This window comes from Azospirillum sp. NS33 (genome assembly GCF_059703765.1).
Window position 1 is genome coordinate 1 of the sequence record NZ_BAAKJB010000026.1, and the last position, 54,965, is coordinate 54,965.

Genomic DNA, 54,965 nt, shown 5'->3' on the forward strand with positions numbered 1-54,965 from the left:
CGTCCGTGACCGCGGCGCTGATGCCCGCCCCGGCCTCGACGGTGACCTCCAGGCCGAGGCCCTTGAGCTTCTTCACCGTCTCCGGCGAAGCGGCGACGCGCGTCTCGGTGGGCCGCCGCTCCTTGGGTATGGCGATCTTCACTTCAATACCCCCCTACCAAAAAATGGCTAATCCATAAGCGGATCGGCGCAATGGGTGTGCATGTTTGCCGCAATCGGCGTTCTTTGTGAAGCCGGGCGACGGCCGGTGTTGCCCGGCGTCGGTGCGAAACCTAATCCCAAAGTACAAGGTTGTGACCTACCCCAATGGGCAGGAACGTGCGGTCTGCCGGCCACCCCGCCGGCCGGGCCGGGCCGGGCCCGCCGGGGCGTGCCCGGCGCCGCACACCCGGCGCCCGATGCACCGGTGCGGCGCGGCGCGCTTGCGGTCGGGCGGCCCGACCGATATCGTCGCCCGCTGCCATACACCTTCGGCGTAATCTCCAGTCCAAGTGCAGGGAAGTCCAACCATGACCGATGTCGGCGGCATCGCAGCGGAACGTCTGAAGTCCTTCATCGAGCGCATCGAGCGCCTCGAGGAAGAAAGAAAGGGCATCGCCGACGACATAAAGGAAATCTTCGCCGAGGCCAAGGGCACCGGCTTCGACACCAAGATCATGCGGCAGATCCTGCGTCTGCGCAAAATGGACACGGCCGACCGCCAGGAGCAGGAGACGATGCTGGAACTGTACAAGCAGGCGCTGGGAATGGTCGACTAAGAGGCGACCATGGGCACCACGCTGCCGGGAATGGACGGTGGGGGGCGGCGCGGCTTCGACCTGCGCCCCGTGCTTTTCATCATCGGGGCGCTGGTCACGGTCACCGCCTGCGCCATGCTGGTGCCGATGGTCGCCGACCTGGCGTCGCGCAGCCCGGACTGGATGGTGTTCGCGGCGGCGGCGGCGCTGACGCTGTTCTTCGGCGTCCTGCTGATGCTGACCAACCGCACGTCCGACATCGTGCTGACGCTGCGCCAGGCCTTCCTGCTGACGGCGTTGAGCTGGCTGGTCATCCCGGCCTTCGCCGCCGCCCCGTTCATGGTGTCGCAGATCGGCCTCAGCCCCGCCGACGCCTATTTCGAGGCGATGTCGGGCCTCACCACCACCGGCGCCACCGTCATCACCGGGCTCGACAGCCTGCCCCCGGGGCTGCTGCTGTGGCGCTCGCTGCTGCAATGGCTGGGCGGCATCGGCATCATCGCCATGGGGATCGCCATCCTGCCCTTCCTCCGGGTCGGCGGGATGCAGCTGTTCCGCTCCGAGTCGTCCGACCGCTCCGACAAGGTGGTGCCGCGGGCCAGCGACCTCGCCGTCGCTGTCTGCTGGATCTACGTCACCCTCACCGTGGTCTGCGTCGCGCTGCTCGCGGTCGCCGGCATGTCGGTGTTCGATGCCCTGAACCACGCCATGACCTCGGTGGCGACCGGCGGATTCTCGACCCGCGACGCCTCCATCGGGGCGTGGCAGAACGCCGCGGTGGAGTGGATCGTCGTCGTCTTCATGCTGCTGGGCGGCATGCCCTTCGTGCGCTTCATCAGCGTCGCCCGCGGCGACCCCGTGCCGCTGCTGCGCGACACCCAGGTCCGCTGGTACATCGGCTTCACCGCCGCGGTGTCGCTGGCCCTGTCGCTGTGGCTGCACGGGATCGGCGACATCGCGCTTCACGACGCGGTGCGCCTGGCCACCTTCAACGTCGTGTCGGTGATCACCACCACCGGCTACGCCTCGGCCGACTACAGCCTGTGGGGGCCGCTGCCGGTGGTGCTGTTCCTGATCCTGATGACGGTCGGCGGCTGCACCGGCTCAACCTCCGGCGGGCTCAAGATTTTCCGCTTCGAGATCCTCTTCATGGTGCTGCGGGTGCAGCTTCTGCGCCTCTACAGCCCGCACCGGGTGATCCCGCTGCGCTACAACAACAAGCCGGTCGACGCCGACGCGATGGTGTCGGTGATGAGCTTCGGCTTCGTCTACATCGCCTTGATGTTCGTCGTCGCGCTGATCCTCGGCGCCATGGGGCTGGAGCTGGAGACCGCGATCTCCGGGGCGATCTCCGCGGTCGGCAACATCGGCCCGGCGCTTGGCCCCGTGATCGGCCCCGGCGGCACCTTCGCCCCCCTGCCGGAGGAGGCGAAATGGGTGCTCGCCCTGACCATGCTGCTGGGCCGGCTGGAGTTCTTCACCGTGCTGGTGCTGTTCTCCACCGCCTTCTGGAAGCAGTGACCGGCGGCCGGCCCGCCGCCGTCAGTCCCGCCACCGCCGCCGCCACCAGCCGCAACCCGATTCCGTCCTCCTGGGTGAGGATGGATTCGGGGTGGAACTGCACCCCCGCCACGGGCAGGCTGCGGTGCTCCAGCGCCATCACCACCCCGTCCGCCGTCTCGGCCGTGACCTCCAGCGCCGGCGGCAGGGTCTCGCGCCGGGCGTGCAGGGAATGGTAGCGGCCGACCGGAAAGCGTCGCGGCAGGCCGGCCAGCAGCCGGCCGCCCAGCACCCGCACCTCCGACGCCGTGCCGTGCGCCGGCACCGGCAGCACGCCGAGCGCCCCGCCGAAGCGCTCGGCGATGCCCTGCAGGCCGAGGCACACCCCGAACACCGGCACGCCCAGCGCCATCGCCGCGTCCAGCGTGCCGGCCACGTCGAAGTCGGCGGGCCGGCCGGGACCGGGTGACAGCACCACCAGATCCGGCGGCGCCGCGGCCAGGGCCGCCCGGGCGTGGCCGCGGCGCAGGGTGGTCACCGCCGCCCCGGTCTGGCGCAACAGGTCGCCCAGGGTGTGGACGAAGCTGTCCTCGTGATCGACCAGCAGCACCCGCCGTCCCCGCCCCGCCCCCGCCACCGGTCCCGCCTCCGGTCCTGCCATGGCCGGAGCGGCGGCCGCCGCCGGCGGCGGCGCCACGGCACGGATGGCGTCGAACAGGGCGGCGGCCTTGAGGCGGCACTCCGCGTCCTCGGCCTGCGGGTCGCTGGCGGCCAGCAGGGTGGCGCCGACCCGGATCTCCGCCATCCCGTCCTGCAGCCGGACGGTGCGCAGGGTCAGCCCGGTGTCGAGACCGCCGTCGAAGCCGATCCGCCCGAAGGCGCCCCCGTACCAGCGCCGGGCCGACACCTCGGTGTCCTCCAGGAACTGCATGGCGGCGCGCTTGGGCGCGCCCGTCACCGTCACCGCCCAGGCGTGGGTGAGGAAGGCGTCCAGGGCGTCGCACCCCGGCCGCAACCGCCCCTCCACGTGGTCGACCGTGTGGATGAGGCGGGAGTACAGCTCGACCAGCCGGCGGCCGATCACCCGCACCGAGCCCGGTTCGCACACCCGCGCCTTGTCGTTGCGGTCGACGTCGGTGCACATCGTCAGCTCCGCCGCGTCCTTGGCCGAGTTGAGCAGGGCCAGCACCTGGCGGGCGTCGCCCAGCGCATCGGCGCCGCGGGCGATGGTGCCGGAGATCGGGCAGGTCTCGACCCGCCGGCCGGCGACGCGCACGTACATCTCCGGGCTGGCCGCCACCAGGAACTCGCCCCGGCCGAGGTTGGCCAGGGCCTCGTAGGGCGCGGGGTTGGCGCGGGTCAGGCGGCGGAACACCGCCGACGGCGGGTCGCCGCAGGGCTCGGCGAAGGTCTGGCCGGGCACCGCCTCGAACAGGTCGCCGCGGTGGAACGCGGCGCGCGCCCGCTCCACCACCGCGGCGTAGGCGCCGGCCGGGTGGTCGCCCCCGCCGGCACGGTTGGTCGTGGTGCGATAGGGGTGGGACGCCCCGTCGCGCGGCAGACCGGCCGTCGACGCCGCGCCCGCCGTGAACTCGTAGTCGAAGCGCCGGGCCACGCCCGCGCCGGGGTCGACCACCACCAGCCGGTCGGGCAGATAGAGCACCAGGTCGCGCTGCCCGGCGGGACGGCCGAGGCGGCGGCGCACCGGCTCGAACTGGTGGGCGAGGTCGTAGCCGAAGGCGCCGTAGAGGCCGAGCAGCGGATCGCCGGCCCCGGCGAACAGGTCGCGCAGCCCCCGCAGCACCGCGAAGACGGTGGGCCGGCGGCTGCGCTCCTCCTCGGCGACCGGGCCGTCGCCGCGGCGCACCAGCACCCCGAGACGCCCCGGTGCCTCCTCCACCGCCGCCACCTCGGGCAACGCCGCGAGCGCCCCCGCCAGCGCCGGCAGCAGCGTCCGGCCGCGGCCGTTGAGGGCCTCGATCCGGACGGCGCGGCCGTGGGCGGTGATCGCCAGGGGCGGATCGACGAAGCCGAGCGCGGCACGGCGGTACCGCCCGGGCGCGTCGACGCCGCAGGCCAGCAGCAGGCCGCGCCGGCGGTCGAGCGCCTCGACCACCGGTGCCAGGGCGTCGGCGGCGGGCAGCGTCTGCGCGGTGCGGGTGATGCCGATGCCCCCGCCGGTGCGGACGGTGCGCGGTTGCAGATGGGCGGGGTCGGCGAGGACCAGGTCGGTGGGGATCACGGGCGGGGTCTCCGGGCGGGTGGGACGGGGTGGCGGCCGTGGCCGTCCCGGAGATCCCCCGTCGCTGCGGAGCCCTCGCCTGGAAAAGCAAAAGGCCGCCCGGGGCAATCCCCGGGCGGCCTCGATCCGATCTACGCGCTCACGCGCATCGCTGGCAGCCCGGTCGATCGGGCCACCACCAACGACGGCAAAGGGTGCGCGGACGCGTGTTCATGGCGGCGAGCATGGGCCGGCCCCGGCGGGGGTGTCAAGCGCCCTGGCGGGGCGCCGGTTCCCGCCGCGGCCCTCGCCCAGCGCGGCCCCCGCGCCACCCAGGGCGAGCAGGGCCAGGCCCGTTGCGACCGCCACGTCGGGCCAGGGCGTCCCCGTCGACCACACCCCCAGGGCGGCGACGACCACCGCCGCGGCGGCCATGACGGCCTCGCGCGTGCACAGCCAGACCGCACGGGCCGTGACCGCACGGCGGCGCCCGGCGACGAGGGTCGCCGCGAGCGCCACATCGACGGCCACCGCCAGCAGGGCCGCCGCAGCCATCGCCGCCGCGTCCGGCACCGGCCGGCCGGCACCGGCGCCGGCCACGGCGACCAGGACCCCGGCGGCCGCGGCACCAAGGACGACGGCCTTCGCCAGGCCGACGCGCCGGCGTCGGGCAAGAGGCCATGTCAGCGCCCACAGCCCACCGGCGTGGGCCGCCACCGCGGCCAACAGGGGGAGCGCCGCGGCACCGAGGGCCCAAGAGTCCGCCGCGACACCCGCCAGCACCAGCGCCATGCCCAGCGCGGCATCGACGATCAGTCCGGTGCGCAGCACCCGGCGGACCTCGCCACCCCGGTCACCCGCACCACCGCCCGCACCACCGCCGCCGCCACGGCCGCACGCTGCGCCGCCACACCCGTCCATGCCACCTCCCCACCCCGACGAATTCGTCGTACCGCCGGGGTGATAACCGAAAAACCGTTGCCCCGGGCGGTTTCCGCAGAAATGCTTATAGACACGCGCCGCTTGCGTCATTGCGGCACATCAGTGATAGGCTGGATTGTCGGTACGACCGAGGACACAAGCGGCGGCCGCCTGCACGGAGGGAAGAAACATGACGACCATCGCCGAGCTTTTGAACGCCAAGGGGCATTCCGTGGTCTCCATCCTGCCGTCGGAGACCGCCGCCGCCGCCGCCCGCACGCTCACCGACAAGCGCATCGGCGCCATCGTGGTGCGCGACCGGCGCGGCAAGCTGGTGGGCATCCTGTCCGAACGCGACATCGTCCGCGCCGTCGCCGCCCAGGGCGAAGGAGCCCTCGACGCCAAGGTGGACGACCTGATGACCAAGCAGGTCAAAACCTGCCGGCCCACGGATTCCATCAAGGACCTGATGCAGATGATGACGCTGGGCCGCTACCGGCACGTGCCGGTCTGCAACGACCTGGACGAGCTGATCGGCATCATCTCGATCGGCGACGTGGTGAAGGCCCGCCTCGACGAGCAGGCCCACGAGGTGGCGGTGCTGCGCGACCTCACCCTGGTCAAGACCTGACCCCGGCGCGGGGAGGCGGCCCGCGCCGCCTCCCCGCGCCGGCCCACCACACGCGGCGGACCCACCTACCCCCGCCAGCACGGCCCTCCCCGAAATCGCCTGCGCAGGAGTGCCCCGCCCCTCCGACCGGCGGCGCCCCCGGCGCGGGCGGCGCGCCACGCCCCTCCCCCGGCGCCGCCCGGGCGGGTGATCGCCTGGCGAATGGCACTACCCCCTCTTCACGCCCTGCGGTTGCCGCTTCGGCTCCCGACATGTGTCTCATCCGCCCCAACGGCACCGAGGCACGCATCGGGTCCCATGCAGATCCACCCCACCGCCCCCCCGTCCAGCCGCCTGCGCATCCTGGTCGTCGACGACAATCCCCTGCTGTTGCAGGGGCTGCGCGACATGCTGGGACTGTGGGGGCGGGCCAGCATCACCACCGCCAGCGGCGGCGCCGAGGCCAAGGCGGTGTTGCGGCTGGAGCCCGTCGACGTGGTGGTGACGGACTGGGCGATGGAGCCGGTCGGCGGCGACGCCCTGCTGCACTGGATCCGCCAGGGGCGCGATTGCCCGCGCCCGGATATCCCCGTGGTGGTGCTGACCGGGCGCGCCGACCTCACCACCGTGCGCGCCGCCTGGGACGCCGGCGCCGACGCGGTGCTGGTGAAGCCGGCCTCCGCCACCGACATCGCCAAGCGCATCGACACCGTGTTGCAGCGGCCGCGCCGCCCCGGCCGCCCGGTCACGGCGGGGGCCGGGGCGGCAGGGTTCGGCGCGGCCGACGCCGCCCCCCCGGCCGGCGCCCCGCCGTTGTTCGCCGCCCCGCCGGTGCCCCGCCCCGGCCGCCTCGCGCCCCCCGCGGCCAGGGCCGCCCTGCCGCACCCGTCGCGCCCGCGCCCGTCGCGCCCGCCGACCCTGGCGGCCGCCCTGGACCGGCTGGAGGCGCTGGTGATGGGACGGTCGGTCCCCGACCGCGACCGGCTGCGCGACGCCGCCGCCGTGGTGCGCCACGCCGCAGACCATCCCGCCACGGTCGAGCTGGCGTCCTCTCTCGCCGCCCTGATCCTGGAGGTGCCGCCCGAAACCGAGGGCTTCGCCGAGACGGTGGCCGCGCACATCGGCGCCCTGCGGTGGGCCGTGGCCGGCAGCCGGGGCGGCCCGCAGGTGCAGCACAACCTGCTGGACTGCCTGCGCGCCACCGTGCGCGCCCTGAGCCGCCATCCCGGCGCCGGCGCCGCGGTTCCGGCGGGGGGAGCCGCCGCTCCTCCGGCTCCCCCCCGTCTGGTCTGACAGGGCCCTGGCCGCACCGCCGGCGGTTCGGGAATGTCCCGGCAGCGGGGGAAACACCATGTTGTGTTCCAGGGGATCGCCGCCGCCAGACCCTTCCTTGCTTTTTTCAGCGCTCCCCGCGGCGGCCGTTTACGGATACGGCAGTAATGATTACCTTTCTTGTTGCCGAACAATAAGAACGACCGCCCAACGGGGCGTTCCTGCTACGGGGAAGGACCAATGGCTCTCGCGACCGTGACGCTCGAGGACAAATACGCCCTGGATTCGGGGCGGGTGTATCTCACCGGCACCCAGGCGCTGGTGCGCCTGCCGATGATGCAGCGCCAGCGCGACCTGGCGGCGGGGCTGACGACCGGCGGCTTCGTCTCCGGCTACCGCGGATCGCCGCTCGGCGGCCTCGACCAGAACCTGTGGACCGCCCGCCGCTTCCTGGAAAAGAACCACATCGTCTTTCGCCCCGGTGTGAACGAGGAGTTGGGGGCGACCGCGGTGTGGGGCACCCAGCAGGTCGGCATGTTCCCCGGCGCAAAGTACGACGGCGTCTTCGCCATGTGGTACGGCAAGGGGCCCGGCGTCGACCGCTCGGGCGACGTCTTCAAGCACGCCAACGGCGCCGGCACCGCGCGCCACGGCGGCGTGCTGGTGCTGGCCGGCGACGACCACGCCTGCAAGTCCTCCACCTTCCCGCACCAGTCCGAACACGCCTTCATGCACGCCATGATCCCGGTGCTCAACCCGGCCGGCGTCCAGGAGATCCTCGACTACGGCCTGATCGGCTGGGCGATGAGCCGCTATTCCGGCTGCTGGATCGCCATGAAGACGATCGCCGAGACGGTGGACAGCTCGGCCTCCGTCCACGTCGACCCGCAGCGCGTGGCCATCCGCTTCCCCGACGACGTCACGCTGCCGCCGGGCGGACTCAACATCCGCTGGCCCGATCCGCCGCTGGAGCAGGAGCTGCGGCTGATGCGCCACAAGCTCTACGCCGCGCTGGCCTTCGCCCGGGCCAACGCGCTGGACCGGGTGGTGATCGCCAGCCCGCGGCCGCGCCTGGGCATCGTCACCACCGGCAAGTCCTACCTCGACGTGCGCCAGGCGCTGGACGAGCTTCGCATCTCCGACGCCATGGCCGCCGACCTCGGCATCACCGTCTACAAGGTGGCCATGCCCTGGCCGCTGGAGCGCGAGGGCGCGCGCCGCTTCGCCGAGGGCCTCGACGAGATCGTGGTGGTCGAGGAGAAGCGCGCGGTCATCGAGAACCAGCTCAAGGAGCAGCTCTACAACTGGCATCCCGACGTGCGCCCCCGGGTGGTCGGCAAGTTCGACGAGAAGGGCGAGTGGATCCTTCCCTCCGCCGGCGAGCTGTCGCCGGCCCAGATCGGGGTCGTCATCGGCCGCCGCCTGCTGGCCTTCGTCGACAACGACGCGATCCGCCAGCGCGTGGAGTTCCTCGACCGGCAGGAGCAGCAGAAGGCCCACAAGGCGCGGGTCGAGCGCAAGCCGACCTTCTGCTCCGGCTGCCCCCACAACACCTCCACCGTGGTGCCGGAGGGCAGCCGGGCCCTGGGCGGCATCGGCTGCCACTACATGGCGACCTGGCTGGACCGCAAGACCGACACCTTCACCCAGATGGGCGGCGAGGGCGTGCCCTGGGTCGGCCAGGCGCCCTTCACCGAGGAGACGCACATCTTCGCCAACCTCGGCGACGGCACCTACCATCACTCCGGCATCCTGGCGATCCGCCAGGCGATCTCCGCCAGCGTGAACATCACCTACAAGATCCTCTACAACGACGCCGTCGCCATGACCGGCGGGCAGCCGGTTGACAGCTCCCTGACGGTGCCGTCCCTGGCCAGGCAGCTCGCCGCGGAAGGGGTGCGGCGCATCGTCGTGGTCTCCGACGAGCCGGAGAAATACGACCTCTCCAGCGGCCTGCCGCCCTTCACCGGGGTCGAGCACCGCGACGACCTGGACCGCGTCCAGCGCGAGCTGCGCGAGGAGGCCGGCGTCACCATCCTGCTCTACGACCAGACCTGCGCCGCCGAGAAGCGCCGCCGCCGCAAGCGCGGCAGGATGCCCGACCCGGCCAAGCGGGTGGTGGTGAACGAGTTGGTGTGCGAGGCCTGCGGCGACTGCTCGGCCAAATCCAACTGCGTGTCGGTGATCCCGGTGGAGACCGAGTTCGGGCGCAAGCGGCAGATCGACCAGTCCTCCTGCAACAAGGATTTTTCCTGCCTGAAGGGGTTCTGCCCCAGCTTCGTGACCGTGCATGGCGGCACCCTGCGCAAGCCCAAGCCCCTGGCCGCCGGCGGCGTCGACGTGTCCGACCTGCCGGCCCCGACCCTGCCGGACATCGCCGACAAGCCGTGGTCGATCTACATCACCGGGGTCGGCGGCACCGGCGTGGTGACGGTGGGCGCCCTGCTCGGCATGGCCGCCCACCTCGAGGGCAAGGGCGTGGGCGTGCTCGACATGACCGGCCTGGCCCAGAAGGGCGGCGCGGTCACCAGCCACATCCGCATCGGCCGCGCGCCGGAGTCCATCCACTCCGTGCGCATCGCCGCCGGCGGGGCCGATGCGGTGATCGCCTGCGACGTGGTGGTGGCGGCGGCCGGCGACGGCCTGTCGAAGATGGTGGCCGGGCACACCCGCGCCGTGGTCAACGCCCACGAGACGATCACCGCCGACTTCATCAAGCAGCGCGACTTCCAGGTGCCGGTGGACGCCCTGGTCCAGGACATCCGCACCGCCTGCGGCGGCGGCGACCGGGTGGCGGCGGCCGACGCCACCCGCATCGCCACCGCGCTGCTGGGCGACAGCATCGCCGCCAACCCGTTCATGCTGGGCTTCGCCTGGCAGAAAGGGCTGATCCCGCTGTCCGCCGAGGCCCTGCTGACGGCGATCGAGCTGAACGGGGCGGCGGTGGCGATGAACCAGCGGGCCTTCGCCTGGGGCCGCCGCGCCGCCCACGATCCGGCGGCGGTTGAGGACGCCGCCGGCCCGCCGGCCCCGGCCGCGTCCGGCGCGCCCATCCTCGACCAGCGCCGCCTCTCCGGGTCGCTGGAGGAGGTGATCGAGCGGCGCGCCGCCTTCCTCACCGACTACCAGGACCAGGCCTACGCCGGCCGCTACCGGGCACTGGTCGACCACGCCCGGCGCGCCGAGGGGCAGGCGGTGCCCGGCGCCACCGCGCTGACCGACGCGATCGCCCGCGGCCTGTTCAAGCTGATGGCCTACAAGGACGAGTACGAGGTGGCCCGGCTCTACACCGACAGCGGCTTCTTCGACCAGCTCGACCGCCAGTTCGAGGGGGACTGGACCGTCACCTTCCACTTGGCCCCGCCGGCCCTCGGCACCCACGACGCCGACGGCGGCGAACCGAAGAAGCGCGCCTTCGGTCCATGGCTGCGCCACGCCCTGGCCGTGCTGGCCAAGGGCAGGCGCCTGCGCGGCACCGCCCTCGACCCGTTCGGCTGGCTGCCCGAGCGGCGCGCCGAGCGCCGCCTGATCGCCGACTACGAGGCCACCATGGCGGAGGTGCTGGGCCGGCTGACCCGCGCCAACCACGCCGTCGCCGTGGAACTCGCCGGGTTGCCCCTCGACATCCGCGGCTACGGCCCGGTCAAGGAGCGCAACCTGGCCGCGGCCAAGGCGCGCGAGGCGGAGTTGCTCGACGCCTTCCGCCGGCCCGCCCCGCCCCAGCCCATGGCGGCGGAATAGCGGCGGCGGAAAAACGGCGGCGGACCCGCCGCACCCAGGGCCTCTGCCGCGGCCACCGCGGCAGGTCCCCGCGTGCGGCGCCAGGGGGGCGGGCCTACTGCGCCGTCCAGGCGCCGTCCATGGGCAGGGCGGAGCCGGTCATCTGCGCCGCCGCGTCGGAGCACAGGAAGACCGCCAGCGCACCCAGGTCCTCGGGCGTCACGAAGGCGCCGGACGGCTGCTTGGCCGACAGCAGCTCGGTGCGGGCCTGCGGCTCGGGAATCCCTTTCATGGCGGCCAGCGCGTCCACCTGCTTCTGCACCAGCGGCGTCAGCACCCAGCCCGGGCAGATGGCGTTGCAGGTCACGCCGGTGCCCGCGGTTTCCAGGGCCACCGTCTTGGTCAACCCGACCACGCCATGCTTGGCGGCCACATAGGCGGTCTTGTCCACCGAGGCGACCAGGCCGTGCACCGAGGCGATGTTGACGATGCGGCCCCAGCCCCGCTCCTTCATGCCGGCCACCACCAGACGCATGCCGTGGAACACCGCGGACAGGTTGATGGCGATCACCGCGTCCCAGCGCTCGACCGGGAAATCCTCCACCGGGGCGACGTGCTGGATGCCGGCGTTGTTGACCAGCACATCGACCGGGCCCAGCGCCGTCGTGGCATGGTCGATCAGCGCCTCGACGCCCGCCGCGTTCGACAGATCGGCGCCGCTGTGGGTGGCGCGCACCCCGAACTCCGCGATCAGGCCCTGGCGCAGGGTCTCGATCTCCGCCGCGTCGCCGAAGCCGTTCAGCGCCACATCGGCACCGGCCCCGGCCAGGGCGCGCGCGATGCCCAGCCCGATGCCGCTGGTCGAACCGGTGACGACCGCCACCCTGCCCTTCAACATTCCCGTCGCCATAGCCCTCGGTCCTCCTGGTGGTCCTTCTTGTCTGCCCGCCCCGCTGGCCGGGGCCGGCTCAGCGCAGGCGTTCGATCAGGCCGCGGATCGCGTCCTGTGGCCGCGGCACCGCGCCGCCAGTGCCGGAGCCGGCGCCAAGGTCGGGCAGCGCCTTCTCCAGCACCGCACCGGCCGCGCGCCGGGCGATGAAGTCCTGCAGTTCGGCCATCTCGAAGGAGCGGCTCGGCTGCTCCAGCGGGCCGGTCAGGCGGACGGTGACCGGCGGCAGCTCCTGCACCGCGTGGGGGTCGACGCGCACGCGCATGTCGAGGGTGCCGGCGGCCAGGTCGACCTGGCCGACCGCCCCGGCGTCGCCGATCGCCGAAACCAGCCGCACGTCGTCGGTGCGGGCGATGCCGCCGGCGATGGTGACGGTGCCGTCGAGGCTGGCGAAGGGGGTGTCGCCACCCTGCAGGCCGCGCAGCACCGCCTCCAGCACGTCCTGGGGCCGGTCGAGCCGGGCGGTCAGCCGCTCGCGCAGCGCGCCGAGGTCGAAGCCCCGCAGCACGCCGTCGCGGGCGGCCAGCGTGGCGGTGCCGCCCAGCGCGCGCAGCATGGCGTCGCCGTCGGCACCCCGGGTCTCCAGCGACAGGTCGAGGTCGACGGTGCCGGCGCTGAGGCCGATCGCGCCGCCCGTCACCGCCTGGTCCAGCTTCGCCTTCACCACGGTGACGTCGAGCGAGCCGGCGGGGATCGCACCGGCCGGCGCGGCGAAGCGCCCGGTGGCGCCGAGCTGGCCCTGGAACACCCCGCCGTCGAGCTGCTGCAGCGTCAGGACACCGTCCTCCAGGGTCGCCGCCAGCGCCACGTTCTCCAGCCGGACGGCGTCGGCCGTCACCGCCGCCGCGGTCAGGCCGAGGCGCCCGTCGACGGCGCGCAACCAGGCGAACCCGTCCTGCGCCGCCATCGGCGCGGAGCCGCCGGCGGACTGGCCGCCGGTGGCGGGGGTGCGGGTCGCCACCGCCGCGTCCGGTCCGCCGGCGAGCCGCGACAGGTCCAGGGCGCCGGTCTGCACGTCCGCCTCGACGCGCGGCCGCGGGCCGCCGGACTCCACGGTGGCGGTGCCCGTCACCGCGGTCCCCGCGACGATGCCCTGGAGATCCTTGACGGCGAACGCCTGCGGCGTCCCGTTGAGCTCGGCGTAGAGGTCGAGGGCCCCCAGCGCCGCCGGCGCCGCGTCGGACACCAGGCGGACCAGACGCGCCATCTCGGGATGGGTCGCCCGCACCTTCAGGGCGCCGGTCGGCGCCGTGGCCGGCGCGCCGACGGTGCCGCCGACTTCCAGGCGCCCCCCGGCGGCATCCGCCGCCACCTCGACCGTCAGCGTGTCGAGGTCACCGGCGAATCGGCCCTGCACCGCCACGGCGCCGAGCTGTTCGGGCGTCGGCGCACCGGCGGGCCACGCCATGAGGCGGGTCAGACCGGACAGGCTGTCGGCCCGGGCGGACACCGCCAGACGGAGGCCGCGCAGCGGCAGCAGGTTGTCGATCTGCCCGGTGACCTCGGCGGCCACACCGGCGAGGTTGGTGAACCCCGCCTTGCGGACTTCCAGCCTGCCGCCGGTGGAGGAGGCCGCCACGGTCACCCCGTCGACCGCCACACCGGCGGCGGTGAGGTTGCCGACCGACAGCTCCACATTGGCGTCGACATCGTGGAGCAGGCGCTCCAGCGCCGGCTGCGGCAGCCCCCCGGCGCCCCCCGCCGCCGCCCCGCCCGGGGCCGGCGCCGTGCGGTAGGCGTCGAGGTTCAGGCGGTCGACGTCGAGGCGGACGCCGAAGGCCGGGCGTCCGCGGTCGACATAGGCCACGGCGCCGGTGATGCGGCTGGTGTCGAGGCGCAGGTCGAGCCCGCTCACGTCGACCTTGTCGGGCCGCCCCTCCACATGGACCGCCAGCGAGGCCTTGCGCAGGCGATCCTGGGGAACCGCGGCGACGTCGATGCGCAGCCAGTCGAGCAGGCCGCGCAGGTTGTCGGCGTTGGCCTCCAGCCGCAGGTCGACCGCCGGCTGGCCGTTGGCGACGGCCAGCGAGCCGGCCGCCACCACGTCGGAGCCCCCCGGCAACAGCGCGCTGAGGCGGTCGATGGCGAGCAGGCCACCGGCCAGCGAGGCCTCCAGCCGGGCCTGGCGGACCACGCCGCCGTTGTAGGTCACCCCGTCCGCCGCCAGGTCGATCCGCGCGGTCACCCCTTCGGGCAGGGCGAACGACGGGGCGCCGCCGGCCCCGCCCGAGGCCGTCGCACGGTTGCCGGGCGGCGGCGGCGGCGGCGCATCCTCGGCAAGGCGCTGCCACGCGTCGAGGTCGAGGCGGTTGACGGCGAGCGCCAGTTCCAGATGGGCCGGCTGCTGCGGCCGCAGCGTCGCGCTGCCGGTCGCGCGGGTGTCGCCGAGCTGCAGTTCGAGGCTGGCGAAGCTCATCGCGCCGGCCGACGCCTCCACCGCGCTGCGCAGCGCGAAGGGCTGTTTCAGGACCGGCGACGGCGGCTGTTCGGCACCGTCGAGCACCGCCACGACCCGCCCGGCGTCGCTGCCCTCGGCGCGCAGGTCGCCCTGGGCGCGCGCGCCCTCCGCCGTCCCCGGCTTGCCGGTGTCGACGATCCCGGCGAAGCGCACGGTGGCGTCGGTGTCGGGCAGCGCCACGGAGACCCGGAGCGGCACCGCCGCCCCTTCGGCGAACCGCCCTGCCGTCAGTTCGCCGGTCATGGCCACGCCGCGCAGGGTGAACCGTCCCTCGACCTGGAACGGCCCCGCCAGGCTGCCGGCGACGACGCGGGCGTCGACGCTCTCGATGCGCTCGTGGCGGCCGGACTGGGCGTCGCGGTAGAGCACCGTGCCGTTCTCGATGGCGACCCGGTCGAAGCTGACGGCGGTGGTCAGGCCGTCGCCGCCGACCGTCGGGCGCGGGGCGGCGGCGTCGCCGCCGAGATCCCAGTTGAAGCGGCCGTCGGCCAGCACCTCGAAGACGATGGTGGGCTCGACCAGGGTGACGCTCTCGACCTGGATGCGGCCGCCGAGCAGGGGAAGCAGGGCCACCTTCACGTCGAGTCGCTTGAGCCGGACCATTTCCGGCTCGGCCGCGCCGGGCAGGCTGGCGAGGCGGGCGTCGGTGACGGTCAGGGCGGGGTGCGGCAGCAGGCTGAGACGCAGGTCGCCGCCCAGCACCACGGCCCGGCCGGTCATCGCGCCGAGGCGCGCCGCGATCTCGCCCTTGTAGGCGTTCCAGTCGACGAAGCCCGGCGCCACCAGCACCGCGCCAACCAGAAGCGCCAGGACGGCGAGACTGCCAAGGATAATCTTCTTCACCGCTCGCCCACCGCCTCTGCCGGCCCCCTGTCCGGGCCGCTGCACCATGCGCTTGCGACGGCGCCGCGGCAAGCCCCGGCGCCTTCGCCGTCACCCGCCGGGGCGCTTCTCGCCCGTACGCCTATCCGCTAAGCTAACGGACGGGGAAAGAACACGCAAATCGGGCATTCCCGCGGCACGCCGTCCACGTCCCGAATCGGCGGGCCCGGACACTCCGGGAGAATCGCTATGGGCGACATCGTCAACCTGAACCGCTACCGCAAGGCACAGGCACGGGCGCAGCGCGAGACGGAGGCGGCGGAAAACCGCGTGCGGTTCGGCCGCGCCAAGGCGGAGACCACCGCCGAACGCCTCGAACGCGAGCGCGCCGCCCGCGACCTCGACGCCAAGAAACGCGACGATCCGGAATGAGCGGCCATCCCGGCGCCGCCTGAACCGTTCGCGCTGCCGATCATCCCGCGCATCAGCATTCTGGCGTGCGCAGCGGCTTGCTGGTACGCTGATATCAGCAAACGGTGATCGACGACGAGGGAGGGGCGACGCCATGGCCGAAGTCACGACGCACCATCATGCCGCGCTGCACGCAGCGCCGGCCGCACCGCAGACCGCACGCCCCCCCATCGGCACCGACCGGCCCTGGCAGTGGCTGGCCGCGGCGTGGCGGGACATCGGCGCCGCACCGGCCATCAGCCTCGCCTACGGCGCCCTCGCCGTGGCGTCCAGCCTGGCGCTGCTGGTCGGCCTGTCGGCCACCGACCTGCACTACCTGGTGCTGCCCTTGGCGGCCGGCTTCATGCTGGTGGGGCCGCTCCTCGCGGTCGGCCTCTACGAGGCCAGCCGGATCCTGGAGGCGGGCGGGCGCCCGACCATCGGCATGGTGCTGGCCGCCTACCGCCGCACCGGCCCGCAGCTCGCCGCCATGGGGCTGGTGCTCATGCTGGCGCTGCTGGCATGGATCCGCGTCGCCTTCCTCATCTTCGCCGTGTTCTTCGCGTCCGAGCCGCCGCCGCTGGACCTGCTGCTCGAGCGCATCTTCTTCTCGGCGCAGACCCTCCCGTTCCTGGTCACCGGCACGCTGGTGGGCGGGGTGATCGCCGCCGGCGTCTTCGCCATCAGCGTGGTGTCCCTGCCGATGCTGCTGGACCGCGAGACCGACGTCTTCACCGCCATGGTCACCAGCGTGCGGGCGGTGCGCCACCACTGGCGCGGGATGGCGGTGTGGGCGGGCCTGATCGCCCTGTTCACGGCGGCGGGGATCGCCACCGGCTTCATCGGGCTGGCCCTGGCCTTCCCGCTGATCGGCCACGCCTCGTGGCACTGCTACCGCGACGTCGCCGGCCGCGGCTGACGCCGCACCGGCGTCCGGCCGCCCGGCGCGGCGCCCCCCCGGGGGCTCTCAGGGCCGCTTGAACAGCGCCTCGGCCGCGGACTTGTGGGACTGCTTGGCGTCGATGGCGGCGCGGGCGCGGGCGATCTCCGCCTCCAGCCCGGCGATGTAGTCGTGCAACTCCTCCACGGACAGGATGCCGAGATCCTTGGGCGCAGGCTTCGGCGTGCGCGGCTCGAGGTCATCCAGGGTCATGGCGTCGTCCCTCCCTCCCGGTGGCCGGCCAGCTTGTCAGGCCGTGCGCCCGAGTTCTACCCTGTGCCGCACCGACACGAAAGGGGGGAGCCATGGGCGTCGCCTTGCCCGAATCCATGGACTGCATCGAGATCGCCGAACCCGGCGGGCCGGAGGTCCTGCGCCTGGCGCAGCGCCCGGCCCCGGTCCCGGGCCCCGGCGAGATCCTGGTGGAGGTCGCCGCCGCCGGCGTGAACCGGCCCGACGTTCTGCAGCGCTTGGGCCGCTACGACCCGCCGCCCGGCGCATCGGACCTGCCGGGGCTGGAGATCGCCGGCCGGGTCGTCGCCATCGGCGAGGGGGTCACCCGGTGGGCCGCCACCGACGAGGTCTGCGCCCTGGTCGCGGGCGGCGGCTACGCCCGGTACTGCACCGTTCCGGCCGTCCAGGCCCTGCCCCGCCCCAAGGGCCTGTCGGCGGTCGAGGCCGCGGCCCTGCCGGAGACCCTCTTCACGGTGTGGACCAACGTGTTCGAACGCGGCGCCCTCAAGCCCGGCGAGGCGTTCCTGGTGCACGGCGGCTCCAGCGGCATCGGCACCACCGCGATCCAGCTCGCCAAGGCCTTCGGCGCGCGCGTCTTCGCCACCGCCGGGTCGGCCGAGAAGTGCCGGGCCTGCGAGGCGCTCGGCGCCGACCGGGCCATCGACTACCGCGCGGAGGACTTCGTCGCCGTGATCCGGGAGGAGACCGGGGGCAAGGGCGTCGATGTGGTTCTCGACATGGTGGGCGGCGACTACATCGCCCGCGACGTGGAGGCGATGGCGCCCGACGGACGCCACGTCTCCATCGCCTTCCTGCAGGGGGCCAAGGTCACCCTCAACCTGGTGCCGGTGATGACCAAGCGCCTGACCCTGACGGGATCCACCCTGCGGGCACGCCCGGTGGCCGAGAAGGGGCGGATCGCCGAGGCCCTGGCCCGCGAGGTGTGGCCGCTGGTCGAGGCGGGCCGGGTCCGCCCGGTGGTGCACGCGACCTTCCCCCTGGCCGCGGCGGCGGACGCGCACCGCCTGATGGAGTCGAGCGCCCACATCGGCAAGATCGTGCTGACCGTCGGGGCCTGAGCCCGCGGCGGCCGCTCAGTCGGCGGCGCCGAGGTCCTGGGCCGCGGCGAGCGGGGCCGGCACCCCGTGCCCGCCGGCGGTGGTGGTCGGCGGCAGCGCGCCGCGGGCGTTGAGGATCGAGAGGGCGCGGGCCAGCGCCTGGTCGTGGGCCGGCCTGGGCGGCGTCTGCCACGCCAGGTCGAGGTCGGCGTCGGTGATCACCTGCTCGTCCGGCTGGATACCCAGCCCGTGGATCGAGGTGCCGGCCGGCGTGAAGTACCTCGCGGTGGTCAGCTTGATCGCGCTGCCCTCCTTCAGCGGGATCACGCTCTGGATGATGCCCTTGCCGAAGGTCTTGGTGCCGATCACCGTGGCGCGGTGGTGGTCCTTCAGCGCCCCGGTGAGGATTTCCGAGGCGGACGCCGAACGTTCGTTGACCAGGACAACCACCGGCCGCCCGTCGGACTCGTCGCCCGGGGTCGCCGAATAGCTGCGGTTCGCCGCGCGGTCGCGGCCGCGGGCGGTGAGGATGGTGCCCTGCTCCAGGAACGCGTCGGCGACGTCGACGCTGGCGCGCACCAGGCCGCCGGGGTTGTCGCGCAGGTCGATGACGTAGCCGCGCACGGACGCCCCGAGGCGGGCGCGCAGGTCCTTCAGCGCAAGGCTCACGCCGGGGTAGGTCTGGCGGTCGAAGCGGCCGATCCGGATGTAGCCGACCTGGCCCACCGCCATGTGCTTGACCGAGGGGATCACCACCCGGCCGCGCACCACCCGGACGTCCAGCGGGTTGCCGCCCTCGCCGCGCAGCACCGTCAGCGTCACCGGGGTGCCGTCGTCGCCACGGATCATGCGGTTCACGGACGCCTCGTCCTGGGCGACCACCGGCTGGCGGTCGACGGCGACGATCACGTCCCCGGCGCGCAGCCCGGCGTGCTCGGCGGGCGAGCCGTCGATGATGTCGACGATGCGGTAGCGCTCGCCGGCCGGAGCGTAACGGATGCCGACGCCGGCGAACACGCCCCGGGTCGACTGCTGCATCTCCCGGTAGGCCGCCGCGTCCATGTACTTGGAATAGCGGTCGCGGCTGGCCATGGCGCCGACCGCGATCTCGGCCAGCTCGCGGTCGGAGATCGGCTCGACGTAGCTGGCGCGGATGCGGCGCAGCGCCCGCAGGAACAGGTCGACCGCCTCCTTCTCCGCGTCCTCGCGATCACCGGCCCGGGCGATCGACGTCCACGCGTCGTCGACGCCGGCCGGCGGCACCGGGTCGGCGACGGTCGGCCCCGGAAGGGCCAGGAAGGCGCAGAGGGCGATGGCGGCGGTGGTGGCGAAGGGCACTTTCACGGCAGCTCTCTCCCGGCGGTGGAGCGTGGCATTGGACCCGCCGGGGCGCGGCGACCGTTCCCCCGGCGACTCCAGAATGGCTGCCACTCCTTAATCACGCGTTAACTAAAGCTTGGCCATACGCCGTACGGCCGATGACCAATGGCCAGGCGTTCAGGTCCGCCGGGCCAGCCGCCACAGCGCCGGGCCGAACAGCGCCAGCACCGACAGGGCCAGCAGCGACACCGACAGCGGGTGGGTGAAGAACACCGTCCAGTCCCCCTGGCTGATCGCCAGGGTGCGGCGGAACTGCTGTTCGGCCAGGGGCCCGAGGATCAGGCCGATGACCACCGGGGCCACCGGCACGTCGTAGACCCGCATGGCGAAGCCCAGCACGCCGATCAGGTAGAGCAGCACCAGGTCGACGACCGAGTTGTTGAGGGTGTAGGTGCCCAGGGTCGCGAACACCAGGATGCCGGCGTAGAGCCAGGGCCGCGGCACCGCGAGCACCCGCACCCAGAGCCCGGCGAGCGGCAGGTTGAGCACCAGCAGCATGACGTTGCCGATGTAGAGGCTGGCGATCAGCCCCCACACCAGATCGGCGCTGCCGGTGAACAGCAGCGGCCCGGGCTGCAGCCCGTACATCTGGAACGCCGCCAGCAGGATGGCCGCCGTGGAGGAGGTCGGCAGGCCCAGCGACAGCAACGGCACCAGCACCCCCGCGGCGGCGGCGTTGTTGGCCGCCTCGGGGCCCGCCACCCCCTCGATGGCGCCCTTGCCGAACTGCTCGGGGTGGCGCGACAGGCGTTTCTCCAGGGCGTAGCTCAGCATGGTCGGGATCTCCGCCCCGCCGGCCGGCAGGGTGCCGAAGGGAAACCCCAGGACGGCGCCGCGCAGCCACGGCTTCCAGGAGCGCCGCCATTCCTCCGCGGTCATCCAGATGCTGCCGCGCACGGGCAGGATCTCCTCGCGGTCCCAGCGGTGGCGCGAGGCCACGAACAGGGTCTCGCCGACCGCGAACAGACCGACCGCCACGACGACCACGTCGATGCCGTCCAGCAGTTCCGGGATGCCCAGGGTCAGCCTGGCCTGGCCGCTTTGCAGGTCGATGCCGACCAGGCCGAGCGCCAGGCCGACGAACAGGGCGGCCAGGCCGCGCAGCACCGAGGAGCCCAGCACCGCCGTGACCGTGGTGAAGGCCAGCACCATCAGCGCGAAGTACTCGGCCGGGCCGAAGGCCAGCGCCACCTCCACCATCACCGGCGCCACCAGGGTGAGGCCCAGCGTCGCCAGGGTGCCGGCGACGAAGGAGCCGATGGCCGCGGTCGCCAGCGCCGAGGCGCCACGCCCGGCGCGGGCCATGGCGTGGCCGTCGAGCGCGGTGATGATGCTGGCCGATTCCCCCGGCGTGTTGAGAAGGATGGCGGTGGTGGAGCCGCCGTACATGCCGCCGTAGTAGATGCCGGCGAACATGATGAAGGCGGCGGTGGGGTCGAGCTGGAAGGTCACCGGCAGCAGCAGGGCGACGGTGAGCGCCGGCCCGAGCCCCGGCAGCACGCCCACCGCGGTGCCCAGCGTCACGCCGACGAAAGCCCAGAACAGGTTGAGCGGGGTGAGCGCCACGGCGAAGCCGTGGAGCAGGGCGGCCGTGGTGTCCATGGTGGCGGGGTCCTCACAAGACGCCGGCGAGCGGGCCCGCCGGCAGGGTCAGGCCGAGGCCGTGGACGAAGGCAACCTGCGCCACCACGCCCAGCGCGAGGCCGAGGGCGACGTCCCACAGCGGCCGGCGGCTGCCGAAGGCGCGGCAGACGGCGACGAACAGCACCGCCGAGGCCAGCCAGAACCCCAGCGGTTCCAGCAGCAGCATCTGCGCCGCCAGCCCGCCGCTGACCAGCGCCAGGGCACGGCCGTCCATCGCGCCGCCGGCCAGCGGCGGCGGGCGGCGTTCGCGGCCCAGCGCCTGCGCCACCAGGGCGAGGCCCACCGCCACCAGGTGGGCCGCGACGATGTAGGGGAACAGCTGCGGCCCGACCCGGACGTAGGCGGGGGCCGGCGGCAGCAGCGCCGTGTCCCATCCCACGACCACGCCAAGGGCCGCCACCCCCAGGCCGAACACCGTCCGGCCCGGGCGCGCCGCCGCGTGCGGCGTCATGGCCGCGGCGGCCTACTGCACCAGGCCGATGTCGCGCAGCACGCTCTCGATCCGCGCCCGGTCGACCTTGATGAAGGCGGTGAACTGGTCGGGCGTCTGGTACAGGTTCATCCAGTTGCGCTTGGCCAGGATGTCCTTCCAGGCCGGGGTTTCGACCATGTCGCCGACCATCTTGGCCAGCGCCTGCTTCTGCGCCTCGTCGATGCCCGGGGGGGCGATGACACCGCGCCAGTTCACGAGGTCGAGGTCGACCCCCTGCTCCTTCATGGTCGGCACGTCGATGCCGTCCACCGGCATCGCCGACGACAGGGCCAGGGCGCGCAGCTTGCCCGCCTGGACCTGGCCCTCGAACTCGCCCCAGCCCGACACGCCGGCGGTGACGTGGCCGCCGAGGATCGCCGCCAGCGCCTCGCCGCCGCCGGAGAACGGGATGTAGTTGACCGCCTTGGGGTCGACCCCGACCGACTTGGCGAGCAGGCCGACCAGGATGTGGTCGGTGCCGCCGGCCGAGCCGCCGCCCCAGGAGACGGCGCCGGGGTTCTCCTTGAAGGTCTTCACCAAGTCGGCGAAGGATGTGATGGGCGAATTGGCGGGCACCACGATCGCCTCGTACTCGCCGGTCAGGCGGGCGATCGGGGTGACCTGCTCCAGGGTGACCGGCGATTTGTTGGTCTGGATCGCGCCCACCATCACCAGGCCGCTGACCATCAGCGTGCTGGGGCTGCCCTTGAAGCCGCTGACGAGCTGGGCCAGACCGACGGTGCCGCCGGCCCCGGGGATGTTGACCACCTGCACGTCGCCGGCCAGGCTGGCCGTCCGCAGCGCCTCCTGCATGGAGCGCGCGGTCTGGTCCCAGCCGCCGCCCGGGGACGCCGGCGCGATGATCTTCACCTCCTTGGGCTGCGCCGCCGCCGGCCCCGTGGCGGCCGCGGCGACCGCCAGCGCGACCAGCGCCAGGAAAGGCTTGAACGGCGTCCGCAGGTGGGGTATGCGCATCACTACCTCCCAATCACGTTCGGTTTTTCGTCTTCTCGTTTGCGGCGAGGGCCGCGAGCCGGTGACGGCGTGCCTGGGAGTGTAGCAGACGATCGCGCGCCGGCAATCGGCCGAACGCACGGTCCGGCGCGCTTACAACCGCCGGCGCCCCACCTATATGGTGGGAAACGTCCGGGATGTCGGAGGATGAGGACTGGGGACCGCGGCCGACGGGGCACGCGGCGCCGGTCCGGTGAGTTTTGTCAGGAGGGACGATGGCACTGCCCTTGATGCCGAAAGCGACCGCCGTCTGGCTGGTGGAGAACACTTCCCTGTCCTTCGAGCAGATCGCGGCCTTCTGCGGCCTGCATTCGCTCGAGGTTCAGGCGATCGCCGACGGCGAGGTCGCGGTGGGCATGGTCGGGCTCGACCCGATCGCCAACGGGCAGCTCACCAAGGCCGAGATCGAGCGGTGCGAAGGGGACACCAACGCCAAACTGCGCCTGCTGGTCCCCGACCTGCCGCTGCCGGCGGCGCGGTCCAAGGGGCCGCGCTACACCCCGATCACCAAGCGCGGCGACAAGCCCGACGCCATCGCCTGGCTGCTGAAGCACCATCCCGAGCTGTCGGACGCCCAGCTCAGCCGGCTGATCGGGACGACCAAGCCGACCATCTCCGCGGTGCGCGACCGCAGCCACTGGAACGCTCCGAACATCAAGCCGCGCAGCCCGGTCCTGGTCGGCCTGTGCACCCAGCGCGAACTGGAGGAGGCGCTCGCCCAGACGGTGCGCCGCGTGCCGGTGGAAGGCCAGGAGAACCCGGCCGCCACGCTGTATCCCGAAGACGAGGACGGCGCCGGGGACGGCGGCGGCTCCGTCTGGCCCCGCTCCGCGGACACCTGAGCCTCTGCGCGTCCGCGCGCCCGCCCGCGCGACGCCACCACCGACGCATCCACCGACGGCGTGCCCTCGCGGCGCGCCGTTGCCGATTCCGGGCCGTGCGCGCGCCGGGCCTTCGTCGCGAGCGCCCGGTCAGGCGCGGGCCAGCCGCGTCATCTCGTCCTTCAGGCGGAGCTTCTGCTTCTTGATCTTGGCCAGCGCGGCGTCGTCCGGATGCGGGCGCAGGGCTTCGCGCCGGAGTTCGACCTCCAGCGCCTGATGCCTCATGCGAAGGGTTTCGATCCGGTCCTCACAGGCCATTGGCTCCCTCCTCGGTAGGCGGTCGCACCGGAACCGGCCAACCGCGCCGGTGCGACGGCAGCGTGATCAGTCTGTTGCCAATCGGGCCGGCGGCGCAAGCGCCCAAGGGATGCACTGGACGAAAGGAGAGGCGCACGCTACATCTTCGGCCATGTCCGCACCGCCCCGCCTCGTCGTCGGAATCAGCGGGGCCTCGGGGGTGGTCCTCGGGGTTCGGCTGCTGGAAACGCTGCGCGCCCTGTCGGTCGAAAGCCATCTGGTGATGAGCCGGTCGGCCGAGGTCACGCTGGCCCACGAGACCGACCTGAAGGTCGCCGACGTCCGGGCGCTGGCCGACGTCGCCTACGCCGCCACCGACATCGGCGCCGCCATCGCCAGCGGCAGCTTCCGCACCCTGGGCATGGTGGTCGCACCCTGCTCGGTCCGCAGCATGAGCGAGATCGCCACCGGGGTGACCTCGTCGCTGCTGAGCCGAGCCGCCGACGTTGCCCTGAAGGACCGCCGGCCGCTGGTGCTGATGGTGCGGGAGACGCCGTTGCACCTGGGCCATCTGCGGACCATGACCCAGCTGGCCGAGATGGGCGCCATCATCGCGCCGCCGGTGCCCGCGTTCTACGCCCGGCCGCGCAGCGTCGACGATCTCGTCGACCACGCCGTCGGCCGCGTCCTCGACCTCTTCGGACTCGACAGCGGCCGGTTGCGCCGATGGGGGGAACCAGACTAAATCGGTCGGTTTCCCGGCGTGGCCCGGGCGAAGGGAAGGATCACCATCATGCCGCACCGCATCCACCACGAGGCCGTACGCCGCCTGCTGGCCGGGCTGAAGAGCTTCCGCGCCCGCTACTACGAGCGCAGCCCCGACAGCATGCGCGAGCTGGTGGAGCACGGGCAGAAGCCCGAGGTGCTGCTGATCGGCTGCTCCGACAGCCGCGTCGACCCCGCCATCCTGATGGAGGCGGAGCCGGGCGAGCTGTTCGTGGTCCGCAACGTCGCCAACCTGGTCCCGCCCTACCAGCCCGACGGCTCGTACCACGGCACCTCGGCGGCCATCGAGTACGCGGTGACGGTGCTGGAGGTGCGCCACGTCATCGTCCTGGGCCACGCCGGCTGCGGCGGCATCCAGGGGCTGATCCGGCTGCGCAAGGGCGACCGCCCGGACGGCGCCTTCATCGCCCCCTGGGTGTCGATCGCCGACGAGGCCTGCAACCGGTTCCTGGAGCCGGAGACCGCCGACACCGACGAGGCGACGCGGGTCGAGCGGGCGGCGGTGCGTGGGTCGCTGGAGAACCTCAGGAGCTTCCCGTTCGTGCGCGACCGGGTGGAGAGCGGCGCGCTGCACCTGCACGGCTGGTGGTTCGACCTGTCCGACGGCGAGATCTGGCTGTTCGACCCGGCCGAAGACGCCTTCTCCCCGGTCTTCTGAGGCCGTCGCGGCGCTGCACACAGATGATGGCGGCGTGCTATGAGGTCGGCGACGCCGGGACGGCCGCGGCGAGGGGGGGAATCCATGGCGATCGAAGGGAACCCGGCGATCCGCCGGCTGCTGGCCGGCGTGAAGGGCTATCGGGCTCGCTACTACGAGCGCAACCCCGGCAGCATGCGCGCGCTGATCCAGAACGGCCAGAAGCCGGACGTCCTGCTGATCGGCTGCTCCGACAGCCGCGTCGACCCGGCGCTGCTGACCATGGCCGAGCCGGGCGAACTCTTCGTGGTGCGCAACGTCGCCAATCTGGTGCCGCCCTTCCAGCCGGACGGCCAGTACCACGGCACCTCGGCGGCCATCGAATACGCGGTGCGCGTGCTGGAGGTCTCCAACATCCTGGTGCTCGGCCACGCCCAGTGCGGCGGCATCGCCGGGCTGATCCGCATCCGCGCCGGCGAGGCGATCCAGGGCGATTTCGTGGCGCCCTGGGTGACCATCGCGAGCGAGGCCTGCGACCGCTACCTCGACGAGGTCGGGGTGGTCGCCGACGCCGGAGTCGCGGCGCCCACCCCCGGCCGCGTCGGCATCGAGGACCTGCGCGCCCATCCCGAGCTGGTGGAGCGCTCCGCCGTGCGCGGCTCGGTGGAGAACCTGCTGACCTTCCCCTGGATCGCCGAACGGGTGGCCGCCGGCACGCTGCAGATCCACGGCTGGTGGTTCGACATCGAGACCGGCGAGCTCTGGGCCATCGACCCCGACACCAAGGCGTTCCGCACGGTCGAGTGACGCGGCCCCGACGGGCTCAATGGCCCTAGCCGGCGAGGCCGGCCAGGGCCGCGGCGGCGGAGCGCGCGACGCCCGACCAGTCGCCGGGAGTCTCCTGCCGGAACAGGCGGGCCGACGGGTACCAGGGGCTGTCGTCGCGGCCCAGCAGCCAGCGCCAGTCCGGTGCGGCCGGCAACAGAACCCACAGCGGCACGCCCAGCGCCCCGGCCAGATGGGCCGGCCCGGTGCACGACGAGATCACCAGATCGAGCCCGGCCATGACCGCGGCGGTGTCGGCGAAATCGTGGAGCTCGCCGCCCAGATCGGTGAAGGAACCGGGAAGGTCCGCCCCGGCCAGCTCGGCCCGGCCCGGCCCCACCTGCAGGCCGAAGACCCGCACCCCCGGCACGTCGAGCAGCGGCCGCAGCGCCCCCAGCCCCGGTGAGCGCAGGCGGTCCCCGGGGAACCGGGGGTTGCCCGCCCACACCAGCCCCACCGCTGGCCCCACCGCTGGCCCGACCGCGGGACCGGCCCCGCGCAGGCGCTCGCGCCAGCGCCGCACCGCCTGCGGCTCGGGCCGCAGATAGGGCACCGCCGCCGGCACCGTCGCCAGGGTCGTGCCGAACGCCCGGGGCAGGCTCATCAACGGGCATTCCAGGTCGAACGCCGGCAGCGGGTCGCCGCGCGCGATGACCCGCTCCGCCCCTTCCATCCCGGCCAGCAGCCGGCGCAGGGGCGGCTGGACCTCCAGCACCACCCGCGCCCCGCGGGCCGCCGCCAGGGGCACGTAACGCACAAACTGGAGGGTGTCGCCCAGCCCCTGCTCGGCGTGCAGCAGCAGCGTCCGCCCCTCCACCGGCCCGCCCTGCCAGGTGGGCTGCTCGAAGCGACGCCACGGCGGCAGGGCGCGGTCGTCGGCACGCCGCCAGTCGAACTCCGGCCACCCCTCCTCCAGGTCGCCGGCCAGCAGGCTGGCGAAGCCGCGGTTCCAATGCAGCCCGGCGTCCTGCGGGCGGGCGCCCAGCGCCTCGCCGAAGCAGCGCGCCGCGTCGCGCGGACGCCCGAGCGCCAGCAGGGCGTTGCCCCGGGCCGACCAGGGCGGGCGGTCCGGGCGGAGACGCTCTGCCGCGTCGAGCGCCGCCAGCGCCTCCGCGCCGCGGCCCAGCTTGGCCAGCAGCGCGCCCAGGTTCTCGTGCGCCTCGGCCAGCCCGGGATCATGGCCGAGGGCGGTGCGGTAGGCCGCCTCCGCCTCCGCCCACCGGTCGCCGGCGGCGAGCGCGTTGCCCAGGGTCATGGCCGCCATCGCGCCGTCGGGCCGCAGGGCGACCGCCCGGCGTGCCACCCGCTCGGCGGCGCCGGCCGCCCCCTGGGCGAGGCTGGCGTCGGCCAGATGCACCAGCGCCTCGCCATGCCCGGGGGCCAGCGCCAGGGCGCGCCGCGCCGCGTCCGCCGCCGCCGCCGCCCGGCCCAGCGCGCGCCGCGCGCCGGCGCGGTTGGCATGGGCGTCGGCCAGCGTCGGGTCGAGCCGGACCGCCCGCCCGCACGCCGCCTCCGCGCCCCCGGCGTCCCCCAGGGTCCGCCGGGCGGCGCCGAGGTTGGAGTGCACGCCGGCCACGTCGGGCCGGCACACGATGGCGCGCCGCATCCACGCCACCGCCGGCGCCGTCCCGCCGCCCTGCGCCTCGAGGATGCCCAGCAGGTGGGCCGCGTCGGCCTGCAGAGGATCGACGTCGAGGATGCGCCGGTACAAGGTCCGCGCCGCATCCGGACGGCCCGCTTGGTGATGGTCGAACGCGGCCAGCAAGGCCTCGGAAATGGTTGCCATGGCACCACGATAGAAAGATGCTTGCAGTGAAGCATAAATGAGACCTTTGTCTCAATCAGTCCCGGTTTTCCGCGACGCCGCCATGCGTCGGCACCGTGAGGATGGTATTGCCTGGGCGGCGCTGCTCAACTATTCTCCAATGGGCCAGGGCAATAGGCGGCAGTTTACTAAATGACCACATTTCCCATGCGGCGTCATCGCTCCTTCGCGCAGCGTGTGTTTCCCATGGCAGCCGCGGCCCTGGCGATGGTCGGCATGGCCGGTCCGGTCCTGGCGGCGGGAGGCGGCGGTGGCGGAGCCACCAACGCGTGCATCTGGCAGCAGGACATCAGCCTGGCGGTGGGCAGCACCACCTTGACGGTGCCCCAGACCGTCTTCGACCCGAAGATCCCGCAGTCCGAGATCGACGGCCATCTGCTGTTCCCCAATGTGCAGCGCCTGGCGCTGCGCATCATGACCCCGGCGGGCGACACCTGGGAGGCGCCGCTGACCATGATCGGGGCCAAGCGCTGCACCGGGATCTTCGTCGGCTCGGCGTTCCTGGTGGAGCGCGCCTACGAACCACCCCTGCGGGTGGTCCGCCGCCCCGACACGGCGCATTGAGCAGCGCGAACGCCCACTCCTAGTCAAGCAGCTTGGGATTGCTGATCGCCAGCCGGGCGCGCACCGTCGCCTCCAGGCAGGCCTGGAGCTCCGGTCCTCCGCCGTCGTGCACACCTGCCGCGATGTCGGCGCACAGGCGGCGTTTCAGGGCGTCGAGACGCTCCCCCAGGGCGGGGTCGGAGAGAGTGGGATCGGCGTCCTCGCCCATCAGGCCGGTCATCGCCTCCATGACCGCGCGCCGGGCCCCCTCCAGCCCGTCCAGTTCCCGCTGCACCACCGCCAGGGCGTTGGCGACCATCAGCGCGGTGTAGCGCCGCTCCGCCGGGACCGCCGGCAGCACCTCCGCCCGGTAGGCGTCGAGGGCGGCGGCCAGCAGGGCGCGCGCGTCGGGGGCATCGGTCATCGGGGCGTTCCTTCGTCCAGGGCGCGCAGATGGATCAGCAGGTCGCGCTCGATCTCCGGCAGCATGCGCCCGGTCAGCGCCAGCTCCAGCGACGGCTCGCGGCCGGAGGTGTGGCGGCGCCCCTGCATCAGGGCGATGGCCGCCCAGCGCACATAGGCCGCCGCCTCCCAGTAGGCCACACGGGCGCGGTCGACCGGCCGGCCCGCGGTCTCCTCATAGCCCGCGTAGAGGTCGGTGCGGTCGGCCAGCCCGCCGGCCTCCCGGTCCATGCGGCCGAACCGCCAGGAGCGGGCGCAGAACCAGCCGAGGTCCTCCATGGGATCGCTCCACCCGGCGAACTCCCAGTCGAGGATGGCGGTGAGCCGGCCGCCCTCCACCAGGTAGTTGCCGGTGCGGTAGTCGCGGTGGCACAGCACCACCGGGCCGGCGGGCGGTGCGTGCACCTCCAGCCAGCGCAAGCCCCAGGCCAACACCGGGTCGCGGTCGGCCGCGGCGCCGATCCACGACCGGCAGAGGCGCGCCGCCGCCAGGGCCGGGGGTCCGTGCGGCACCGGCAGGCCGAGGTCGCCGTCGTCCGGCACCACCCGGTGCAACCGGCCGAGCTGGCGGCCCAGCTCCCGGGCCAGCTCCCGCTGCGGCGCCTCGGCCCGCACCACCTGGCGCCCCGCCGCGGTCCCGGCGATCCGGCGCATGACGTAGAACGGGTTGCCCAGCACGGCCGGGTCATCGCAGGCGAGCAGCGGCTCCGGCACCGCCACCCCCGCGCCATGGGCGGCCCGCAGCACCGCAAACTCGTGGCGGGTGTCGATGCGGGCGGCCATGCCGGCCGCACCGCCGATCCGCACCACCACGCCGTGGCGTCCCGCCAGCGCCCCGCCCTCCAGCGTCAGCACCGCGCCGAGGTTGAGGGAGATGGCGCCGCCGCCCAACCGTTCGGGGTCCGCCACGGCGGCCCGCGCGGCGCCCGCCGCGCCGGCCAGCCAGCGCTCCAGCCGGGCCAGCGCCTCGGCCGCGATCGCCGGGGCCGCCTGCGCGCCGGCCATCTCAGCCCCAGCTCCAGAAGGCGTCGCCCTCGCCGAGGTAGAATCCGCTCAGCACCGTCTTGTGCACCTCCGAGGCGCCGTCGACCAGACGCGCCTGGCGGGCGTAGCGGTAGATCCACTCCAGCACCGTGTCGCGCGAATAGCCGCGCGCGCCGCACAGCTGGATCGCCGTGTCCACCGCGGTGTGCAGGGTGTCGGCCACCAGCACCTTGGCCATCGACAGCTCCTTCTTCGCCCGGCCGCCGCGGTCCAGGGTCCAGGCGGCCTTCATCACCATCAGCCGGCCCATCTCGATCCGCATGGCGGCATCGCCCAGCATCCAGCGCACCCCGTCGCGCTCGCTGAGCGGCGCGCCGAAGCTCTCGCGCTCCCGGACATAGGCGCCGGCGATCTCCAGGCAGCGCTTGGCCAGGCCGGTCCAGCGCATGCAGTGGGTCAGGCGGGCCGGGCCGAGGCGGATCTGGGTCACCTTCAGCCCGTCGCCGACCCCCATCAGCACGTTCTCGTCGGCGATCTCCAGCCCGTCGAAGGCCAGCTCGCAATGGCCGCCGTGCTCCTCCGGCCCCATGATCGGGATGCGCCGCACGATCTCCCAGCCGGGTTGGTCGCGGTGGAACAGGAAGGCGGTCAGCCCCTTGCGCGGATCGTCGGCGGTGCGGGCGATCAGGATGAAGTGCTGCGCCACCCCGGCCCCGGTGATGAACCATTTGCGCCCCTGCACCACCCAGCGGTCGCCGCGCCGCTCCGCCCGCGTCCGCATCATCGACGGGTCGGACCCGGCGCCCGGGTGCGGCTCGGTCATGGCGAAGGCCGAGCGCACGGCCCCGTCGACGATCGGCTGCAGCCAGCGCGCCTTCTGCGCCGGCGTGCCGACGGCGTTCAGCACCATCATGTTGCCGTCGTCGGGGGCGGCGGCGTTGAAGCAGACCGGCCCGAAGATGGAGCGGTTCATCTCCTCGTAGCAGGCCGCCATGCCGACCACCGGCAGACCGCCGCCGCCCAGCGCCCGCGGCATCTGCAGCGACCACAGCCCCGCCTCCTTCGCCCGCGCCCGCAGCCGGGCCAGCGCCGGACCGCCGATGTTCTCGTGCTCGTCCCAGTGGGCCCGGTCGGCCTCGACGGGAAGGATCTCCTCCTCGACGAAGGCGCGCACGCGGCGCCGGGTCGCCTCGATCTCCGGTGGCAGGGCGAAATCCATGGGCGGCGCTCTCCGTTCCCGGGGTCTGGCGTCAGAGGGAGCTGACGAGGTGGCCGCCGTCGACCGCCAGCGTCGCCCCGGTGATGTAGGCCCCGGCATCGGAGCACAGCAGCAGCAGCGGGCCGTCGAGGTCCTCGGGCCGGCCGAGGCGGCGCTGCGGCACCCGGCCGATCAGCGCCCGGCCCGCCTCGCCGGCGAAGAAGGCGCGGTTGAGGTCGGTCTCGATGTAGCCGGGGCACAGCGCGTTGACCCGGATGCGGTGGCGGGCCAGTTCCAGCGCCATGGACCGGGTGAGCTGCACCAGCGCCGCCTTGGAGGCGGCGTAGGCGGCGAGCTGCCCGGCGACGCGCAGGCCGAGGATGGAGGCGATGTTGACGATCGCCCCGCCCGCGCCGCGCTCGCTCATGGCCTGCGCAACCTCCCGCGCCACCAGGAACGCCCCCTTCAGGTTGGTGTCGAGCACGCGATCCCAGGCGGCCTCGTCGGTGTCGAGAACCGGCCGCGTCTCGGTCACCCCGGCGTTGTTGACCAGGATGTCGATGCCGCCCAGGCCGTCGGCGGCGTCGGCGACCGCGGCGCGCACCGACGCCGCGTCGGTCACGTCGACCGGCACCGCCACGGCGTCCCCGCCGTCGGCGGCGATCGCGTCGCAGAGGTCCTCCAGCGCGTCGATGCGGCGCGCCGCCACGGCGACCCGCGCCCCGGCCAGGGCCAGCGCCCGCGCGAAATGCCAGCCCAACCCGGAAGACGCGCCGGTGACCAGGGCGGTGCGGCCGGTGAGGTCGATGAGATAGCCACTCACACCAGCCCCCGGGCCTGCTCGCGCAGGACGAATTTCTGGATCTTGCCCGTCGCCGTCTTGGGCAGCGGGCCGAACACCACGGTGCGCGGCACCTTGAACCCGGCGAGGTGGCCCCGGCACCACGCGGTGAGGGCGGCGGCGTCGACCGTCGCCGCGGCGTCGCCCTTCAGCGTGACGAAGGCACACACGCTCTCGCCCCACCGCGGGTCGGGGCGGGCGACCACCGCGGCCTCGACGACCGCGGGGTGGCGGTAGAGAGCCTCCTCCACCTCGAGCGACGAGACGTTCTCGCCGCCGGTGATGATGATGTCCTTGGCCCGGTCCTTGATCTCCACATAGCCGTCGGGGTGGGTCACCGCGAGGTCGCCGGTGTGCAGCCAGCCGTCGCGCAGCGCCGCGTCGGTGGCCGCCGGGTTCTTCAGATAGCCCTTCATGACGGTGTTGCCGCGCAGGGCCAGCTCCCCCAGCGTCGCCCCGTCGGCGGGAACCCGACCGCCGTCGGAGTCGAGGACGGCCTGGTCGGCCATGGTCACCATGCTGACCCCCTGGCGGGCCATCAGGACGGCGCGCTCGTCCACGCCCAGGCCGTCCCACCCCTCCTGCCAGACGCACACGGTGGAGGGGCCGTAGCACTCGGTCATGCCGTAGAGGTGGGTCACCGCGAAGCCCATCGCCTCCATGGCGCCGATCACCGCGCTGGGCGGGGCGGCCCCGCCGGTGGCGACCTGCACCGGCCCGTGGGCGAAGCGGCGCCGGTCCGCGTCCGGCGCGTGGATCAGCATGGTCAGCACCACCGGCGCGCCGCACAGGTGGGTCACCCGCTCCTCCTCGATCAGGCGGAACACCTGCGGCGGATCGACCTGGCGCAGGCAGACGTGGCGCCCCCCGACCGCGGTCACCGCCCAGGGATAGGACCAGCCGTTGCAATGGAACATCGGCAGCGTCCACAGGTAGACGCTGCGCGGCGTCAGCGCGAAGGTCAGGGCGTTGCCGAGCGCGTTCAGGTGGGCGCCGCGGTGGTGGTAGAGCACGCCCTTGGGGTTGCCCGTGGTCCCCGAGGTGTAGTTCAGGGCGATGGAGTCCCATTCGTCGCCGGGCGCCGTGAAGGGCCGCGTGGCGTCGCCGCCGGCCAGGAACGCCTCGTACTCCGCCTCGCCGACGGGCTCGGCGCCGCCGGCGTGCGGGTCGTCGATCCACACCACCCGGGGCCGGGCCGCGGTGCGCTCCAGGGCCGCCCGTGCCACCGCGGCGAGGCCACGGTCGACCAGCAGGACACGGCTCTCCGCGTGCTCCAGGATGAAGGCGACGGTGGCCGCGTCGAGGCGGGTGTTGATGGCGTTCAGCACGGCGCCGGCGCCGGGCACGCCGAAATGCGCCTCCAGCATCGCCGGGGTGTTGGGGATCAGGGCGGACACGCGGTCGCCGGGGCGCACGCCGGCCCGCTCCAGCGCCGAGGCCAGGGCGCGGGCGCGGCCGTACAGCTCCGCGTAGGTGCGGCGGGTGGCGCCGTAGACCACCGCCACCTTGTCCGGGTGCACCGCGCCGGCGCGCCGCAGGAAGTCCAGCGGGGTCAGCGGCACGTGGTTGGCCGCCCGCCTGTCCAGCCCGCTCTCGGCGTCCCGTCGCTCCACCGCGCTCCCTCCCCTGGCTGCCGGCACCATCGTCCGCTGGGGAACTGATTTGGTGCGCCAACCATGTTAGGGCGAGCGCCGCCACCCGCGCAAGCACCCCCCCGGGGTGCCTTTGAGGCGCGCTTGCGGCGCCCTGCGGCCGCTCCTATAGTCCCGGCCCATGAGCGAGCCCCCGATGTCCCCCGATTTCCCGCACCGTCACCTTCTCGGCATCGAGGGGATGACCGCCGGGGAGATCACCCTCGTGCTGGACCTGGCGGACAGCTACGTGGAGCAGAGCCGCAGCCGCGACCGCAAGTCGCAGCTGCTGTCCGGCCGCACCGTGGTCAACCTGTTCTTCGAGAACTCGACCCGCACGCTGACCTCGTTCGAACTGGCGGCCAAGCGCCTGGGGGCCGACGTCATCAACATGGCGGTCCAGTCGTCCTCGGTGAAGAAGGGCGAGACGCTGATCGACACGGCGACCACGCTCAACGCCATGCACCTCGACGCGCTGGTCGTCCGCCACGCCGAGTCCGGCGCGGTCAAGCTGCTGGCCGACAAGGTGAACTGCGCCGTGCTGAACGCCGGGGACGGGCACCACGAGCACCCGACCCAGGCGCTGCTCGACGCGCTGGCCATCCGCCGCCGGCTGGGCCGGCTTGAAGGGCTGGTGGTGGCGATCTGCGGCGACATCCTGCACAGCCGGGTGGCGCGCTCCAACATCCATCTGCTGAACGCCATGGGGGCCCGCGTGCGGGTCGTCGCCCCGCCCACCCTCCTGCCGTCCGCGGTCGAGCGGCTCGGCGTGGAGGTCCACCACACCATGAAGGAAGGCCTGAGGGACGTCGACATCGTGATGATGCTGCGCCTCCAGACCGAGCGGATGTCCGGCCAGTACGTGCCGTCGACGCGCGAGTACTTCTACTTCTACGGCCTGGACTACGACAAGCTGGCGGTGGCCAAGCCCCACGCGCTGATCATGCACCCCGGGCCGATGAACCGCGGGGTGGAGATCGATTCGGAGGTGGCGGACGACTACAAGCGGTCGATGGTGCTGGACCAGGTGGAGCTCGGCGTGGCCGTGCGCATGGCCGTCCTCGACCTGCTGACCCGCCCCGCCCGCACCGCCGCCCTGGCCTGACGGCGCGATGGAGACCCCGCCCGTGCCCACCGTCCTCCCCCCGATCCCCGCCGTTCCCGCCGCACCGGCCCGCGTCGCCTACGTCAACGCCCGCCTGCTCGACCCCGCCACCGGGCTCGACGCGCCGGGCGGTCTGCTGACCGAGGGGACGCGCATCGCCGACCTCGGCCCGGGCCTGTTCGCCGACGGGGCGCCGGGCGACGCCACGGTGATCGACGCCGCCGGCCAGTGCCTCGCCCCCGGGCTGGTCGACATCCGCGTCCAGGTGGGCGAGCCCGGCGAGGAGCACAAGGAAACCATCAAGAGCGCCTCGCGGGCCGCCGCCGCCGGCGGCGTCGCCACCATGGTGCTGCTGCCCGACACCGACCCGGTGATCGACGAGGTGGCCGGCCTGCAGTTCGTCGCCCGGCGCGGGCGCGAGGTGCGCCAGGTCAAGGTCTTCGCCTACGCCGCGGCGACCCGCGGCACCGAGGGCGCCGAGATCACCGAGATGGGGTTGCTGGCCAACGCCGGCGCCGTCGCCTTCACCGACGGCACCCGGGCGATCGCCGATCCCCTGACCATGCGCCGGGCGCTGAGCTACGCCAGCGCCTTCGGCAAGCTGATCGTCCAGCACCCGCTGGAGCCGCGGCTGGCCACCGGCGTCATGAACGCCGGGGAGCTGGCGACCCGGCTGGGCCTGTCCGGGATCTCCCGCGAGGCCGAGATCATCATGATCGAGCGCGACGTGCGGCTGGCCGAGATGACCGGCGGGCACGTCCATTTCGCCCATGTCACGACCGGCGAGTCGGTGGCGGTGATCCGCCGCGCCAAGGACCGGGGGCTGCGGGTCACCTGCGACACCGCCCCGCACTACTTCGCGCTGACCGAGACCGACGTCGGCGAGTACCGCACCTTCGCCAAGGTGTCGCCGCCGCTGCGCGGCGAGATGGACCGCCGGGCCATCGTCGAGGGGCTGGCGGACGGCACCATCGACGTCATCGCGTCGGACCATTGGCCGCAGGACCAGGACCACAAGCGCGTGCCCTTCGCCCAGGCCGCCTTCGGCGTGATCGGCCTGGAGACGCTGCTGCCGCTGACGCTGGAGTTGGCCCACAAGGGCAGTCTGACCCTGCTGGAGGCCATGGCCAAGGTCACCTGCCGCCCCGCCGCCCTGCTGGGCCTGCCGGGCGGGCGCCTCGCCGTCGGCGGGCCGGCCGATCTGGTGCTGTTCGACCCGGAGGTGCCGTGGCGGGTGGACGTCAGCCGCTTCAAGTCGAAGACCAAGAACTCCGCGTTCGAGGACCGTCCGGTGCAGGGCCGCGCCCTGCGCACCGTGGTCGACGGCCGCGCCGTCTGGCAGGCGACGGAGTAGCCCGGTGGAGATCCCCGCCCTGGCCGCCGCGACGGCCGCGCTCTTCGGCTACCTGCTGGGCTCCATCCCCTTCGGCCTGGTGCTCACCCGGCTTGCCGGCTACGGCGACGTCCGCAAGATCGGCTCCGGCAACATCGGCGCCACCAACGTGCTGCGCACCGGCAACAAGGCGCTGGCCGCGGCCACCCTGCTGCTCGACAGCGGCAAGGGGGCCATCGCGGCGCTGCTGGCGCTGTCCGCCGCCGGGCCGGAGGCGGCGCTGTGGGCCGGCGGCGGCGCCATGCTGGGCCACACCTTCCCGGTGTGGCTGGGCTTCAAGGGCGGCAAGGGCGTGGCGACCGCCCTGGGCGTGCTGCTGGCGGTGGCGTGGCCGGTGGGCGCGGTCGCCTGCGCGACCTGGCTGGCGACGGCCCTGCTCGCCCGCATCTCGTCGTTGTCGGCGCTGACGGCTCTGGCGCTGGCGCCGGTGGCGGCGTGGGTCCTGGCAACGCCGGGCGTGGCGCTGCTGGCCCTGTTCATCGCCGTCCTGGTCGCGGTCCGCCACGCGGCCAACATCCGCCGCCTGCTGACGGGCCAGGAGCCGCGCATCGCCTTCCGAAAGCCGGGCTGACCGCCGGCCGCGCGAGACAGACCGTCTCAGTGCCTCTCGAGCATCGCCTTCAGGCCCTCCAGTCCGGACCGGAAATAGCCCTCCATGGCGGCCCGCGCGGCGGCGTCGTCGAGGGTCTCCGGTGGGAAGTTCCCGGTGTCGCCGCGGTAGAACCGGCCGGACCACGTGACGGTGCTGCCCGCCCCGTCCCCGGCCGCGACGGCCAGGGTGGCGGAGTAGAAGCTGACCGGGAACGCCTCCACGTTCTCCTTCAGGAGCCGATAGGACAGGGTGTGGGCGGTGGCGTCCACGGCGTCCAGGCTGTCCACCAGCTGCCCGCCGCCCTCCAGGGTCAGGGTGCGCTGCTGGCCGCCGCCGTCCTGCGCCGCGGCGGTGCTGTCCGCGACCATGGGGTGCCAGGCGGCCAGCGCGCCGAAATCCGACACCACCGCCCACACGGCGTCGGGCGGGGCGGCGATGGCGATGCTCTCCCCCGCCTTCTGCGGGGTCGGCCCGTGGGCCCAGGCGGGGCAGGCGAGCAGGGCGAGGACGGCGGCGGCGGCGAGAACGCGTGTCGGCATCAGGCGATCCTTCGGACAGTGGTCGGAACGGGTGGGGCCCGCCGGCGCCGGTCGCGCAGCGGCAGGACGGCGTAGACGCCCACCAGCGCGGCGAGCGCCAGACCGGCGGGCAGCGGGCTGAGATCGACGCGGCCCGGGATCGGCCGGACGGCGGCATGGCGCGCCACGACCGCCTCCAGCGCCGCGGCGTCGCCCATCGCGGCGTAGGCGAGGCCGGTGCGCGCCGCGAGATCGCGCAGGTGGGGGGCGCGCACCGCGCTCAGATGCTCGGTCCCCGTCGCCGGGGCGGCACCCCAGGGGGCGTTGCGCGGGTGCCAGCCGGGGCGGCTGGAGGCGTCGGCCGGCGGCGGGCCCAGACGGGTCTCGTGGGGCACGTCCGCGGAGCGCACGAAGCCGACCTCGCGCCCCTCCCGGTCGAAGCGGGGAATCGGCGCGGGCACCGTCCCGCCGACCCCGACGATGGCGCCCGCGACCGCCCCCGGCCGCGCGTCGAAGGGCGGTGGCCCGGCCGCCGGCAGCGGCGGCGCCTCGTGGCCGTCGGTGAAGAAGAGAAGGCTGCTGCCCAGCCCGCCGGCGATGGCCAGGGCGCTGTCCAGGCCCGAGGCGACGCGGCTGTCCCCCTCCCACGCCATGCGCCAGTCCAGGGCGTCGAGCGCGCCGTCGAGGGGGGCGAAGTTCGCGCAGGTCTCCACCGGCTCGAACAGCAGGAAGCTGCGGCGCTCGGTGAAGATGCCGAGACCGGCGCGCGAGCCGCAGGGCAGCCGCGCCAGCAGGCCGCGCAGGCCCGCCTTGACGGCCTGCAGCCGGCTGGCGGGCCGGCCGGCCAGGGTCTGGTCGCGGACGTTCATGCTGCCGGTGATGTCGACCACCAGCAGCAGGTCGTAGGCGGGGCGGGGCACGCCGGCCCACGGCCCGGCCAGCGCGGCCAGCACCCCCAGGAGGGCGAGGCCGAGCAGCCGGAACCGGGAATCGCGGGGCAGGCGGACCCTCACGGCAACCCCTTCGGCAGGCCCGGCAGGTCGGTCCACAGGCGCTTGGCGGTCTCCGGCCGCTCCTCCTCCTCCGCCGTCCCCTCGATTTCGGGGAAGTCGCGCACCAGGCGCATGGCGACGTCCAGGTTGTGCTTGGCGTCCCACAGCCCGGGGTCGAGGGCGAGCGCCCGGCGGTAACCGTCCTTGGCGAGACGGATCAGCGGGATGGCGGAGTCGAGCCGGTTGGCCTCCAGGAGGTCGAAGGCGGCGCGCAGCCGGGCGTTGGCGAGGTCGTAGCGGGCCGCGGCGCGCGGCCCCGTGCCGCCGGAGTCGAGCGCATCGACCTCGACCTGGGCCTCGTCCAGCCGGTCCCGCAGGATGAGGAAATGGGCCCGGGCGAAGCGCACCTCGGGCGTCGCCGCCGCGTCGGCGGGAAGCGCCCGCCCGGCGGCGAGGGCGTCGATCTGGCGGTTGTCGTGGAGGCCGAGCAGCAGCCGGCCCAGGGCCAGGGCGAAGAGGCCGAGGACGACGGCCAGCAGCACCCACAGGGCGGCCGACAGCCACCGGCCGGGACGGCGGACGGCGCCGGTCATGCCACGGCTCCACCACCGCGGCGCGGCCGCCGCTCGGCCGCCTTGGCCAGCAGGAGCAGCCCGATCGCGACCGCGGCCACCGCGTAGGCGGCGCCGGCGAGATCGCGCCGCGGAACCCGCTCGCGAAAGCGGATGGGCCGGGTCTCCAGGGTGTCGATGGCGTCGATCGCCGCCTCCACCGCCTGCGCGCCGGTCGCCTCGAAGGCGCGGTAGGGAACGCCGAGGGAGCCGAGGAAGCGGTGGAGGTGGCGCTCCGGCATGGCCTGCGGCGTGTCCTCGCCCGGCTGCTGCGGCGTGTCGAAGATGCCCCGGCTGCCCTTGGTGCGCAGGAACAGCCAGTAGAGGTGCAAGGGGGTGCGCGCCACCGCGTCGCGCAGCGCCTCCTGGACGCGGCGGTCGATGACGGCGGCGCCGTCCGACACCAGCAGCACCGCCGAGGTGGCGTCGGCCGGCGCCTCGTCGACCATCGAGAAGGCCAGGGCCAGGCCACGGCCGACATCGGTGTGCGCCAGGCCCGGCCGATCGATGGCGTCGACCGCACCGCGCACGGCGGCGTGGTGGTCGGTGATCGGCAGCACCGGCATGGGGGCGGTGGAGAAGGCGGCGACGCCGACCCGGTCATGGGGGCGCCGCTCCAGGAAGCGCACCAGCAGGCGCCGTGCGGCGGCCGACTTGGACTCCTCGTCGCCGGTCGGCCGGCGGCCGGCGAAGCTGTTGTCCATGCTGCTGCTGCGGTCGAGCAGCAGGACGATCTGCGCCCCCCGGCCCTCGCGCTCGACGCTCTGCTCCAGGCGGTGCAGCCCGGCCAGGCCGAGGACCAGCGCCGCCATGGCCACCGCCGCCGCCAGCCGCAGCGCGACGTCGAGGGCGTCGGACAGGCGGTCGCCCGGCACCGTGGTCAGCGACGGCTGGTCGGCCGGCGCGAACGGCACGCCCAGCAGCGGCAGCAGCGCCAGGGCCAGCAGCGGCAACGCGGCCGGGAGGTCGACGGCCAGGCCCATCATCCCCGCCCCCGTTCGACGTCGACGAGGCGCCGGCCCAGCGCCAGCAGGGCGGCCGGCGGCAGCAGATCGGCCGCCGCCGCGGTGTCGGTCGCGAAGAAGGCCTGGCGCGACGCCGCGAAGAAGCGTTCGAGGTCGCGCCCCAGGGGGCGGAAGGCGGGGGCGGCGTCGAGGAACGCGGGCAGGTCGTCGGCCAGCAGCCGGCGGCCGGCGGTGGCGTCGAAGGCGCGGTGGAAGGCCAGCAGGGCGGCGCGGTAGGCCTGGGCGTCGCCGTCCATCTGCAGGTCGAGGCGGGCGACCCGCAGGGCGCGCACGAAGGGGCGCCGGGGGCGACCGCGGAACGGCCACCAGCCGCGGTGCCGGGCGATCAGCCCCAGCAGCACGGGAAGCGCCGCGCCCGACCCCGCCGCGGCCGCCGTCCACGCCGACAGGTCGAGCGGCCGGGGCATCACGTCGGGGCGCAGGTAGGGCCCGCCGGCGCCGCCCCCGTCGGGGCGCAGCGACCGCAGAGGCGACATCAGGAAGGTCCAGGCGGGCACCACCGCGTCGGCCGAGCGCGCGCCCTGGTGCAGCGTGAGGGTGAGCGACGGCACCTCGAGCGCCCGCGGTTCCAGGGGCGCGTAGAAGGTCTGGTACTCCAGCCGCACGCGCTGCCGGCTCACCCCGGCGCTCTCGCCGAGATCGTCCAGCGCCACCGCCCGCAGATCCAGCCAGTAGGTCACGGGGCCGGGCCGCGGCAACGACGCCGCCGTCACCCGGAACCCCGGGTCGGCGGCGATGACGACCTCGTGGCGGATGATGTCGCCGATGAAGAAGCCGAAAGGGCGAGGCCCGGACAGGGTGACCGAGCGCACGCCGGAGTCGGCGGTCGCGGTGGCGGCCCATGCCGTGGTCGCGGCGGGGAGCCAACCCGCGGTCGCGGCGGCGAGCAGGGCCAGGCAGACGGCCGTCCGTGGCGGCATGGCGTTTCTCTCATCCGGCGAGCAGATGCTCGGCAAGGGAGTCGTGCTCGAGCCCGTCGATCAGGTGGAACGGGGCGCGGCCGCGCGCGCGGAACAGGCCCTCCAGCGCCGCGCGGTGCTCCTCGCCCCGGCGGCGCCACGCGGCGCGCAGGGCAGGCCGCATCACCGCCAGCCGGCGCTGCCCGGTCTCCAGGTCGCGCAGCGCCACCAGCCCCCAGGCCGGCAGGTCCTCCTCCTCGCCGCGGTCGCGCACGACCACGGGCAGCACGTCGTGGCGCCACAGCCCGTCCAGCACCGCGGCCACCCGGTCGACCGGCATCAGGAAATCCGACACCAGGACGACGAGGCAGCGCCGCGCCGGCAGCCGGTCGGCGGCGGCGGCCAGGCCGGCGGCGCTCGGCCCCCGCGGCACCGCCGCGCCGAGAAGGGCCCGCACCTCGTCCTCGACCCCGCGGCGGTGGGCGGGCGCCACGAACACGTCGTCGCGCACGGTGGCGTCGCACCCGACCAGGCCGAAACGGTCGCCCATCCTGTAGGCCGAGGCGGCGAGGGTGGCGCACAGATCCTGCACCACGGCGCGGCGCTCGACGCGACCGGAGAAGCCCATGGAGCCGGAGAGGTCGACCACCGCGACCATCGAGACCGCGCTGCGCCGGGTGAACTGGCGCACCTGCACCGTGCCCATCGGGTCGCGCGCCGTCTCCCGCAGGTCGACCCGCCGCGGATCGGGATGCTGCAGCAGCGGCACGTGGCGGCGGAACGCCCCTTCCCCGCCCTCCCCGCTGCCGGGATGGGCGCCGACCTGGACGCCGCCGGGCCGCCAGCGCAGCCGGTACGGCAGGGCGATGGCCGCGGCGTCGGACGCGCCTGTGTGCCGTCCGCTCATGGTGCCGCCACCCGGTCGAACGCCGCCTGGCAGAGCGCGCGCACCAGGGGGCCGCGGCGGCGCTCGTAGACCGGGTCGAGGAAGATGCGGTGGGCCATGACCTCGACGAACACCTCGCGCAGGTCCTCGGGGACGACCATGGCGCGGCCCTCCAGCCACGCCCGCACCCGTGCGGCGCGGACGAGGAAGGAGACGCCGCGCGGGCTGGCGCCGCCGATCACCAGGCGGGTCATGTCGACTCCGTCGAGGGCGATGCCGTGGCGGTGCGGCTCGCGCACCGCCCCCCAGAGAGCGGCGGTGTAGATCTCCAGCGCCTCGCTGGCGCGCACCCCGAGCTGGATCGCCTGGGCGGCCGCGGGCAGGCCGGCGACATCGAGCACGCCCTGGGGAACGCCCGCCACGAGCCGGTCGATGTCGTGGAAGCGGGGGTCGAAGACCAGCCGGCGCCGGGTCGCCTCGTCCTCCGGCATCGGCACCTCGATCTCCATGAAGAATCGGTCGCGCGCCGCGGCCGGAAGCTCGAAGGTCTCCTCCTGCTCCACCTTGTTGCGGTCGGCGAAGACCTGGAGGTAGGGGAACCTGTGCTCGCGGTTGAAGGCCGCCACGCTGCGCTCGGCCATCAGGCGCAGCAGCAGCGAATGGACCTGCGGGCGCGCCCGGTTGATCTCGTTGAAGAAGAACACCGCGAGGCCCTCGCCCTGGCGCAGCAGGGGACCCGGGTCGACCCGGGGGCGGCCGTCCTCGGTGAGGTGGGCGTGGTAGACCAGATCGGCGGGCATCAGGTCGATGGTCCCGTCGATGCGCTCGAAGGCGCCACCGATGGCCCGCGCCAGCGCCCGCAGCAGGGTCGTCTTGCCGACGCCCACGTCGCCCTCCAGCAGCACGTGGCCGCGGGCGAACACGGCGATGGTCAGCAGGCGGATCACCCGCTCCTGGCCGACGACCGCCTGGGCGACGTCGCGCTGCATCGCCTCGGCGCAGGCCAACCAGTCGCTCAACGTCGAATCGACGTCGGGAGCTGAACGCATGATGGATCTCCGGTTCGCGGACCGTCGCTGCCCCACCCTCCCCTGGCCCGGGGCGGCGGGGCAGCGGCGCCCCTGCTCAGTTGGCCGGGATCTTCTTGACGTCGTAGACGAACTCACCGGTCTTCTTGAAGTGCTCGACCCGCTTGGCGTTGCGCTCGTCCATGGCGGCGATCGACTGCTGCTGCTTGTTCAGCTCCATCGGATCGTGCTTGGGGTCGTACTTGGACCCGGCGACGGTGGCGGGGTAGCCGGGCTTGGGCTCCCAGCAATTGCCGGGCGCCTTGCAGTTGGTGCCGTCGTAGGCCGCGGCCGGCGCGGCGGCGAAGGCGAGCATCATGGCGGCGGCGGGGAGCCAATGGCTGGTGCGAAGGGATGCGGACATCGGTATTTCCTCTCCTGCGGTTTCTTGGTGTGGGCGTCGGTGACGCCGGGGGGCGCGGCGGGAGCGCGTCAGTTGGCCGTCGGCTCGCAGGTGCCGGCCGCCGGGGTGGCGTGCGCGGTCTGGGTCGCCTTGGCCGAATAGGGGGTGAAGCTGCGGCGCTGCTCGTTGGTCAGCCAGTCCGCGGTGTCGGGGGCGCCGGTGTAGAGGTGGCGGATCCACGCCATGACCAGGAGCATCTCGTCCATGGTCAGCGACGCGTACTGCGGCCCCATCTGCCCCTGCGCGCCGCCGTAGATGGTCTCGAACATACCCTTGTCGGTGGCGTTCTTGGGATAGGTCCAGTAGTCGTCGTTCAGCCCCGGGCCGATCTTGCCTTCCGCCAGGTGGCCGTGGCAGCCGGAGCAGGCGGACAGGAAGAGCTCCTCCCCCACCGGCAGGCAGGCCGGATTCTCGTTGTAGGGGTTGCTCCCGGTGGTGAGGAACGCCTTCACGGCGGCGGTGTCGCGGCCCTCTTCCGCAGCGTACTCGAAGTCAAGGACCTCGCCGGTGACCGTGTGGTTGAAGGTGAGAGCCGCCTGCGCGCCCCAGGCGCCGCCGATGCCGACGAGGACACCGAGGGCCAGGCGCATGATCGTCGTCCTGCTCATTCTGCCGTACCGTTTCCTGCTGCTGCCGTCGCGAAGGGATGGGCCGGTTCCGGGCCCGGGGTTGGGGTTGCCGGGGGCGGCGTCGCCGTCACTGGCCGACGCTCGGCTCCAGCATCGGGATGCCCTCGTCCTGGAGGATCGCGGCGATCCGCGGGCCGGCCTTGACCAGCGCCTCGTCGAGGTCCCGGAGCAGGGAGTCGTCGTCCTTGCGCACCGCCATGGACTGGTCGAACTGCTGCGGCACCAGCGTGCCGCCGGCGGTCAGCCCGTTGCGGTCGACCATGGTCATCCGCAGCGGCGTCGTGGACGCCTTGACGTAGCGGGCCACGTCGGGGGCGAACGCCGCGGCGACGTCCGCCTCGCCGCTGGCGACCGCCGAAACCAGCGTCTCGGGCGGCACCTGGGTGTACTGGTTGCGTCGATCGGTGAAGTTGACCAGCGAATACTGGTAGATCAGGTTGTCCTCGTAGAGGCCGGTCTGCTTCAGCATCTCCTCCGCCGGGGAGTGGAACTGGTAGGCGATGCGCTTGACCTTGGCCAGGTCGTCGTCGGACCAGTTGGAGATCTCGAGATCGCGGTCGGCGCGGGTGATGAAGGCGTAGCCGGTGCGGTAATAGGGAGCGGTGGTGAGCACCCGCGGGTCGCCGTCGTCGACGCCGACGATGGTGTCGCACTCTCCCTTGTCCAGCATGTCGCGCACCAGGAAGATCGGCGGCTTGTCGGTCCAGACGAACTCCGCCGTCCGGCCCATCGCCTCGGCGACCACCGCGGCGATGCGGTTCTCGAAGCCGGTGCCGTCCTTGGTCATGTAGGGCGCGCCCTTGGTCGAGGCGCACACCTTGAGCGGCGGGGCGTCGGCGGCCACGGAGGGCGCCGCCCAGAGCGCGGCGGCGAGCCCCGCGGCGACGGCCAGCGCGCCAACCGCGCGGGCCTCGGGGAGGGGTGTCGGTTTGGGGTTGGGCGACATCGTCGGATGCACTCCCTGCTTGGCTGGTCGTGGTGTGACCGGGTGGAGCGGATGGATCGGCCGTCAAACGGGGCGGGTCGCGGCCCCCACACCTCTGCGGGAGGATTGTGCTGGTGGGGGCCGCCCGCCCCGGCGTCCTCCGCCGCCGACCGTCACCGGCGGCGGAGGAGCCGGAAGCCGTTCGGCGTCAGCCGCCGTATTCGCCCACGTTCACGTCGTCGAAGGGGCTCTTGCCGTCGAGCGAGAACACCATCACGCCGCCGCCCATCTGGGTGTAGTGCTGCAGGTTCTTGAAGGCGCCCACCGCGCCGAGGCCGGCGGTCGGGTCCTGCAGATCGAACACCAGGCCAACGCCCGGCCAGCCGCCCACGCCGTACATGATGGCGACGTACTGGGTGCCGTTGTGCTCGTAGGTCATGGGATAGCCGATGACCCCGGACGGCAGCTTGAACTTCCACAGGAGCTCGCCCGTGTCGCTGTGGCGGGCCTTGATGAAGCCGTCGAGCGTGCCGTAGAAGACGAGGTCGCCGGCGGTCGCCATGGTGCCGCCCCACACCGCGAAGCGCTCCATCTTCTCCCACTTGAACGCGCCGGTGATGGCGTCGTAGGCCTTGATCTGGCCCAGCCCCTCGTACCCCTGGCGGTCGCCCTTGGGACCGGGGTACATGTTCAAGGTCGCGCCGACGAAGAACTGGCCGGCCCGGTAGGGCAGCATGAACGGCTCCCAGTCCATGCAGATGTGGTTGATCCCCATGAAGAAGAGCCGGCGATCGGGATCGTAGGAGTCGTGACCCTGGTTGTGGTAGCCCATGGCCGAGGGGCAGATGTCACGCGCGGTGTGGTCCATGCGCGTGGCGTACTCGGGGTCGCGCACCGGCAGGCCGGTCTTGAGATCGACGTGGGTGAAGACGTTCACCGTGTCGTCGATCTTGTCGGCCGACACCAGGTCGCCGGACTCGCGGTCCAGGGTGTAGACGATGCCGTTGCGGTCCGGATGCGTCAGCAGCTTGCGCATCTTGCCGGACTTGTCTTTCTGCTCGCTCAGCATCATCACGTTGACGCCGGCGTAGTCCCACTCGTCGTGCGGCGTCTTCTGGTAACCGAACTTGGCCATGCCGGTGTCGGCGTCGCGGCCGAAGATGGTCATCGTCCACTTGTTGTCGCCGGGCCGCATGGTCTCGTTCCACGGCGCCGGGTTGCCGGTGCCGTAGTAGATCATGTCGGTTCCGGGATCGTAGGCGTACCAGCCCCAGTTGGTGCCGCCGCCGATCTTCCAGGCCTCGCCCTCCCAGGTCTCCAGGCCGAGCCCCTTCTGGCCGTAGTGCGGGTTGGTGGCGTTGAAATCGGCGCCGATCAGCATGGATTCGTCGGAGCCGGTGGCGAAGGCCCGCCACACCAGGTCGCCGGTCTTGACGTCATAGGCGGTGACGTAGCCGCGCACCCCGAGCTCGGCGCCCGACGACCCGACGATCACCAGGTCCTTCACCACGTAGGGGGCGATGGTGAGCGTCGAGCCGACGGCGATGTCGGAATTCTCGAGCTTCCAGTACTCCTCGCCGGTCTCGGCGTTGAGGGCCACCACGTGGCCGTCGAGCTGGGTCTTGAGGACGAGCGGCGGAACCGTGCCGTTGCCCGGCCAGTAGGCGAGGCCGCGGTTGACAACATCGCAGCACGCCACCGAGCGCGCCACCGGGTTCTGCTTGGGCTTGTGGTGCCACAGGATGCGGCTGGGATCGTCCAGGTCCAGGGCGAAGGTGGAGTTGGGGAAGGCGCCGTGGACGTACATCTTGCCGTCGACCACCAGCGGCGCACCCTCGTGGCCGTGCAGGACGCCGGTCGAGAACGACCACGCGGCCTTCAGGTTCTTGACGTTCTCCGCGTTGATCTGCTCCAGCTTGCTGAAGTTGTCGGAGTCGTAGTTCTTCCCCGGCATGACCCAGTTGCGCTCGTCCTTCGACAACTCGACCAGCTTGTCGTTGGCGAACGACGGCGCCGCGGAGCCGAGCTGCCCGGCGGCGGCGAGCGCCACCGTCAGCGTCACGGCGGGCAGCGACCTCACGAAGCGATTCATGGACGTGACCTCCCTCTTCTTTCTTGGGCAAGGGTGATGGGCACCCCGTTTTCCGGCCGCCGCGTGTGGCGGCCGGACCGGCGTGTGGGCCGCCACCCCGCGCACGGCGTCGGCGATCCCCCGGCGGCTCCCCGCCAGCCATTGCAGTGTTCCACCCCGCGCCGCAGCTGTCTTGAGCAGGTCTGGCAAATCCGACCGGGAAGCTTTGGCAATAACGCGGCCACCCCATGGCAGGGCCCGGCCGGCGCTTGCGCCGCCCCCTTGGCCCGGCACATGCTCGGCGGTGCCGCCCCGTCCCCGCCCGCACCCGCCGCCGAACCTCAGGCAGAAGGAGAGCGCCCGTGCCCACGCCGCCCCACCTGTCCGCCCGCCTCGCCCTGGCGGCCGCCCTGTCGCTCGGGGTAGCGGCGTGCGACGACGCGGCCACCCGCGACGATGCGGCCGTCGCACCGGTCGACACCGCCGCCCCGGCCGGCACGGCCACGCTGGCCGGCAAGCGCTGGCTCGACCCGGTCGACCGGACGGCGCCGGAGCGCTGGCTGGCCAGCCGGATGGCCGGCACCGACGTGGCCGAGGGCGATCCCGCCGTGGTCCGCCTGGCGGCGCTGCTGGCGCGCGCCGACCAGGCGTTCGACGAAACCCCGCGGATGATCGCCAACCGCGCCATGCAGTTGCAGGAGATGCTGGCCGACCGCGGCATCGACGAGAGCGCCGACAGCCTGATCGAGGGGCTGTTGACCGCCGCGCAGGACAGCGCCGGACACGGATTCGGCGAGGCCGGCCAGCACTACGTCACCCTGCGCGACACCGGCGCCGGGCGCGCCGAGGCGCTGGCGGCGCTGCGCGCAGCCGGGCTGCCCCGCCGCTGAGCCTCCCCGGCCCCGGCGAGCGCCGGACGGACGCCGCCGGCACGCCGCGCGGTTCGGCCCAAAGTGCAATTGTCGCGGCAACATACATTCAGCCACAGTGACCCATTCCTGCGGTTCACCGGCGCGGTCACGCGCCGGCCGGACGCATCGGGAAGGCAAGGCCAGCGATCCCGGCCGCCGGGTTCCGCCCGCCCGCTCCGGCACCGGCGCGGCGCCGTGTGGCGGCGGGCGATCGCCTGGCGGGGGAGGCTGGATGAATGGCAGAGGTCGGCGTCACCGACGGGCCGGACGTGCGCTACACGGCGATGCGAGACGCCCGGTCGGAATCCGACACGTCCGGCACCGATACGTCCGGCACCGGCACGTCCGGGGCCGGACAGCCGCTGCGGCTGCGGGTGGTGCGGCGGATGTGGCACCAGCGTTCGGTGCGCGCCCAGATCCTGGCGACCTTCGTCTTCATCAACGTGGTCGCATGCGTCGTCGCGTCGGCGCTGGTGGTCTACAACGCACGGCGGGCGACGCTGGTGGAGATCGGCGCCTCGATCGAGGTGGCGGAGCGGTACGTCCGATCCGCCATCACGCGCCTGGAGGCGGCCAGCCCCGACGGCGCCCACCTCGACCGCGTCCTTTCGGAGATCGGCAACCAGCGCCACGTCCGCTTCGTCGTCACCACGCCGGAGGGGCGGCAGGCCCGGATGCGCGAACCGGCGACGGCGGACGGCCCGGGCGCCGCTGACGGTGCAACCGCTGACGCCGGCATCGCTGACGCCGGCGCCACTGACGGCGGCGCTCCGGACTGGTTCGCCGCGCTGGTCGGCGTCGGCGTCGACGGCCTGGCGCGCAGCGTCCCGGTGCTGGCCAACGGGCGGCGCATCGCCACCGTCACCATCGTCGGCGAGGCCGGCGACGAGATCGCCGAGGTGTGGGAGGACATGTCCGGCCTGGCCCTGGTGGCGCTCGCCGTCAATCTGGTGGTGATCGCCGTGCTCCACGTCGCGCTCGGCCGCCTGCTCCACCCGTTGCGCGGCCTGGCCACGGGCTTCCACGAGCTGGAGCAGGGCCATTTCCGCCACCGCCTGCCGGCGCCGCGGACCCGCGAGCTGGCCCACCTCGTCGACCGCTTCAACGCGCTGGCCGGCTCGCTGGCCGCGGCCCGCGCCGACAACGCCCGCCTCAGCCGGCGCCTCGTCGCGGTGCAGGACGACGAGCGGCGCCAGCTCGCCGCCGAACTGCACGACGAGCTGGGGCCCTGCCTGTTCGGGCTGAAGGCCAACGTGGCGTCGCTGTCCCGGCTGGCCGAGCGGCTGCCGGACGACGTCGGCGGCCCCCTGCGCGAACGGGCCGACACCCTGATGGACATCGGCGAGCGCATCCAGACCGCCAACCGGCGCCTGTTGAAGGCGGTGCGGCCGATGGCGCTGGGCCACGTCCCGCTGGCCGAGGCGGTGGCCGGCCTGGTGGCCGAGTTCGAGCGGCACGCCCCCGCCTGCGCCTTCCGCCTGGAGGCCAGCCCGCTGGCCCGGGGGTACGGCGACAGCGTCGACCTCACCGTCTACCGCTGCGTCCAGGAGGGGCTGACCAACGCGGTCCGCCACGCCCGGGCCACCCGCATCACCGTCGCCATCGCCGAGCGGCCGGCCCCCGATGCGGGCGACCCGCTGGCCGCCACCACCCCCTCGATCCGCCTGGCCGTGGAGGACGACGGCCATGGACTGGCGCCGGGCACCCCGGCCGGCCTCGGCCTGACCGCCATGAACGAGCGCGTCACGGCGCTCGGCGGCACGGTCGCGGTGACGCCCCGCCCCGGCCGCGGCACCCGTCTCGCCGTCACCATTCCCCTGGAGGAGGGGGACCGCACCCCGCCACCGGCGGCCACCGAGGAACGACACCCATGATCCGCGTCCTGCTCATCGACGACCACCCCATGGTGCTTCAGGGATGCCGGCGCGTCCTGCAGGACGCCAACGTCCGGGAGGTGCTGGAGGCCAGCAGCGCGCCGGCCGGATACCGGCTCTACCGCCGCCACCGCCCGGACATGGCCATCGTCGACCTGGCGCTCCAGGGCAACGGCCTGGCCGGGCTGGCGCTGATCCACCGCATCCGCCTGCACGACAGCCGCACCCCCATCCTGGTGTTCAGCATGCACGGCGACGCCGTCATCGTCAGCCGCGCCCTGGAGGCCGGGGCCAGCGGCTACCTGCTCAAGGACACCGCCCCGGAGGATTTCCTGGAGGCGGTGCACGCGGTGCGCCGGGGCCGCCCCTATCTCAGCCACCAGCTCGCCGTTCAGGTCGCGATGCTGGGCAGCCGCGGCCGCGAGAGCACGCTGGGCACGGTCACCCCGCGCGAACTGCAGACCCTCGCCCTGATCGCCGACGGCAAGTCCTACGGCCAGATCGCCGACGAGCTGGGCGTGAGCTACAAGACGGTGGCCAACACCTGCTCCCAGCTGAAGGTCAAGCTCGGCGCCCACAACCTGCCCGAGCTGATCCGCATGTCGATCGAGTTCCTGTCCTCGTCGCCCAACCAGGCCCGGACCCCGGCGTTCGCCACCCGTGGCATGGGCTACGGCGTGGCGGGATTGGCCGGCGCCACCAGATAGGTGACGCCGCGTCCGTAGGTCGCCAGGCGGGCGGCCAGCGCCGCGTCCGCCGCGGCGTAGGGCGCGAACCCGGAGCGCCGCCAGTAGGCGAGCGCCCCGGCCGTGGCGGTCAGCGCCAGCCACGCCACACCGCACCGCCCGGCCAGCGCGCGCGCCTCGACGAGGGCGCCGCCCCCCAGCCCCAGGCCGCGGGCGGCCGGCAGCAGCGCCACGTCGTGAAGGTAGAGGCAGTCGGCGTCGTCCGGCAGCGCCCCCAGCAGCGAGTCGAGCGTCGGCGGGCGGCCGAGGCGGCCCGGGTGGGCCAGGCCGTAGCCCAGCACCGCGCCGTCGGCGGCCACGGCCATGCGGCAGCCCGCCGGGAACAGGCGCAACCGTTCCGCGAAGACCTCCGGCCGCTCGGGATAGTCCGTGTGGACCGCATCGGCCACGGCCAGCGCCGCCGGCAGGTCGGATAAGGCCATTGCGCGCCATCGCGTGTTCATGCTCTCTCCCTGTGCCCGCGCCGTCCCCCGCCGAACGGTATCTCCCCGGCCAATCCCTGGGGGCTTCCTGGGAATCCTCCGGCGCGTTATCGTTTCATGACACCCGCACCCGGAGGACACCGATGACCGACACCACCGTGGCCAAGCTGCTGCCGACGGTCCGCACCATCGCGCACGAGGCCGGTCAGGTCATCCTGCGCTTCTACAACGACGGTGCGACGGTGACCACCAAAGGCGACGGCAGCCCGGTCACCAACGCCGATCACGCGGCCGAGGCGGTGATCCTGCCGGCCCTGCACCACCTCACCCCGGACATCCCCGTGGTGGCCGAGGAGGAGGTTGCGGCCGGCCGGGTTCCCGACGTCTCCGGCGGGCGGTTCTGGCTGGTCGATCCGCTGGACGGGACGAAGGAGTTCATCAACCGCAACGGCGAGTTCACCGTCAACATCGCCCTGATCGACCACGGCCGCCCGGTGCTCGGCGTGGTCTACGCGCCGGCCGTGGGCGACCTCTACGCCGCCGCCGGGCCGGGCACCGCGGTGCTCTGGGTCGAAGGCCGGGGGGAGCACGCCATCACCGTGCGGCGCCACCCGCCGGAGGGGCTGACGGTGGTCGCCAGCCGCTCCCACGGCGATGCCGGCGAGACCGACAGCTTCCTCGCCGGCTTCTCGGTCAAGCAGCGCATCTCCTGCGGCTCGTCGCTGAAGTTCTGCGCGGTGGCCTGCGGCAAGGCCGACCTCTACCCGCGCTTCGGCCCGACCTGCGAATGGGACACCGCCGCCGGCCACGCCGTCCTGCTGGCGGCCGGCGGCCGGGTGTGCGTCGGCGACGGGACCGCGCCGCTGGGCTACGGCAAGCGCGCCGACTTCCTCAACCCCTCCTTCGTCGCCTACGCCTGGCAGTGACCACCCTCCCCGCCACCCTGGCCGAGGCGGCGCGCGCCGTCCTCGAAACGGCGGCGGCCGACGGCAAGGTCGCCCTGACCCACGCCTGTGCCGCGGCGTGGCGCGACGGGCGGATCGCCGAGGTCGGCCGGGCCACCCTGCCCGACCGGCCGGCGCGCCCCGACCGGCCGGAGCTGCGCCTGCCGCGCGACATGCCCAAGCGCGGCCGCGGCGGCAGCGAGGCCAACCGGATTGCCCTGCTGCACGCCCTGGCCCACATCGAGCTGAACGCCATCGACCTCGCCTGGGACCTGGTCGCCCGCTTCCCCGACGCGGCCATGCCGCGCGCCTTCCTCGACGACTGGGTCGGCGTGGCCGACGACGAGGCGCGCCACTTCACCATGCTGGAGCGCCGGCTGACCGCGCTGGGCTCCGGCTACGGGGCGCTGCCCGCCCATGACGGGCTGTGGCAGGCGGCCCAGGTCACCGCCCACGACATCGCCGCGCGGTTGGCCGTGGTGCCCATGGTGCTGGAGGCTCGCGGCATCGACGTGACCCCCGACACGGTGGCCCGGCTGGAGGCGTTCGGCGACGCCGAGAGCGCCGCCCTGCTGCGGGCGATCTGCGACGACGAGATCGTCCACGTCGCCGCCGGCCGGCGCTGGTTCCAGGTGCTGTGCGAGCGCCGCGGCCTGGAGCCGGTGGCGGCCTGGCAGGACCTGGTGGCGCGGCACTTCCGCGGCGCCCTGAAACGGCCCTTCAACGTCGAGGGCCGCCGCGCCGCCGGCTTCGGGCCGGAGTTCTACGAGCCGGTGGCCGAGGGCTGACCGGCGCCGGCGGCCTCAGCCGCGCGGCGGTGTGAAGGCGGCCCGGGCGTCGGCGACCGCGGCGCGGATGGCGCAGCCCTCGGCGTGGTCGTTGACCAGCCCCATGGCCTGCATGAAGGCGTAGGCGGTGGTCGGACCGACGAAGCGCCAGCCGAGCTTCTTCAGATCCTTCGACAGCGCCACCGATTCGGGCGAGGTGGAGACCGTCTGCGGTGGCGCCGCGGCGGCGGGATCGGCCTCGTAGCGCCACAGGAATGCGGCGAGCGACCCGTCGCGCTCCACCAGCTCCACGGCGCACCGCGCGTTGTGGATCACCGCCTCGATCTTGCCGCGGTGACGGACGATCCCGGCGTCGCCCAGCAGGCGGGCCACGTCGGACTCGCCGAACGCGGCGACCTTGACGACGTCGAAGCCCTGGAAGGCGGCGCGGAAGGCCTCCCGCTTGGCCAGGATGGTCCGCCAGCTCAAGCCGGACTGGAAGGCCTCCAGGCTCAGCTTCTCGAACAGGCGGCGGTCGTCGGCGACCGGAAAGCCCCACTCGGTGTCGTGGTAGGGCAGGAACTCCGGAACGGTGCCGCACCAGCGGCATCTCGGCTGGCCATCCGGCCCGGTGATGGTCGCACTCATCGCCTCTCCTCTTCCTCCGCCCCCGCTTCCGCCGCCCCCGCTTCCGCCGCCCCCGCTTCCGCCGGCGGACCGGACCGCGGGTGGATGCTGGCGGGGGCGAACCCGGCGATTGTGGCGGTCGCCGGCCCTCCCGTCACGAGGGATCCGCGGCGCCTCGCCACCGCGAGCACCAGCCGCGGATCGTCCCGGTCGAGCAGCGTGCGCTGCCCCGCCATCAGCATGGGTTCTCCCGTCGCGCCCCGCCCCGCCCGAAATCCGGCGCCCCCAGCCTGGCGCGGCGCCGGGGCGGCCGCTATCCTCCGCGCCCGACGGGCGGCCCGCCGGCGGGCCGCCCCTGGCCGAAGGGGGAGCGGGCATGAACGTTGCGCGGGGTCTGTGGCGGCTGGCCGTGGTGGCCGCGCTGGCGTGGGTCGTGGTTGCGGGCACGCGGCACTGGACCGCGCTGCGCGAGGACCTCGCCATCGTCCAGTCGCGGCTGGAGGCGCACTGGCAGCGCGACGACACCGCGCCGGTCCTGGAGACACCGCTGGGCCGCTTCACGCCCAGCGGCGAGCTGGCGGAGTTCCTCGCCAGCGTGCGCGGCCTGGGCCGGGCGGAGGCGGAGCGGCGCCTCGCCCTGCGCCACGACGCGGCGCTGGCGCGGCTGCGCGACACCCTGATCGTGGTGTTCGGCCCGCCTCTGGCGCTGGTCGCGCTGGGGCTGGCCGCGGGCTGGGTGTCGCGCGGCTTCCGGGCCTGACCCGGCCCGCCGCGCACCGCTCCCCCGGTCAGTTCGTCTCGGTCAGGGCGACGCACACGCTGTCGCGGCCCTTCAGGCTGCCGCAGCCGTCGGTGCGCTGGCTGACGAAGCGGAACTGCACCCGTTCCGGATCGACGCCGGCCGGCAGGAAAGCCTGGGCGACCTCGGCGCGGAAGGCCGGCGACACGCTGCGGGGCTTGGCAGGCGGGACCACCGCCGCCACCGCGACCGCCGCCCCCGGCTTGCGCTGTGCCGCCGCGGCCGTCGGCCCGGCCGCCACCGCGGCCACCAGTTGGACCGCGGGGGCCTGAACCGCCGGGGCCTGAGCCACCGGAACCGCCGCGACCGTCGGCTTGCCGGCCACCGCCACCTGGAACGCGCCGTCGCGGGGAGCGGGCGGCGGCACGATCGCGGTCCGGGCCACCACGGCCGCCGGGGCGACGGCCGGCGTCGGCGCCGCCGCGGGGGCGACCTCCGCGACCACCACCGGAGCGGCCACGGGAACCGCGGACGCCACCTCGATGGCGTCGGCGATGGGGGCGCCGGTGGGCTGCGCGCCGCGCACCGCCGGGCTCAGCGCCGCGACGTATTTGCGCGTCTCCTGGGGCAGGGTGCGCTTGCCGGCGAGGTGGCTGGCGTAGCAGCCGGGCCCGCAATTGTAGGCGGCGAGGAAGCCGGGGGCGCCGAACAGGTCGTACATCTCGCGGATGTAGGCGGTGCCGGCCAGCACGTTGTCGCGCGGGTCCTTCGGGTCGGGGCCGAGGTCGTAGGCCTTGCGCATGAGGTCGTAGGTGCCCGGCATCACCTGCATCAGGCCGATCGCCCCGGCCGGGCTGGTGATGACCCGCTCGCCGACCCAATGGCGGCCGCTGCTCTCGCGGATCATCACGGCGCGGATCCACGGCTCCGGAACGTCGAAGCGGGCCGACGCCTCGCGGATGTGCGGCACCCAGGGGGCCAGCCGGTCGTTGGGGTCAATGGGCGCGGCCGCGATCCGTTCCGGGGCCGGCGCGTCGGACGCGCACCCCGCCAGGGCCAGACCAATGAACGCCAGGGCCCCGAGCGCGGTGCGCGCCGATGCCCGTCGGTGGGCCTTGGCGGCCCGGTTCTGCCGAAGTTCCACGTGTCGGGTCCCGTACTGGCCATGCACAATCGATGGGATTACCTCGTCTTGTTGGTTAAGATCCGATCGAAAGTCAAGCGAATCGGGCACCATGCGACCATATTTCCGTCACAGTGTTGCCACGATGACTTGGTTGGCCACGACATTTAACGGACATTCTCAGGAAACGGGGGCGCCGCCGGCGCGTTGAACGGGGCACGCCGGCGCGTTGAACGGGGCGCTCTGGGGGCTTGTCCGCGGTCAAGCCGGCGGTGGCCGAACGGGACTACACCGTCGCCATGACCGCCACCCACGCCGCCGCCGCCGGCCGCCCCGCCGGGCATCGCGTCTTCTTTCCCCTCGCCCTGCTGTACGGCGCCGCGGCCGTGCCGTACTGGACGGCGGGCCACCTGGGCCTCGTGGCGACGGGGTGGACACCGGCCG

At 73.7% G+C, this 54,965-nt stretch carries 54 protein-coding genes and 1 pseudogene (1 of these 55 running past the window's edge); 23 read left to right on the plus strand and 32 right to left on the minus strand.

The window, feature by feature from the left end; translation table 11 throughout:
• Positions 1 to 142, minus strand: a pseudogene (locus tag AC6H2I_RS21095) (NAD(P)(+) transhydrogenase (Re/Si-specific) subunit alpha); the annotation flags it as partial.
• Positions 143 to 509: 367 nt separating this feature from the next.
• On the opposite strand from AC6H2I_RS21095, the gene AC6H2I_RS21100 reads away from it, so the two are divergent.
• Complete coding sequence (locus AC6H2I_RS21100) at positions 510 to 758, plus strand: DUF2312 domain-containing protein (RefSeq protein ID WP_497502681.1); 249 nt, start codon at positions 510 to 512, stop codon at positions 756 to 758.
• A 9-nt stretch (positions 759 to 767) separates the two neighbouring features.
• On the plus strand, positions 768 to 2,258 hold the full coding sequence (locus tag AC6H2I_RS21105; protein WP_497502682.1) for a TrkH family potassium uptake protein: 1,491 nt from the start codon (positions 768 to 770) through the stop codon (positions 2,256 to 2,258).
• On the opposite strand, the gene AC6H2I_RS21110 is transcribed toward AC6H2I_RS21105, so the two are convergent.
• Positions 2,215 to 4,479, minus strand: a complete 2,265-nt coding sequence (locus AC6H2I_RS21110; protein ID WP_497502683.1) for an anthranilate synthase — start codon at positions 4,477 to 4,479, stop codon at positions 2,215 to 2,217. The genes AC6H2I_RS21105 and AC6H2I_RS21110 overlap by 44 nt on opposite strands.
• Positions 4,480 to 4,689: 210 nt before the next feature.
• The gene (locus tag AC6H2I_RS21115; protein ID WP_497502684.1) at positions 4,690 to 5,289 is read right to left on the minus strand and encodes a cation transporter; all 600 of its coding nucleotides are present in this window, start codon (positions 5,287 to 5,289) and stop codon (positions 4,690 to 4,692) included.
• Positions 5,290 to 5,569: 280 nt separating this feature from the next.
• On the opposite strand from AC6H2I_RS21115, the gene AC6H2I_RS21120 reads away from it, so the two are divergent.
• The 3 genes from AC6H2I_RS21120 to AC6H2I_RS21130 all read left to right on the plus strand — a co-directional run bounded on the left by AC6H2I_RS21120 (position 5,570) and on the right by AC6H2I_RS21130 (position 11,002).
• Positions 5,570 to 6,010, plus strand: coding sequence for a CBS domain-containing protein (locus tag AC6H2I_RS21120; RefSeq protein WP_497502685.1), 441 nt, complete (start codon positions 5,570 to 5,572; stop codon positions 6,008 to 6,010).
• A 297-nt stretch (positions 6,011 to 6,307) separates the two neighbouring features.
• Entirely contained in the window at positions 6,308 to 7,282 is a 975-nt protein-coding gene (locus AC6H2I_RS21125) for a response regulator (RefSeq protein WP_497502686.1), read from the plus strand.
• A gap of 219 nt (positions 7,283 to 7,501) precedes the next feature.
• On the plus strand, positions 7,502 to 11,002 hold the full coding sequence (locus AC6H2I_RS21130) for an indolepyruvate ferredoxin oxidoreductase family protein (RefSeq protein ID WP_497502687.1): 3,501 nt from the start codon (positions 7,502 to 7,504) through the stop codon (positions 11,000 to 11,002).
• 94 nt (positions 11,003 to 11,096) lie between these two features.
• Here the strand turns inward: AC6H2I_RS21130 and AC6H2I_RS21135 are convergent, their stop codons facing one another.
• Both AC6H2I_RS21135 and AC6H2I_RS21140 read right to left on the minus strand, forming a co-directional pair.
• Entirely contained in the window at positions 11,097 to 11,879 is a 783-nt protein-coding gene (locus tag AC6H2I_RS21135; protein WP_497502776.1) for a 3-hydroxybutyrate dehydrogenase, read from the minus strand.
• A 70-nt stretch (positions 11,880 to 11,949) separates the two neighbouring features.
• Positions 11,950 to 15,231, minus strand: a complete 3,282-nt coding sequence (locus AC6H2I_RS21140; protein ID WP_497502688.1) for an AsmA family protein — start codon at positions 15,229 to 15,231, stop codon at positions 11,950 to 11,952.
• A gap of 228 nt (positions 15,232 to 15,459) precedes the next feature.
• Here AC6H2I_RS21140 and AC6H2I_RS21145 point away from each other — a divergent pair, with 228 nt between their 5' ends.
• The gene (locus AC6H2I_RS21145) at positions 15,460 to 15,642 is read left to right on the plus strand and encodes a DUF4169 family protein (protein WP_497502689.1); all 183 of its coding nucleotides are present in this window, start codon (positions 15,460 to 15,462) and stop codon (positions 15,640 to 15,642) included.
• Between the two features lie 133 nt (positions 15,643 to 15,775).
• The gene (locus AC6H2I_RS21150) at positions 15,776 to 16,579 is read left to right on the plus strand and encodes a DUF2189 domain-containing protein (protein WP_497502690.1); all 804 of its coding nucleotides are present in this window, start codon (positions 15,776 to 15,778) and stop codon (positions 16,577 to 16,579) included.
• A 48-nt stretch (positions 16,580 to 16,627) separates the two neighbouring features.
• Here the strand turns inward: AC6H2I_RS21150 and AC6H2I_RS21155 are convergent, their stop codons facing one another.
• Positions 16,628 to 16,813 (minus strand): DUF1192 domain-containing protein, encoded by a 186-nt coding sequence (locus AC6H2I_RS21155; RefSeq protein ID WP_497502691.1) that lies wholly within the window; start codon positions 16,811 to 16,813, stop codon positions 16,628 to 16,630.
• A gap of 92 nt (positions 16,814 to 16,905) precedes the next feature.
• Between AC6H2I_RS21155 and AC6H2I_RS21160 the strand changes: the two genes are divergently transcribed.
• Positions 16,906 to 17,913, plus strand: a complete 1,008-nt coding sequence (locus AC6H2I_RS21160) for an NAD(P)H-quinone oxidoreductase (RefSeq protein ID WP_497502692.1) — start codon at positions 16,906 to 16,908, stop codon at positions 17,911 to 17,913.
• A gap of 15 nt (positions 17,914 to 17,928) precedes the next feature.
• Here AC6H2I_RS21160 and AC6H2I_RS21165 read toward each other — a convergent pair whose 3' ends face one another.
• The 4 genes from AC6H2I_RS21165 to AC6H2I_RS21180 form a co-directional block, all read right to left on the minus strand.
• Entirely contained in the window at positions 17,929 to 19,236 is a 1,308-nt protein-coding gene (locus AC6H2I_RS21165; protein WP_497502693.1) for a S41 family peptidase, read from the minus strand.
• A gap of 153 nt (positions 19,237 to 19,389) precedes the next feature.
• Positions 19,390 to 20,874, minus strand: a complete 1,485-nt coding sequence (locus AC6H2I_RS21170; RefSeq protein ID WP_497502694.1) for a tripartite tricarboxylate transporter permease — start codon at positions 20,872 to 20,874, stop codon at positions 19,390 to 19,392.
• A gap of 13 nt (positions 20,875 to 20,887) precedes the next feature.
• Positions 20,888 to 21,367 (minus strand): tripartite tricarboxylate transporter TctB family protein, encoded by a 480-nt coding sequence (locus AC6H2I_RS21175; protein ID WP_497502695.1) that lies wholly within the window; start codon positions 21,365 to 21,367, stop codon positions 20,888 to 20,890.
• Positions 21,368 to 21,379: 12 nt separating this feature from the next.
• Positions 21,380 to 22,363 (minus strand): Bug family tripartite tricarboxylate transporter substrate binding protein, encoded by a 984-nt coding sequence (locus tag AC6H2I_RS21180; RefSeq protein ID WP_497502696.1) that lies wholly within the window; start codon positions 22,361 to 22,363, stop codon positions 21,380 to 21,382.
• Between the two features lie 254 nt (positions 22,364 to 22,617).
• On the opposite strand from AC6H2I_RS21180, the gene AC6H2I_RS21185 reads away from it, so the two are divergent.
• A complete protein-coding gene (locus AC6H2I_RS21185) occupies positions 22,618 to 23,244 on the plus strand; it encodes a DUF1013 domain-containing protein (RefSeq protein ID WP_497502697.1) in 627 nt (208 codons plus the stop codon).
• A 129-nt stretch (positions 23,245 to 23,373) separates the two neighbouring features.
• On the opposite strand, the gene AC6H2I_RS21190 is transcribed toward AC6H2I_RS21185, so the two are convergent.
• Complete coding sequence (locus AC6H2I_RS21190) at positions 23,374 to 23,541, minus strand: YdcH family protein (protein ID WP_497502698.1); 168 nt, start codon at positions 23,539 to 23,541, stop codon at positions 23,374 to 23,376.
• A 151-nt stretch (positions 23,542 to 23,692) separates the two neighbouring features.
• Between AC6H2I_RS21190 and AC6H2I_RS21195 the strand changes: the two genes are divergently transcribed.
• The 3 genes from AC6H2I_RS21195 (at position 23,693) to AC6H2I_RS21205 (ending at position 25,750) form a co-directional block, all read left to right on the plus strand.
• Positions 23,693 to 24,265 (plus strand): UbiX family flavin prenyltransferase, encoded by a 573-nt coding sequence (locus tag AC6H2I_RS21195; protein WP_497502699.1) that lies wholly within the window; start codon positions 23,693 to 23,695, stop codon positions 24,263 to 24,265.
• A 48-nt stretch (positions 24,266 to 24,313) separates the two neighbouring features.
• Complete coding sequence (locus tag AC6H2I_RS21200) at positions 24,314 to 24,964, plus strand: carbonic anhydrase (RefSeq protein WP_497502700.1); 651 nt, start codon at positions 24,314 to 24,316, stop codon at positions 24,962 to 24,964.
• 84 nt (positions 24,965 to 25,048) lie between these two features.
• Entirely contained in the window at positions 25,049 to 25,750 is a 702-nt protein-coding gene (locus AC6H2I_RS21205; RefSeq protein ID WP_497502701.1) for a carbonic anhydrase, read from the plus strand.
• Between the two features lie 25 nt (positions 25,751 to 25,775).
• On the opposite strand, the gene AC6H2I_RS21210 is transcribed toward AC6H2I_RS21205, so the two are convergent.
• Positions 25,776 to 27,554: a tetratricopeptide repeat protein gene (locus AC6H2I_RS21210; RefSeq protein WP_497502702.1), complete on the minus strand. Its 1,779-nt coding sequence runs from the start codon at positions 27,552 to 27,554 to the stop codon at positions 25,776 to 25,778.
• A 225-nt stretch (positions 27,555 to 27,779) separates the two neighbouring features.
• Here AC6H2I_RS21210 and AC6H2I_RS21215 point away from each other — a divergent pair, with 225 nt between their 5' ends.
• A complete protein-coding gene (locus AC6H2I_RS21215) occupies positions 27,780 to 28,157 on the plus strand; it encodes a hypothetical protein (RefSeq protein WP_497502703.1) in 378 nt (125 codons plus the stop codon).
• A 19-nt stretch (positions 28,158 to 28,176) separates the two neighbouring features.
• Here AC6H2I_RS21215 and AC6H2I_RS21220 read toward each other — a convergent pair whose 3' ends face one another.
• From AC6H2I_RS21220 to AC6H2I_RS21240, 5 genes are read right to left on the minus strand one after another with little or no spacing between them, the layout of a single operon-like run.
• Positions 28,177 to 28,560 (minus strand): DUF6285 domain-containing protein, encoded by a 384-nt coding sequence (locus AC6H2I_RS21220; RefSeq protein WP_497502704.1) that lies wholly within the window; start codon positions 28,558 to 28,560, stop codon positions 28,177 to 28,179.
• Positions 28,557 to 29,603 carry a phosphotransferase family protein gene (locus AC6H2I_RS21225; RefSeq protein ID WP_497502705.1) on the minus strand — a complete coding sequence of 349 codons (1,047 nt, stop codon included), beginning with the start codon at positions 29,601 to 29,603 and terminating at the stop codon, positions 28,557 to 28,559. Before AC6H2I_RS21225 ends, AC6H2I_RS21220 begins: the two co-directional genes overlap by 4 nt.
• 1 nt (position 29,604) lies before the next feature.
• Positions 29,605 to 30,801, minus strand: coding sequence for an acyl-CoA dehydrogenase family protein (locus tag AC6H2I_RS21230; protein ID WP_497502706.1), 1,197 nt, complete (start codon positions 30,799 to 30,801; stop codon positions 29,605 to 29,607).
• A 31-nt stretch (positions 30,802 to 30,832) separates the two neighbouring features.
• Positions 30,833 to 31,603 carry a glucose 1-dehydrogenase gene (locus tag AC6H2I_RS21235; RefSeq protein WP_497502707.1) on the minus strand — a complete coding sequence of 257 codons (771 nt, stop codon included), beginning with the start codon at positions 31,601 to 31,603 and terminating at the stop codon, positions 30,833 to 30,835.
• Entirely contained in the window at positions 31,600 to 33,264 is a 1,665-nt protein-coding gene (locus tag AC6H2I_RS21240) for a long-chain-fatty-acid--CoA ligase (RefSeq protein WP_497502708.1), read from the minus strand. Before AC6H2I_RS21240 ends, AC6H2I_RS21235 begins: the two co-directional genes overlap by 4 nt.
• Positions 33,265 to 33,394: 130 nt before the next feature.
• Here AC6H2I_RS21240 and AC6H2I_RS21245 point away from each other — a divergent pair, with 130 nt between their 5' ends.
• The 3 genes from AC6H2I_RS21245 to plsY are packed head-to-tail and all read left to right on the plus strand — an operon-like array spanning position 33,395 to position 36,321.
• Positions 33,395 to 34,357 (plus strand): aspartate carbamoyltransferase catalytic subunit, encoded by a 963-nt coding sequence (locus AC6H2I_RS21245; RefSeq protein ID WP_497502709.1) that lies wholly within the window; start codon positions 33,395 to 33,397, stop codon positions 34,355 to 34,357.
• A gap of 22 nt (positions 34,358 to 34,379) precedes the next feature.
• On the plus strand, positions 34,380 to 35,711 hold the full coding sequence (gene pyrC, locus AC6H2I_RS21250; protein ID WP_497502710.1) for a dihydroorotase: 1,332 nt from the start codon (positions 34,380 to 34,382) through the stop codon (positions 35,709 to 35,711).
• A gap of 4 nt (positions 35,712 to 35,715) precedes the next feature.
• Entirely contained in the window at positions 35,716 to 36,321 is a 606-nt protein-coding gene (gene plsY / locus AC6H2I_RS21255) for a glycerol-3-phosphate 1-O-acyltransferase PlsY (protein WP_497502711.1), read from the plus strand.
• Positions 36,322 to 36,347: 26 nt separating this feature from the next.
• On the opposite strand, the gene AC6H2I_RS21260 is transcribed toward plsY, so the two are convergent.
• The 11 genes from AC6H2I_RS21260 to AC6H2I_RS21310 form a co-directional block, all read right to left on the minus strand.
• Complete coding sequence (locus AC6H2I_RS21260; protein WP_497502712.1) at positions 36,348 to 36,881, minus strand: SRPBCC family protein; 534 nt, start codon at positions 36,879 to 36,881, stop codon at positions 36,348 to 36,350.
• On the minus strand, positions 36,881 to 37,873 hold the full coding sequence (locus tag AC6H2I_RS21265) for a vWA domain-containing protein (RefSeq protein ID WP_497502713.1): 993 nt from the start codon (positions 37,871 to 37,873) through the stop codon (positions 36,881 to 36,883). Before AC6H2I_RS21265 ends, AC6H2I_RS21260 begins: the two co-directional genes overlap by 1 nt.
• Entirely contained in the window at positions 37,870 to 38,445 is a 576-nt protein-coding gene (locus AC6H2I_RS21270; RefSeq protein WP_497502714.1) for a hypothetical protein, read from the minus strand. The genes AC6H2I_RS21265 and AC6H2I_RS21270 overlap by 4 nt, the downstream gene beginning before the upstream one ends.
• Positions 38,442 to 39,449, minus strand: a complete 1,008-nt coding sequence (locus AC6H2I_RS21275; protein ID WP_497502715.1) for a vWA domain-containing protein — start codon at positions 39,447 to 39,449, stop codon at positions 38,442 to 38,444. The genes AC6H2I_RS21270 and AC6H2I_RS21275 overlap by 4 nt, the downstream gene beginning before the upstream one ends.
• Positions 39,446 to 40,408 (minus strand): hypothetical protein, encoded by a 963-nt coding sequence (locus tag AC6H2I_RS21280; RefSeq protein ID WP_497502716.1) that lies wholly within the window; start codon positions 40,406 to 40,408, stop codon positions 39,446 to 39,448. The genes AC6H2I_RS21275 and AC6H2I_RS21280 overlap by 4 nt, the downstream gene beginning before the upstream one ends.
• A 10-nt stretch (positions 40,409 to 40,418) precedes the next feature.
• Positions 40,419 to 41,294, minus strand: a complete 876-nt coding sequence (locus tag AC6H2I_RS21285) for a DUF58 domain-containing protein (RefSeq protein ID WP_497502717.1) — start codon at positions 41,292 to 41,294, stop codon at positions 40,419 to 40,421.
• The gene (locus AC6H2I_RS21290; protein ID WP_497502718.1) at positions 41,291 to 42,322 is read right to left on the minus strand and encodes an AAA family ATPase; all 1,032 of its coding nucleotides are present in this window, start codon (positions 42,320 to 42,322) and stop codon (positions 41,291 to 41,293) included. Before AC6H2I_RS21290 ends, AC6H2I_RS21285 begins: the two co-directional genes overlap by 4 nt.
• 76 nt (positions 42,323 to 42,398) lie before the next feature.
• Positions 42,399 to 42,704 carry a methanol dehydrogenase [cytochrome c] subunit gene (locus AC6H2I_RS21295; RefSeq protein ID WP_497502719.1) on the minus strand — a complete coding sequence of 102 codons (306 nt, stop codon included), beginning with the start codon at positions 42,702 to 42,704 and terminating at the stop codon, positions 42,399 to 42,401.
• 68 nt (positions 42,705 to 42,772) lie between these two features.
• Positions 42,773 to 43,351, minus strand: a complete 579-nt coding sequence (gene moxG, locus AC6H2I_RS21300) for a cytochrome c(L), periplasmic (protein WP_497502720.1) — start codon at positions 43,349 to 43,351, stop codon at positions 42,773 to 42,775.
• A gap of 88 nt (positions 43,352 to 43,439) precedes the next feature.
• Positions 43,440 to 44,318, minus strand: a complete 879-nt coding sequence (gene moxJ / locus AC6H2I_RS21305) for a methanol oxidation system protein MoxJ (protein WP_497502721.1) — start codon at positions 44,316 to 44,318, stop codon at positions 43,440 to 43,442.
• 187 nt (positions 44,319 to 44,505) lie between these two features.
• Positions 44,506 to 46,389, minus strand: coding sequence for a methanol/ethanol family PQQ-dependent dehydrogenase (locus AC6H2I_RS21310; RefSeq protein WP_497502722.1), 1,884 nt, complete (start codon positions 46,387 to 46,389; stop codon positions 44,506 to 44,508).
• Between the two features lie 341 nt (positions 46,390 to 46,730).
• On the opposite strand from AC6H2I_RS21310, the gene AC6H2I_RS21315 reads away from it, so the two are divergent.
• From AC6H2I_RS21315 to AC6H2I_RS21325, 3 genes are all read left to right on the plus strand, one after another.
• Entirely contained in the window at positions 46,731 to 47,258 is a 528-nt protein-coding gene (locus AC6H2I_RS21315) for a hypothetical protein (RefSeq protein ID WP_497502723.1), read from the plus strand.
• 257 nt (positions 47,259 to 47,515) lie between these two features.
• Complete coding sequence (locus AC6H2I_RS21320) at positions 47,516 to 49,153, plus strand: ATP-binding protein (protein WP_497502724.1); 1,638 nt, start codon at positions 47,516 to 47,518, stop codon at positions 49,151 to 49,153.
• Complete coding sequence (locus AC6H2I_RS21325; protein ID WP_497502725.1) at positions 49,150 to 49,860, plus strand: response regulator; 711 nt, start codon at positions 49,150 to 49,152, stop codon at positions 49,858 to 49,860. The genes AC6H2I_RS21320 and AC6H2I_RS21325 overlap by 4 nt, the downstream gene beginning before the upstream one ends.
• Here the strand turns inward: AC6H2I_RS21325 and AC6H2I_RS21330 are convergent.
• Complete coding sequence (locus AC6H2I_RS21330; RefSeq protein WP_497502726.1) at positions 49,824 to 50,321, minus strand: GNAT family N-acetyltransferase; 498 nt, start codon at positions 50,319 to 50,321, stop codon at positions 49,824 to 49,826. The two genes, AC6H2I_RS21325 and AC6H2I_RS21330, sit on opposite strands and share 37 nt — an antisense overlap.
• Before the next feature lie 143 nt (positions 50,322 to 50,464).
• Here AC6H2I_RS21330 and cysQ point away from each other — a divergent pair, with 143 nt between their 5' ends.
• Both cysQ and AC6H2I_RS21340 read left to right on the plus strand, forming a co-directional pair.
• Entirely contained in the window at positions 50,465 to 51,247 is a 783-nt protein-coding gene (cysQ, locus tag AC6H2I_RS21335) for a 3'(2'),5'-bisphosphate nucleotidase CysQ (RefSeq protein WP_497502727.1), read from the plus strand.
• Positions 51,244 to 52,053, plus strand: coding sequence for a ferritin-like domain-containing protein (locus AC6H2I_RS21340; protein WP_497502728.1), 810 nt, complete (start codon positions 51,244 to 51,246; stop codon positions 52,051 to 52,053). Before cysQ ends, AC6H2I_RS21340 begins: the two co-directional genes overlap by 4 nt.
• Positions 52,054 to 52,068: 15 nt before the next feature.
• Here AC6H2I_RS21340 and AC6H2I_RS21345 read toward each other — a convergent pair whose 3' ends face one another.
• On the minus strand, positions 52,069 to 52,680 hold the full coding sequence (locus AC6H2I_RS21345) for a DNA-3-methyladenine glycosylase I (protein ID WP_497502729.1): 612 nt from the start codon (positions 52,678 to 52,680) through the stop codon (positions 52,069 to 52,071).
• A complete protein-coding gene (locus AC6H2I_RS21350) occupies positions 52,677 to 52,901 on the minus strand; it encodes a hypothetical protein (RefSeq protein ID WP_497502730.1) in 225 nt (74 codons plus the stop codon). The genes AC6H2I_RS21345 and AC6H2I_RS21350 overlap by 4 nt, the downstream gene beginning before the upstream one ends.
• 134 nt (positions 52,902 to 53,035) lie before the next feature.
• Here AC6H2I_RS21350 and AC6H2I_RS21355 point away from each other — a divergent pair, with 134 nt between their 5' ends.
• Entirely contained in the window at positions 53,036 to 53,419 is a 384-nt protein-coding gene (locus AC6H2I_RS21355; RefSeq protein ID WP_497502731.1) for a hypothetical protein, read from the plus strand.
• Positions 53,420 to 53,447: 28 nt separating this feature from the next.
• Here AC6H2I_RS21355 and AC6H2I_RS21360 read toward each other — a convergent pair whose 3' ends face one another.
• Positions 53,448 to 54,542, minus strand: coding sequence for a lytic transglycosylase domain-containing protein (locus AC6H2I_RS21360; protein WP_497502732.1), 1,095 nt, complete (start codon positions 54,540 to 54,542; stop codon positions 53,448 to 53,450).
• 230 nt (positions 54,543 to 54,772) lie between these two features.
• On the opposite strand from AC6H2I_RS21360, the gene AC6H2I_RS21365 reads away from it, so the two are divergent.
• Positions 54,773 to 54,965, plus strand: partial view of an NnrS family protein gene (locus AC6H2I_RS21365; RefSeq protein WP_497502733.1) — the beginning only. 1,007 nt of this gene lie beyond the right edge of the window; the window shows 193 of its 1,200 coding nt (coding positions 1–193); the start codon lies at positions 54,773 to 54,775; its stop codon lies off the right edge, out of view.

Coding starts and splice junctions, on each gene's coding strand:
- AC6H2I_RS21285 (WP_497502717.1), bottom strand. CDS start 41,294: ATGAGCGGACGGCACACAGGCGCGTCCGACGCCGCGGCCATCGCCCTG.
- AC6H2I_RS21230 (WP_497502706.1), bottom strand. CDS start 30,801: ATGGATTTCGCCCTGCCACCGGAGATCGAGGCGACCCGGCGCCGCGTG.
- AC6H2I_RS21190 (WP_497502698.1), bottom strand. CDS start 23,541: ATGGCCTGTGAGGACCGGATCGAAACCCTTCGCATGAGGCATCAGGCG.
- AC6H2I_RS21225 (WP_497502705.1), bottom strand. CDS start 29,603: ATGGCCGGCGCGCAGGCGGCCCCGGCGATCGCGGCCGAGGCGCTGGCC.
- AC6H2I_RS21270 (WP_497502714.1), bottom strand. CDS start 38,445: ATGACCGGCGCCGTCCGCCGTCCCGGCCGGTGGCTGTCGGCCGCCCTG.
- AC6H2I_RS21325 (WP_497502725.1), top strand. CDS start 49,150: ATGATCCGCGTCCTGCTCATCGACGACCACCCCATGGTGCTTCAGGGA.
- AC6H2I_RS21175 (WP_497502695.1), bottom strand. CDS start 21,367: ATGACGCCGCACGCGGCGGCGCGCCCGGGCCGGACGGTGTTCGGCCTG.
- AC6H2I_RS21185 (WP_497502697.1), top strand. CDS start 22,618: ATGGCACTGCCCTTGATGCCGAAAGCGACCGCCGTCTGGCTGGTGGAG.
- moxJ (WP_497502721.1), bottom strand. CDS start 44,318: ATGTCGCCCAACCCCAAACCGACACCCCTCCCCGAGGCCCGCGCGGTT.
- AC6H2I_RS21120 (WP_497502685.1), top strand. CDS start 5,570: ATGACGACCATCGCCGAGCTTTTGAACGCCAAGGGGCATTCCGTGGTC.
- AC6H2I_RS21145 (WP_497502689.1), top strand. CDS start 15,460: ATGGGCGACATCGTCAACCTGAACCGCTACCGCAAGGCACAGGCACGG.
- AC6H2I_RS21155 (WP_497502691.1), bottom strand. CDS start 16,813: ATGACCCTGGATGACCTCGAGCCGCGCACGCCGAAGCCTGCGCCCAAG.
- AC6H2I_RS21330 (WP_497502726.1), bottom strand. CDS start 50,321: ATGGCCTTATCCGACCTGCCGGCGGCGCTGGCCGTGGCCGATGCGGTC.
- AC6H2I_RS21210 (WP_497502702.1), bottom strand. CDS start 27,554: ATGGCAACCATTTCCGAGGCCTTGCTGGCCGCGTTCGACCATCACCAA.
- AC6H2I_RS21290 (WP_497502718.1), bottom strand. CDS start 42,322: ATGCGTTCAGCTCCCGACGTCGATTCGACGTTGAGCGACTGGTTGGCC.
- AC6H2I_RS21275 (WP_497502715.1), bottom strand. CDS start 39,449: ATGATGGGCCTGGCCGTCGACCTCCCGGCCGCGTTGCCGCTGCTGGCC.
- AC6H2I_RS21160 (WP_497502692.1), top strand. CDS start 16,906: ATGGGCGTCGCCTTGCCCGAATCCATGGACTGCATCGAGATCGCCGAA.
- AC6H2I_RS21135 (WP_497502776.1), bottom strand. CDS start 11,879: ATGTTGAAGGGCAGGGTGGCGGTCGTCACCGGTTCGACCAGCGGCATC.
- moxG (WP_497502720.1), bottom strand. CDS start 43,351: ATGAGCAGGACGACGATCATGCGCCTGGCCCTCGGTGTCCTCGTCGGC.
- AC6H2I_RS21170 (WP_497502694.1), bottom strand. CDS start 20,874: ATGGACACCACGGCCGCCCTGCTCCACGGCTTCGCCGTGGCGCTCACC.
- AC6H2I_RS21310 (WP_497502722.1), bottom strand. CDS start 46,389: ATGAATCGCTTCGTGAGGTCGCTGCCCGCCGTGACGCTGACGGTGGCG.
- AC6H2I_RS21320 (WP_497502724.1), top strand. CDS start 47,516: ATGGCAGAGGTCGGCGTCACCGACGGGCCGGACGTGCGCTACACGGCG.
- AC6H2I_RS21125 (WP_497502686.1), top strand. CDS start 6,308: ATGCAGATCCACCCCACCGCCCCCCCGTCCAGCCGCCTGCGCATCCTG.
- AC6H2I_RS21150 (WP_497502690.1), top strand. CDS start 15,776: ATGGCCGAAGTCACGACGCACCATCATGCCGCGCTGCACGCAGCGCCG.
- AC6H2I_RS21350 (WP_497502730.1), bottom strand. CDS start 52,901: ATGCTGATGGCGGGGCAGCGCACGCTGCTCGACCGGGACGATCCGCGG.
- cysQ (WP_497502727.1), top strand. CDS start 50,465: ATGACCGACACCACCGTGGCCAAGCTGCTGCCGACGGTCCGCACCATC.
- AC6H2I_RS21260 (WP_497502712.1), bottom strand. CDS start 36,881: ATGCCGACACGCGTTCTCGCCGCCGCCGCCGTCCTCGCCCTGCTCGCC.
- AC6H2I_RS21105 (WP_497502682.1), top strand. CDS start 768: ATGGGCACCACGCTGCCGGGAATGGACGGTGGGGGGCGGCGCGGCTTC.
- AC6H2I_RS21355 (WP_497502731.1), top strand. CDS start 53,036: ATGAACGTTGCGCGGGGTCTGTGGCGGCTGGCCGTGGTGGCCGCGCTG.
- AC6H2I_RS21100 (WP_497502681.1), top strand. CDS start 510: ATGACCGATGTCGGCGGCATCGCAGCGGAACGTCTGAAGTCCTTCATC.
- AC6H2I_RS21240 (WP_497502708.1), bottom strand. CDS start 33,264: ATGGTGCCGGCAGCCAGGGGAGGGAGCGCGGTGGAGCGACGGGACGCC.
- AC6H2I_RS21205 (WP_497502701.1), top strand. CDS start 25,049: ATGGCGATCGAAGGGAACCCGGCGATCCGCCGGCTGCTGGCCGGCGTG.
- AC6H2I_RS21280 (WP_497502716.1), bottom strand. CDS start 40,408: ATGCCGCCACGGACGGCCGTCTGCCTGGCCCTGCTCGCCGCCGCGACC.
- AC6H2I_RS21215 (WP_497502703.1), top strand. CDS start 27,780: ATGGCAGCCGCGGCCCTGGCGATGGTCGGCATGGCCGGTCCGGTCCTG.
- AC6H2I_RS21130 (WP_497502687.1), top strand. CDS start 7,502: ATGGCTCTCGCGACCGTGACGCTCGAGGACAAATACGCCCTGGATTCG.
- AC6H2I_RS21200 (WP_497502700.1), top strand. CDS start 24,314: ATGCCGCACCGCATCCACCACGAGGCCGTACGCCGCCTGCTGGCCGGG.
- AC6H2I_RS21245 (WP_497502709.1), top strand. CDS start 33,395: ATGAGCGAGCCCCCGATGTCCCCCGATTTCCCGCACCGTCACCTTCTC.
- AC6H2I_RS21220 (WP_497502704.1), bottom strand. CDS start 28,560: ATGACCGATGCCCCCGACGCGCGCGCCCTGCTGGCCGCCGCCCTCGAC.
- AC6H2I_RS21295 (WP_497502719.1), bottom strand. CDS start 42,704: ATGTCCGCATCCCTTCGCACCAGCCATTGGCTCCCCGCCGCCGCCATG.
- AC6H2I_RS21195 (WP_497502699.1), top strand. CDS start 23,693: ATGTCCGCACCGCCCCGCCTCGTCGTCGGAATCAGCGGGGCCTCGGGG.
- AC6H2I_RS21180 (WP_497502696.1), bottom strand. CDS start 22,363: ATGCGCATACCCCACCTGCGGACGCCGTTCAAGCCTTTCCTGGCGCTG.
- AC6H2I_RS21345 (WP_497502729.1), bottom strand. CDS start 52,680: ATGAGTGCGACCATCACCGGGCCGGATGGCCAGCCGAGATGCCGCTGG.